The sequence below is a fragment of the Bradyrhizobium sp. WSM3983 genome (assembly GCF_000473045.1).
Taxonomy (GTDB): Bacteria; Pseudomonadota; Alphaproteobacteria; order Rhizobiales; family Xanthobacteraceae; genus Bradyrhizobium.
On the sequence record NZ_AXAY01000001.1, the window covers coordinates 454,728 to 510,810 of the forward strand.

The following is a 56,083-nucleotide window of genomic DNA, read 5'->3' on the forward strand; positions in this document are numbered from 1 at the left end:
CAGCGCCTTGACCTCGGAGGCGACCACCGCAAAGCCGCGGCCGGCTTCGCCCGCGCGCGCCGCCTCGATGGTGGCGTTCAGCGCCAGCAGATTGGTCTGGCCGGCGATGGTGCTGATCAGCTCGACCACGTCGCCGATGCGGGCAGCAGCCTTGGAGAGCTCGCTGACGCGGGCGTTGGTCTTCGTCGCCTGCCCCACGGCTTCGCTGGCAATACGCGCGGATTCCTGGACCTGGCGCGCGATCTCGCTCACCGAGGAAGAGAGCTCTTCGGTGGCGGACGCGACGGCCTGGACGTTGGCGGTCGCCTCCTGCGACGCAGAGGCGACCTCCGTCGACAGATCCTGGGCGCGCGTCGCGGTCGCCGTCAGCGTGCCCGCGGAAGCCTCGAGCTCGCTCGAGGCCGACGACACGGTGTCGACGATCTCGCCGACCGCCTGCTCGAACTGGTCGGCGAGCCGGACCATGTCCTTCTTGCGGTCCTCGGCCTGCCGCGCCTCGATCTCGGTCTGCTCGTGGCGCATGCGCTCGGTGTCGATCATGTTGGTCTTGAACACGTCGATCGCCTTGGCCATGTCGCCGATCTCGTCCGCCTTGCCGCGTCCGGGAATCTCGACCACGAGATCGCCACCGGCCAGCGCGGCCATCGCGCGCGTCATCGAGGTCAGCGGCCCGACGATGCTGCGGGCGATCAGGAAGGCCACGATCAATCCGAACAGGGTGGCCACCCCACCCACGATCTCCTGCATGGACGTCGTGCCGTCGATCGTGGCTTCGGCCTGGCTGCGCGAGTCCTTGTAGTCCTTCTTGAGGGCGGTCTCGGCGACCTTGAGCTTGGCGATGCTGTCGACGATGAGCGGCGCGAGGCTCTTGTGGTAGATCTCATCGGCCTGGAGCATCGCGGCCGACGTGGTCTCGAACGCTGATTTGTAGATTCCGAGCGAGGTCTTCACCGGCGCCAGCGTGGCGCGCAATTCCGTCGCCTGCGGGCTCTTTTCGAGCGCTGCGAGGCGCTGGGACGCCCTGTCCACATTGGTCCTGAAGTTGGCAGGACCCTTGGTATCGCGCAGGGCCAGGAAGCGCCAGTTTGCGATCTGAACGAGCAGCAGCCGGGATTCGAGGTCCGCGACGAGGGACGCGGTGTCTTCGTCGACGGCCGCACGCGCCACGTCGACCAGCTTGTTCATCTTGACGGTCAGCTCGTCGCCGCTCGGCAGCAGCGTCGCCTTGCCGGTCCGCGCCTCGTTGACGGCGTCGCCGAGATTGTCGCGCAGGACCCTCATTTTCGCGATGTCGGCGATCAGATCGTTGTAAAGCCTGCGCCGCTCCTCGGAGAGCGTGCCCTTGGCCCCGACCTGCAACAGCTCGGTCGCCGCTGTCTCCCGCTCCGAGGCCTCCCGCATCGCGGACTCATTGGCGTCGTAGATGTAGCGCAGATTGGCCCGCTGGATCGCCTGGAGATGGGTCGATATCTCCAGGACCCGCGCCGTGCTGTCCGAAAATGCCGAGGCTTTGGCGACCTGGTCCTGCACGGACCGCAAATTCCAGATGGCGACCACCGCCATCACGAGACCAACCACGACCAGCGCCATGAAGCCGGCATAGAGACGGCCCCTGATCCGCAAACGAAAACTCGGCATTCCCACTTCCACCCAGATGCATGTGAATTCGGGCGGACGCATAACTCCGGCGATCGTCACGGCCACCCCGGCAGCCGCGCATCACTCCTCGAGCGACTCACGCTGCACCGCGATACAATGCGGGACACTCGTTAATTGAACCTTCAAATTCTTCGCGCCTGCGCGCATCAGCGGGCACGAGGCCTGCTGATATAATCGGCAGTTGCGGTATTGTCGCACAGCCCGCAGCAATATGCAGATCGCTGCAAAGGGCGCGTGACGCCACTCAATCCGCTCAGCGCGCGGCCCTCACAGCCGGCTGCGGAAACGGCCCCAGCGCCTTCTCGGTCAGGACCGAGTCGCAATATTCCCGGATCTCCTTGATCTTGCCGTCCTCGATCCGAAACACCAGACAATAGTCGTTGTCGTAGCGCACGCCCTCGGGGGTGACGTTGTCGCCCTTGGCCTCCACCACGACGATGTCGCCATCGGCAATGAAGCGCTCGGCAACCGTGCGCGTCCGGTCGCGCAGGCGGATGCGCACATAGCCGTGCAGATCGTTGAGGATCGCGTCTTTCCCCGTGAAGGTGCGCGACCACGAATATTGCCCGGTGACGATCCATTTGGCGTCGTCGGCAAGGCTGGCGGTGAACAGCGAGCGGTCGCGCACAGCCGGGTCGGGGCTGGCGGCGGCGGCGAAAATATCCTGCATCAGTTTCTTGTTGGCGCTCGCGCTCACGGCGGCATCTCCGTTTGGTGGCAACACGGAAAGCATCGCTGCCTGACGAGAATTCTTCAAATCGATAGCGGATATGATATCTATTCACCTCATGAATTTGAATTCGCTCGACCTCAATCTATTGACCGCGCTCGACGCGCTGCTGCGCGAGGCCAATGTCAGCCGCGCCGCCATGCGCATCGGGCGGTCGCAGCCGGCCACGAGCCACGCGCTGCAACGCCTGCGCGACATCTTTGGCGACCCGCTGCTGGTACGCACCGGCGCACGGATGGAGCTGACGCCGCGCGCGCACGCGCTGCGCGCGCCGCTGGCGCAGGCGCTCGACCAGATTCGCGGGCTGTTCGTGCCCGACGAGTTCGACGCCGCGCGCAGCGAGCGGCCATTCCGCCTTATGATGCCGGATCTCGCGGTCGAGCTGTTGATGCCGCCCTTGATGGAGAAGGTGACGCACCTTGCGCCGAACGTCCGCATCGACGTTGTGCCGTGGCGGGGCTCGGCGATCTTCCACGCCGAGTTCGCCCGCACCATCGACCTCGTCATCTCGATCGGCAACGCCTTCAAGGGCTTTCACCGCCAATTGCTCTACACCGACAGCGACGCGCTGGCGGTGCGGCGCGGCCATCCCGTGGGCGCAAAGCTGAAGCGGCACGAGGCGTTCCTCGCCGCGCGCCATGTCGGCGTGATCATCCGCGGCAATAGCGAGGATCTGATCGACGCCTGGCTGCGCACCAAGGGCATCGAGCGGCACATCTCGCTGGTGGTGTCGGGCTATCTCGAAGCACTGCACGTCGCCGCCCGCACCGACCTCGTCGCCTTCGTGCCGCGCCGGTTGATCGCGGCGCTGTCAAAGCAGTTCGGGCTCGTCACGGTGACGCCGCCGCTCGATCCGGGGATAGACGAGCAGTTCCTATTCTACCCGACGCGGGCGCAGATGGACCCAGGGTCGATCTGGCTGCGGCGGCTGATGCTGGAGACGGGGCGGGAGTTGGAGCAAGCCAAGCGCAAACTCCCGTAGGGTGGGCAAAGCGGAGCGTGCCCACCATTCCCGATCGCATTCGTCGAAAGATGGTGGGCACGGCGCTTTGCGCCTTTGCCCACCCTACAAAAGCTTCGAGCGCCGCTACGCCTTCTGCGCGTCCATCACCTTGCGCACCGCCGGCCGATCCGACATCCGCTTGAAATGGTCCGCGATCTTCGGCGTCGCGTTGATGTCGACGCTGTCGCCTTCGAGCCAGTGCGAGAGCGTGTGGAGGTAGGGATCGCAGATCGTGAACTGGTCGCCCATCACCCAGGGGCCTTTGAACATTTTCTGTTCGATCAAGGCGAAGCAGGCACCCATGGTCTTCGGGACCATCGCCTTCATGTCGGCGAACGAGCTCTCCTGCGTCGCCCAGCGCGCGCCGCGCATCTTGTGGGCATGGTTGATGTGCACGGTCGAGCAGAGATAGGAATTGAACGACTGCACCTGGGCGAAGTCGAAGGGATCGTCGAGCGGCGCGAGCTTCGCCTTGGGGAAGGTTTGCGCGATGTAGGCCAGCATCGCAGGCGTCTCGGTGAGGACGCCACGATCGGTCACCAGCGCCGGCACGCGGCCCTTCGGATTGATCGCGAGATAATCCGGGCGGTTCTGCTGATTATCCTTGAAGCTGAGCCGTTCGGCCGTGTAGTCGGCGGCGGCCTCCTCCAGGGTCATGTAGGTGGCGAGCGCGCAGGTGCCGGTGGCGTAGTAGAGCTTGAGCATGTCGGACCTCATGGGAAAATTGGAAATTAACGGCTGCGGGCCGCCAGGTCCATAGCACGACGTTCTCAATGCCCTTGCTCTTCGCAGTTGCCCATCGCGGCTCGGTTGTGCCAAGACGCCAGCAATTGGAGGGGTTTGGTCATGACGGTACTCATCGCCGGCGGCGGCATCGGCGGGCTGGCGCTTGCGCTCAGCCTTCACGGAATCGGCATTCCCGTGAAGGTGTTCGAGAGCGTCTCGGACCTGAAGCCGCTCGGCGTCGGCATCAATGTGCTGCCGCATGCGGTGCGCGAGCTGATCGAGCTCGGGCTGATGGGCAAGCTGGATGCCAGCGGCGTGCGCACCCGCGAGCTCGCCCATTTCTCCAAGCATGGCAAGCCGATCTGGAGCGAGCCGCGCGGGCTGGAAGCCGGCTACAAATGGCCGCAATTCTCGATTCATCGCGGCACGCTGCAGCAGTTGCTGCTCGACACCGCGGTCGAGCGGCTCGGCCGCGACAACATCCTCACCAGCCATCATCTGACCGGCTGGACCGAAACGGCGAACGGCGTCCGCGCCGAGTTCATCGATCGGGCGACCGGCAAGGCTGCCGGGACTTACGAAGGCGTGATCATGATCGCCGCCGACGGCATTCATTCCGCCGCGCGAGAAAAGCTCTATCCCGACGAGGGCCCGCCGATCTGGAACGGCCGCATCCTCTGGCGCGGCGTGACGCCGTCAAAGGCCTTCCTGACCGGCCGCACCATGATCATGGCGGGCCACGAGATCCTGAAATTCGTCTGCTATCCGATCTCGAAAGAACCGGATGCCGCTGGCAACCATCTGATCAACTGGGTCGCCGAGCGCCACATGCCGCCGACCTATCAGTGGCGCCGCGAGGACTATAACCGCACCGCGCGGCTGGAAGAGTTCTTGCCCTGGTTCGAGAGCTGGCAGTTCGACTGGCTCGACGTGCCCGGCCTGATCAGGAACTGCCCGCACGCCTATGAATATCCGCTGGTCGACCGAGATCCGGTCTCGCAATGGACCTTTGGCAAGGTCACGCTGATGGGCGATGCCGCGCACCCGATGTACCCGATCGGCTCGAACGGAGCGTCGCAGGCGATCCTCGATGCCCGCACCATCACGCGCGAGATTTTGGCGCACGGGCCGACGCGGGCAGCGCTGCTGGCGTATGAAGCAGAGCGGCGGCCTGCGACCACCGACCTCGTGCTGCTCAACCGCAAGAACGGCCCCGAGCAGGTGATGCAAATCGTCGAAGAACGCGCGCCGGATGGCTACAAGATCGTCACTGACGTGCTGTCGCAGAAGGAGCTGGAAGACATCGCCGCGAACTACAAGCGCGTTGCGGGATTCCAGGTCGAGGCTCTGAACGCCAAGCCGCCGATCGTCAGTGGGGATGCGAAGCGCGCGAGCGCTTGATCGCGCCGCGTTGACGACGGACGTGCAACTCGTGACATTGGCTGACGAACTGGCCGATTGGTACAGGGCTAGGGCTTAAACAGACAAGCGGGGCGGTAAGAGTGGTCCAGCCGCCCCGCATGCGTCACGGCCCATCAATATCCATACTGTCCGGAACACACCCAATTGCCGTAGGCATCGTAGCAACGGTTGTTGTAGTAGCCGTATGCACCTGCCGCTGCCGCTCCGACTCCTACTGCTGCGGCTCCGTATGCCGCTCCCCGGTAGACGCCTCTACGCGCCGCTGTGCGCGCTACAGGGTGCCTTGCTATATCGGCCGGGAGACGTAAGCGCGGCCGCCGTAGCGACCAGCGTGAACGGCACCGCCCCTGTAGTGAGCGCCTCCTCCGTGAAATCCTCCTCCACCGCGATAGCCGCCACCTCCTCCACGGCCACCACGGGCGAGTGCGTCATCGGGAACAAGGCTTGCGCCGACAAGAGCGGCTGCGGCCAGGCCAACTAAAGCATATCGAAACATGGGCGTTCTCCCGTCGTTGGAGTGCCATTCTATCCGCAGGGTGATGCCGTCAACGGGACAGGCACTTACGCCATCATTTGGCACGCCCTGCATGTCCAATTGACCTAGATCAATGCCTGTCGGTTTCAACGCCCCCGGGATGGTCCTGCGCTTTCAGGCCGAGGTTGAAGACCATGAGCGGTCGCAACCGTTCGCTCGTGCGCTTTGATCTACGCCAGTCCTTGAATGCGAGAGAACTTGTCCATCCGATAGACGCCAATAACCGAGGCCGCGATCATGAAGTTCCGGGCAGAGTTGCTTGCGGCGGCTATCTTGCTGGCCGAAATGCACGCAAGTCATGCGGCGATACGGATCGCCGGCGATCGTGGCGGGCTAATCGACACCTACGTTGACAGATATCAGCGCCTGCGCACGTCCGGAGAGACCGTAATCATCGATGGACTTTGTGCCTCGTCGTGCACCATCGTTCTCGGTGCAGTTGCCGCTGACAAAATCTGCGTGACCTCGAAGGCCGCTCTCGGCTTCCACGCTGCTTGGGATTTCGGTCGGAAGGGAAGGACAATTACCAACCCTGACGCCACCAACTACCTGTACTCCATGTATCCCGGGCCGGTGCAGCGTTGGATCGCGGCGCGCGGCGGGTTGAGGCCGCAACTCATCTTGCTGCGCGGCAAGGCGCTACAAGCGCTGTATAAGCCCTGCGTGCAGGGACGCCGCGTGCGCGGCTAGACTACCGCACCACCCTTGCCGCCTCCAGCAGCCGCTCGGTCGCACTCGCCGTCGCGAGCACGGTGCCGTCCTCGGCCATCAGCTTCGCCTCGACGAACGCGATCGTCTTGCCGAGTTGCGTCACCGTCGCCTCGGCGATGATCGGGCCGGGCTTGGCGGGCGCCAGAAAATTCACGGTCATGCTGATTGTGGTGGTGTAGAGTCGGCCCTCGCTCATTACGAGCACAGCGGGGCCCATGGTGTCGTCGAGCATGGCCGAGAGCATGCCGCCCTGGATGAAGCCGGCCGGATTGCAGAATTCGGGCTTGCCCTCGAAGCCGAGCTTGATCCAGCCCTCCTCGGGACGGGCATCGAGCAGGCGCCACCCCAACAGTTCGGCGCAGGGCGGCCTTGGAAAGTTGTCAAGCGCGGTCTTGATCATGTGGAACCTCCGTTACCGCTCGTACATAACGCAAGGCTGCTGACAGGCTAGTGTCAGCAGGAGCGAGGGCTAGAGGCTCAATCCGTGCGCGATCACCTTGCGCATCACGCTGGGCAGCGCCTCGTCGGCGAGCGTCGCGATCGGCACCCAGCGCATGCCCTCGGGGGCGCGCGTGCGGGCTTCGGCCTTCGCGGTGTAGACCACAAGCTCCAGCGGGAAATGCGTGAAGACGTGGGTGACCACACCGAGCTTGCGCTGCCAGCGCGACAGCCCTTTTAGGTACGGCGCCTGCTGTTTTGCCGTCGTATCCTCTTGTCCGGCGAGCCAGTCGGAACCCGGCACCTCGGTCATACCGCCGAGTAATCCCTTTTCACGCCTTGAGCGGACAAGCAGCTCATCACCGCGCGTGACGACGAAGGCGGCGCCACGCCGCAATGTCCCGCTCTTCTTCGGCGCCTTGCGCGGAAATGTCTCCTGCGTACCCTGCGCGCGCGCCGTGCAATCCTCGTTCAGGGGGCATAGCGAGCAGGCCGGCTTCTTCGGCGTGCAGATCGAAGCGCCGAGATCCATCAGCGCCTGGGCACTGTCGCCGGCGCGGGAGTTGGCCAGCAGCGTCGCCGCCAGTTGCTGGATCAGCGGTTTTGCCTGCGGCAATTCCTCCTCGACCGCATACAGGCGCGACACCACGCGTTCGATATTCCCATCGACCGGCATGGTGTGGCGATCGAACGCGATGGCCGCAATCGCCGCTGCCGTGTAGGGCCCGATGCCCGGCAGCGCCCGCAAACTTTCCTCCGTATCGGGGAAGACACCGCCATGCTCGCGCGTCACGGCCACCGCACAGGCATAGAGGTTGCGTGCGCGCGAATAATAGCCGAGCCCGGCCCACATCCGCAGCACGTCATCCTGCGAGGCGCTTCCCAACGCCGTGACGTCCGGCCAGCGCGCGACGAATTTTCCGAAATAGGGCCCGACCGCCTTCACCGTGGTCTGCTGGAGCATGATCTCCGACAGCCAGACGCGATAGGGATCCGACGTCTCCCCGGGCGCCGCGCGCCACGGCAGCCTGCGGCGGTGCCGGTCGTACCAGGCAAGCAGCACGACTGGGCGCGACAAGGTCTCCGGCCGCCTGGGTTCCGATTTCGCCTTCAGGACTGATTTGGGGCTCATGCTCTTACTGTAACGACAACGAACCGACCTCTCCACGTCATGCCCGCGCTCGTCGCGGGCATCCACGTCTTTCTTCGCAGCGAGGAGCCTGTGGCTCACGCGCCGGAGTGCTATAAGGGCCCATGTCCAAATTCCCACCCAAACCCGGCCCCATCAGCGCAAAGCCGCTCGGGATCCTGCTCAACGACGTCTTTGCCGAGGCCTATGCCAAGCAGGGTTTTGCGGCGCGCGAGCTGGTGACGCGGTGGGCGCAGATTGCCGGGCCCGAGATCGCCGCCCATGCCGAGCCGCTGAAGATGCAATGGCCGCGGCCGGTCGAGGGCCAGCCGCAGGAACCGGCGACGCTGGTGCTGCGGGTCGAGGGCCCGATGGCGCTGGAGATCCAGCACTCGGCCGACGTGATCCTCGAGCGGGTCAACCGCTTCTTCGGCTGGAGCGCGGTCGGCAAGCTCGCCTTCCGCCAGGCGCCCTTGGCGCGCCCCCGGCGCCCGGTGCGGCCCGGCCCGCCGGACCCCAAGGCCGTCGCCAAGGTGGCGGAGAGCCTGGGGGATATCGAAGATGAAGAATTGAAGACGGCGCTGGCGCGGCTCGGGGCCGCCATCAAGCGAAATTGAGCCTCATTCCAGCGCTAATCTGGACCTGTCCTTGCCGCTCGCCATTGCCTCAAACCACGTTTCAAGCTAGCGACAGGCCGCCCGGGAACCTTCATATGAGCCTCAGGGCGCGAGACCACGCCAATTCGGGAGCCGACCTTGATCATCACCCGCCGCGCCTTCACCACGATGCTGTCGCTGACCGGTCTTGCCGCGCTCGCCGGGCTCTCGCCGCTGCGGTTCATCTCTGAAGCCATGATCCCTGAAGCCATGGCGCAGGGTGCCGGCGATGTCGCCAAGCCGGTGTCGCTGCCCGACATGGCGCTGGGCTCCAAGGACGCCGCCGTCACCATCACCGAATTCGCCTCGATGACCTGCCCGCATTGCGCGGCTTTCAACGAGCAGGTGTTCCCCAAGATCAAGTCGGAATACATCGACACCGGCAAGGTGCGTTACATCTTCCGCGAGTTCCCGCTCGACATCAAGGCCGCGGCCGGCTCGATGCTGTCGCGCTGCATCGCCAATGGCGACGCGCCGAAATACTTTGCGGTCACCGACATGCTGTTCCGCCAGCAGAACGACTGGGTGACGAAGAACACCACCGAAACGCTGACGCGGATCGGCAAGCAGGCCGGCCTCACCCAGCAGCAGGTGGAAGCCTGTCTGAAGGACCAGGCGCTGCTCGACAAGATCGCCGCCGACCAGAAATATGCCAGCGACGTGCTGAAAGTGGATTCGACGCCGACGTTCTTCATCAACGGCGAGAAGATCAAGGGCGAGACCTCGTTCGAGGAATTCGCGAAGAAGATCAATCCGCTGCTGAAGAGCTGATTCGCTCGTCAAGATCCTGATTCGCATCTCGAAAGCCGTAGCTTTCCCGGCATAAATCCCTTGGGAAAAGCGGCTTTCGCAGGTTGCCCTCGCGGCGCACCGCGGCCATTGTCCGCCGCATGAGGCGCCTCGCGCGACTCACCCAGAGAGTGACATTGCCTTCCATGGTATTGTCCCGGCAGGGGGATTCGCGCCTGCCAACAGAGATGCGTGTTTATGAAGATCACCCGCCTGCGCCTTCACGGCTTCAAGTCTTTCGTTGAGCCCACGGACTTCGTCATCGAGCCCGGCTTGACCGGCGTGGTCGGACCCAACGGTTGCGGCAAGTCGAATCTTGTCGAGGCGCTGCGCTGGGCGATGGGCGAAACCTCGTACAAGTCGCTGCGTGCCGCTGACATGGACGCGGTGATCTTCGCCGGCTCCGGCAACCGTCCCGCGCGCAACCACGCCGAAGTGACGATGACGATCGACAATGCCGATCGCACTGCGCCTGCGGCGATGAACGACAGCCAGCTGCTCGAAATCTCCCGCCGCATCGAGCGCGAAGCGGGCTCGGTCTATCGCATCAACGGCCGCGACGTCCGCGCCCGCGACGTGCAGATCCTGTTTGCGGATGCCGCCACCGGCGCGCGTTCGCCCGCCCTCGTCCACCAGGGCAAGATCGGCGAAATCATCCAGGCCAAGCCCGAGCAGCGCCGCCGCGTGCTGGAAGACGCCGCCGGTGTCGCCGGTCTGCACGCCCGCCGCCATGAAGCCGAGCTGCGGCTGAAGGCCGCCGAAACCAATCTCACCCGCGTCGAGGACGTGATCGGCCAGCTCGCAGGCCAGATGGAAGGCCTGAAGAAGCAGGCCCGTCAGGCCGTGCGCTATCGCGAAGTCGCAGCCAAGGTGCGCAAGGCCGAGGCCACACTGTTCCATCTGCGCTGGATCGGCGCCCACGCCGACGTCAACGAATCCGGCCAGACCCACGATCTCGCCGTGCGCGAGATGGCCGAGCGCACCCAGCACCAGGCCGAAGCCGCCCGTATCCAGGCGATCCGCGCCGCCGAAATGCCGGCGCTGCGCGATGCCGAAGCGCGCGCCGCAGCCGGGCTTCAGCGCCTGACCAATGCCCGCGAGCTGCTCGACCGCGAGGAAGAACGCGCCAAGGAGCGCGTCGCCGAGCTCGAACGCCGCCTCGCCCAATTCGAAGGCGACATCGCGCGCGCCCAGCAGCAGACCATGGACGCCGACGTCGCGCTGCAGCGGCTCGACAGCGAAGATGCCGAGCTGAAGGAAGAGATCAAGTCGCGCGTCGAGAAGCGCTCCGGCGTCGACGAGCGCGTCGGCGAGGCCGAGGCGGTGCTGACCGAAACCGAGCAGCAGTTCGCCGAGCTCACCACCGCGCTCGCCGACCTCACCGCCAAGCGCAATCAACTCGAAGCCAACGTCCGCACCCACCGCGACAAGCTTGCCCGGCTCGACCAGGAAATCACCAATGTCGCAGCGGAAGAGCAGAAGCTTGCCGACGAGACCGGCGGTTTCGGCGATCTCGACGAGCTGACCGCAACGGTCGAGACCGCCGAGCAGACGCTGGCAGCCTCCGAAGCTGCAGCGCAGGCGAGCGAAGCCGCGCACGTCGCCGCCCGCCAGACCCTGGAATCCTCACGCTCGCCGCTGGTCGAAGCCGACAAGCGCGTGCAGCGGCTCGATACCGAGGCGCGCACGATCTCAAAAATCGTCAACGGCGAGACCAAGAATCTGTGGCCGCCGATCATCGACGGCATCACAGTCGACAAGGGCTTTGAAAAGGCCATCGGCGCCGCGCTCGGCGACGATCTCGACGCGCCGGTCGATCCGTCCGCGCCGATGCGCTGGACCAATGCCGGCGTCACCGACGGCGATCCGGAATTGCCCGAAGGCGTCACCCCGCTCGCCAACCACGTTCAGGCCCCGGCCGAGCTGACGCGGCGCCTGGCGCAGATCGGCGTGGTGCCGCGCGAGCGTGGCGCCGAGCTGGTCTCGCAGCTCAAGACCGGCCAGCGGCTGGTTTCGCCCGAGGGCGACGTCTGGCGCTGGGACGGCTTCGTCGCCGCCGCTCACGCGCCCACCGGCGCCGCGCGGCGCCTGGCCGAGCGCGCCCGCCTCGTCGATATCGAGAACGAGCTGGAGCAGGCCCGCATCGACGCGCAGATCAAGCGTCAGGCGCTGGAGAATGCCGAGTCCGAACTGCAGATGGCGGCCAGCACCGAGGGTGCCAGCCGCGAAGCCTGGCGCGCCGCACAGCGCGAACTGAACGTCGCGCGTGAGCGCCATGCTGCCGCCGAGCGCGAGATCAGCCGCCACGCCGCGCGCAAGGCGACGCTGTCGGAAGCGCACAGCCGTCTCGCCGCAGACCGCGCCGAGGCCGAGGCCGCCTACGAATACGCCGAGGCCGGCATCAGCGAGCTGCCGTCGAGCGAGGACACCGAGACCCGCCTCGCCGCGGTCCGCAGCGACATCGAAGGCCATCGCCGCATGGCCGCCCAGGTTCGCGCCGAGGCGCAGGCGCTGGCGCGCGAGGCCGAGCTCGCCGACCGCCGCGTGCAGGCGATCCTCGCCGAGCGCACCGAGTGGCAGAACCGCAAGGAGAGCGCGGCCTCCCACATCGACACCATCCAGACCCGCATCACCGAGGTCTCGATCGAGCGCAGCGATCTCGAAAACGCGCCGGCCGTGTTCGCCGAGAAGCGCAGCGCGCTGATCACCGAGATCGAGTACGCCGAGAACGACCGCCGTATGGCTGCCGACGCGCTCGCCGCCGCGGAGACCGCGATGGCCGAGACCGATCGCGTCGCCAAGCTAACCCTCGAGGCGCTCTCCAGCTCGCGCGAGGCGACCGCCCGCGCCGAGGAGCGCATGGAAGGTTCGCGGCGCCGGCTCGAGGACATCGAGCGCGAAATCCGCGACATGCTCGAGGTCGAGCCGCAGGCCGTCGCCGGCCTCGCCGAGCTCGAGCCCGGCGCGGAGCTGCCGCCGCTGCATGACATCGAGGAAGACCTCGAAAAAATGCGCCGCGACCGTGAGCGCCTGGGCGCCGTGAACCTCCGCGCCGAGGAAGAGCTGCGCGAGGTCGAAACCCAGCACACCGGCCTGGTCACCGAACGCGACGACCTCGTCGAAGCCATCAAGCGGCTGCGCCAGGGCATCCAGAGCCTCAACAAGGAAGCGCGCGAGCGGCTCTTGACCTCGTTCGAGGTCGTCAACAACCACTTCAAGCGCCTGTTCGTCGAGCTGTTCGGCGGCGGCGAAGCCGCGCTGCACCTGATCGAGAGCGACGACCCGCTGGAAGCCGGTCTCGAAATCATCGCAAAACCGCCGGGCAAGAAGCCGCAGACGCTGTCGCTGCTCTCGGGCGGTGAGCAGGCACTGACCGCGATGGCGCTGATCTTCGCGGTGTTCTTGACGAACCCCTCGCCGATCTGCGTGCTGGACGAAGTCGACGCGCCGCTCGACGACCACAACGTCGAACGGTACTGCAACCTGCTGCACGAAATGACCGGCTCGACCGACACCCGCTTCGTCATCATCACGCACAACCCGATCACGATGGCGCGGATGAACCGGCTGTTCGGCGTCACCATGGCCGAGCGCGGCGTCTCCCAGCTCGTGTCGGTGAGCCTGTCAGAGGCGGTGGACATTCTCGACCAGAACGTGGCGTGATATCTCTGCCGTCATTCCGGGCTCGCAGAGCGAGAACCCGGAACGACGGTAGGCAACCATGATAGCCCCCACCCTCCCCGCCGAACTCAAAGCCGCACTCGACGCCAGGCTGCAGGGCTTCTCGCGCACCGACGCCGCACAGCGATCGCAGAAAATCTCGACCACCTATCGCGCCGGCGGCGGCTCCGGCACGATCAAGTCGGAAGCCGATGCGCTCGCCTATGCGCTGGCGCGCATGCCGGCCACCTACGCCGCCGTCGCCGCAAGCCTGAATGCACTCGTCGAGATCGCGCCAGATCTCGCCCCGGCAACGCTGCTCGACGTCGGCGCCGGCCCGGGCACCGCAAGCTGGGCCGCGGCGGAGGCGTTCTCCTCGCTGCAAGATTTTACGCTGCTCGATGCCAATGCCACGCTGAGCCGGCTCGCGCTCGAACTGGCGCGCGACAGCTCGCGCCTCTCTGATTGCCGCTATCTGCCGGGCGATGCCGCCAGCAGCCTCGCCGAGGTCTCGGAAGCCGATCTCGTCGTTGCGAGCTACATCATCGGCGAACTCGGTGAGGCCGACCAGCGCAAGCTCGCAGAGACGATGTGGACGAAGGCGCGCCACGCGCTGGTCGTGATCGAGCCCGGCACGCCGGCCGGCTATGCGCGCATCCTCGCGCTGCGCCAGCAACTGATTGCGACCGGCGCCTTCGTCGCTGCGCCTTGCCCGCACGAAAAGCCCTGCCCGCTCATCGCGCCCGACTGGTGCCATTTCAACCAGCGCCTGCCCCGCTCGCAAGCGCACCGCCAGATCAAGGGCGCCGAGGTGCCGTTCGAGGACGAACGCTACATTTACGTTGCCCTGACGCGCACGCCGCCCGCCACGCGCGCCGCCCGCGTGCTGGCGCCGCCGGATGTCGGCAAGGCCGAGATCGCGGCGAAGCTCTGCACCGAGCACAGCGTCGAGCTCGCGAAGGTCGCGCGCCGCGACAAGGCCGCCTATGCCGGCGCCCGTCGCTGGCGCTGGGGTGATGCCGTCCTGTCCGAAAGTTAACCTCGTTCCAGGCTTTTCGCTTGAACTCGGATGGCTCCCGATCCGACCAAGTCTTACCTTTGCTCCGCGCGGGGCTCTCGCCCGGGCCCCATTTTGGTTTACGCTGTCCGCCCCAATTCCCCTTCAGGAGTTCTCCATGTCGACCGGCTGGATCGTTCTCGGCGTCATCGTCGTCCTCGTGCTGTTCGCCTTCAGCGCCTACAACCGGCTGGTGGCGCTGGGCCAGCGCGTCAGCCAGGCCTTTGCCGATGTCGACGTGCAACTCAAGCAGCGTCATGACCTGATCCCGAACCTGGTCGAGACGGTGAAGGGCTATGCCTCGCACGAGCGCGGCACGCTCGACGACGTCATCAAGGCGCGCAACTCGGCGATGTCGGCGCAGGGGCCGGCGCAGGTGTCCGCCGCCGAGAACCAGCTCTCCGGCGCGCTCGGCCGGCTGATCGCGCTGTCGGAGGCCTATCCTGACCTCAAGGCCAACGCCAATTTCCAGCAGCTCGCCAGTGAGCTCTCCGACCTCGAGAACAAGATCGCGGCGAGCCGCCGCTTCTTCAACAATGCGGTCCAGGAATACAACACCGGCATCCAGCAGATGCCCGCCGCTCTGTTCGCCGGCATGTTCGGCTTCACCAGGAAGGACTTCTTCGATCTGGGCGCGAGCCGCGCCGAGGTCGAGGCCGCGCCCCAGGTGAAATTCTGATCTGAGCCGATAGACCGGCAGGGCAACGCGTCATGGCCGCGTATGGTCTCTACACGCACATCGCCTCGAACAAGTTTCGTTCGATGCTGCTGCTCGCCGGCCTGTTCGCACTGGTCTATGTGCTGGTCTATGCCGGCGCGCTGGTCGCCGAGGTCGTCATCAACGGCAACGAGACCGTCGCCTATTATCTGAACCGCGCCTTCCACGACCTCATCGTCGCCTTTCCCTTTGCGACGATCGCGTCGGTTGCCTGGATCATCATCGCCTATTTCTTCCACCAGTCGATGATCGACGCGGTGACCGGCGGCCATGACGTCACCCGGCAGGAGGAACCGCGGCTCTACAATTTGCTGGAAAATCTCTGCATCTCGCGCGGCATCACCATGCCGAAGCTGAAGATCATGGACAGTCCGGCGCTGAACGCGTTCGCGACCGGCCTCAATCCGCGGCAATATGCGGTTACCGTCACCACCGGTCTCCTGAAGGCGCTGAACGACCAGGAGATCGAGGCGGTCCTCGGCCACGAGCTCACCCACATCAAGAACGGCGACGTGCAGCTGATGGTGGTCGCCGTGATCATCGCCGGCGTGGTCGGCTTCTTCGGCGAATTGTTCTTCCGCCTGTTCACCAATTTGAGCTGGAGCTCCGGCGGTTCGTGGTCGTCGGGTTCCTCCTCGTCGTCGCGATCGTCCTCGTCGTCGAGCGACAGCAAGAGCTCCGGCGGCGGCGCCATCGTGGTCATCATTATTGCGGTCGTGCTGATCGTGGTGGCCTGGCTGGTCTCGCAGGTGGTCAAGCTGGCGCTGTCGCGCTCGCGCGAATATCTGGCCGATGCCGGCTCGGTCGAGTTGACCAAGAATCCCGATGCCATGATCTCGGCGCTGCGCAAGATCGAAGGCCGCGGTGAGTTGCCCGGCGCGACCTCCGCGGTGATGGAGCTTTGTCTCGACAATCCGCGCGAAGGCTTTTCCGATCTGTTCGCGACCCACCCCTCGGTGCAGTCCCGCGTCGACGCGCTGGTCAAATTCGCCGGCGGCCGCGATCCCGGTCCACTGCCGCCACCGGCCGACGAGACGGAACAGCCCGCCGCGGACGAGCCTGAGGCACAGGCCGATCAGCAGGAGGCCTCGCCGCCGCTGCCGCAGGGTCCCTGGAACGATGCAGGCGGCGGGGCCACGCCACCGCCCGTCCCCGCGCCGAGCCCCTCCGGAACCGCAGCCGGCAATCCTTTAGGCAACCCGATCGGCAATCCCATGGGTCCGTGGGGCCGCCACTAAGCGCGTGATTTGTCTGCCCTCGGCGGCCGATTTCACAGCGATCTGGAAAAACTTCGGGAATTGCCGCCACGGCATGCCGAGGAATTGAATTCTCCCTTGTTTCTGCCATGTTCGCGCCCAACAGCAGACTTGGGACATCCTTGGGACATCGATTTGGGGCCCGGCCGATTGCGACCTCGCGATCGGGGGCGCGTTAGGGGACAGCAATGGCAAAGCCGGCAGTGGTTGTGGTGGGCGCGGACAAGGGCGGGGTTGGCAAGACCACGGTCTCGCGCACTCTGCTCGATTATTTTTCCGCCAACAACGTGCCGACACGCGCCTTCGACACGGAGTCGCCGCGCGGAACGCTAAAGCGCTTCCACCCTGACATCACCGAGATCGTCGACATGACGACGACGGCCGACCAGATGAAGATCTTCGATACGCTCAACGCGACGAGCCCGTCGGTGACCGTGATCGACGTCCGCGCCGGCCTGCTCTCGCCGGCTCTCGCCTCTTTGCGGGACATTGGTTTTCTCGACGCTGCCAAGGCCGGCCAGATCACCTTCGCCGTGTTCCACATCCTCGGCCCGTCGATCGCTTCGCTCGACGAAATCGCCGAGACCGCCGGCTTCATGACCGGCGCGAAATATTTCCTGGTGAAGAACTTCATCAACGACACCCAGTTCTTCCAGTGGGACCAGTCGACCTACAATTCCTACTTCCACCGCATCAAGGATGCGACCGAGCTGACCATCCCCAAGCTCAACGAAATGGCCTATGAGCAAGTCGAGGTGTCCTCCGTTCCGTTCCTGAAATTCGTCGCCAACAAGGGCATCAACGACGATGCCGCCAACTACTCCTTCGTGCTGCGCGGCTATGTCCGGCATTGGTTGGCGAATGTCTGGAGCGAGTTCGACCGGATCCGGCTGACCGACATCGTCGGTTCGAAACCCGCGCCCCGCAACAGCGAAAAATAGTTGCGGTCGAGGTGCGGATACGGCTGGATTGGGCGGTGAGTTGGCCTGATATATCTGTCGATGTCCGCGACGCCCCTCTACATTATCTGCTCGCCCCGCCCGCAGGTCGGCAAGACCCTGCTGGCGCGGCTGTTGAGCGAATTTTTGCTGCTCAAGAACGGCAACGTCACGGCTTTCGACGTCAATCTGAAGGAGCCGTCGCTGCTCGACTATCTGCCGAAGGTCACCGAAACCGCTGATGTGATCGACACCTACGGCAAGATGCAGCTGATGGACCGCGTCATCGTCGATGACGGGCTCGCCAAGGTCATCGACCTCGGCTTCCACGCCTTCGACGAGTTTTTCAAGATGACCGACGAGATCGGCCTGCTCAAGGAAGCAGCACGCCGGCATGTCGCGCCGATGATCCTGTTCGTCGCCGACACCGACCGCGTCTCGGCCCGCGCCCATGAGATGCTGCGCCAGCAGATCCCGCGGATGAATCTGATCACCGTCGACAATGAGTTCATTATCCGCGGCGAGTTGCCGCCCGCGATGGCGGGCGGCCGGCTGTTCCGGCTTCCGGCGCTGCCAGGCTTCCTGAAGACCTATATCGACCGGCTGAACTTCTCCTTCACCGGCTATCTGCGCCAGGAAAAGGACTCCTCCACCGAACTGCACCAATGGGTACGGCGGAATTACCTCGCTTTCCGGGAGCTCGAGCTCAGCTTGATTCTGCAACGATCCTGAATATTTTATCCGGGTAATATTGACCCCGGGCGTCCTTGCCGTTACTGAGGCTGCGCAACAGCGTCCCTCAGCGAGGCCCTCCCGTGAGCACCGACCGGAAAGCAGCCATCGCCGCCTATAAGGAGCGGAAGACCATTGCGGGCATCTTTGTCATCCGCTGCGCGGCCTCGGGCGAGGCCTGGGTCGGCCAGGCCCCAAACCTCGAGACCATCCAGAACCGCATCTGGTTCACCTTGCGCCAGGGCAACCACCCCTGCCGTAGCCTCCAGGCCGCCTGGAACGCCCATGGCGGGGCCGGCCTGACGTTCGGCGAATGCGAGCGGCTGGAGGACGAGGAGAGCGCCTATGTCAGGAACGCGCTGCTGAACGAGTGCGTGCTGCATTGGCGGGCCGAGTTGAACGCCGAGGCGATCTGACGATCGCCGCGGCGGAGACTCAATGCCCCTCGAACGTCATCAGCGTGCGCACCGGCACGTCCATGGCGCGCAACTTCGCGGCGCCGCCGAGCTCGGGCAGGTCGATGATGAAGCAGGCGGCGACGACGTTGGCGCCGATCTGGCGCAACAGCTTTACTGCGCCTTCCGCGGTGCCGCCGGTGGCGATGAGATCGTCGACCAGGATGACGCGCTCGCCGGGCGAGATGGCGTCGACATGCATCTCCATCTCGTCGATCCCGTATTCGAGAGAATAAGCAATGCGGACTGTGGTGTGCGGCAGCTTGCCTTTCTTGCGGATCGGCACGAAGCCGGCCGAGAGCTGATGCGCCACCGCGCCGCCGATGATGAAGCCGCGCGCCTCCATGCCGGCGACCTTGTCGATCTTGTTGCCGGCCCAGGGATTGACGAGCTCGTCGACCGCGCGGCGGAAGGCGCGCGCGTCCGCGAGCAAGGTCGTGATGTCGCGGAACATGATCCCCGGCTTGGGATAGTCGGGAATGGTGCGGACGCTCGCCTTCAGATCGTGGTCAAAGGTCATCGGTGCCTCTCAATTGACCGGCGCATCCAGCCGGAACGCATTCTCGACAATACGTAGTCCCACCTCGTTGCCGAGCGACATCAGCGACTCCGGATGGAATTGCACGCCGCCGACCGGCAGGGTCTTGTGCTCCAGCGCCATGGCGACGCCGTCCTCGGTGCTGGCGGTGACATCAAGAACTTCGGGCATGCTGTCGCGCTCGACGAAGAGCGAATGATAGCGGCCGATCACGATCTCGTTCGGCAAATTGCGCATCAAGCGCCCGCCGCGCACCTGGACCCTCGAGGGCCGGCCGTGCGCGGGATGGGTGAGCTGACCGAGCTCGCCGCCGAAATATTCGCCGATTGCCTGCACGCCGAGGCACACGCCGAATACTGGCAGCTTGTTCTCCAGCGCCGCGTCGATGGTTGTCCTGATCCCGAAATCCTCGGGACGGCCCGGACCGGGCGACAGCACCAGCAAATCCCACCTCTTCTGCTTGAGCATGTCGAGCGCATGCACATAGCGGACCACGGTAACGCTGGCGCCGACCTGACGGAAATAGTCGGCGAGCATATGGACAAAACTGTCGTCGTGGTCGATCAGCAGCACGCGCTTGCCCGAACCGGTGGCATCCGGCGCGAAGCTCGACAGCGGCTTCGGCGGATCGCCGCGCAGCGCCTGGAACAGGGCTGCGGCTTTCACCTGGCATTCGCGATCTTCCGCGGCGGGATCGGAGTCGAACAAGCAGGTGGCGCCGACGCGGACCTCGGCGAGACCATCCTTCATGCGGATGGTGCGGATGGTGAGACCGGTGTTGATGCTGCCGTCAAAGTTCACCGCGCCAATCGCGCCGGCGTACCAGCGCCGCGGTGAGCGTTCGTGATCCTCGACAAACTGCATGGCCCAGAGCTTTGGCGCGCCAGTCACCGTCACCGCCCAGGCGTGGGTTAGGAAAGCGTCGAGCGCGTCGAAGCCGGGACGCAACATGCCTTCGACATGATCGACGGTGTGGAACAGCTTTGAATAGGTCTCGATCTGCCGCCGCGCCAGCACCTTGATCGTGCCGGGAACGCAGACGCGCGCCTTGTCGTTGCGATCGACGTCGGTGCACATGTTGAGCTCGAACTCGTCCTTCTCCGAGTTCAGGAGCTGGCGGATCTGCTCGGCATCGCCGATTGCATCGGTGCCGCGCGCGATCGTGCCGGAAATCGGACAGGTCTCGACGCGGCGCCCGTCCGAGCGCACGAACATTTCCGGCGAAGCGGAGACGAGAAATTCGCCGTCACCGAGATTCATCAGCGCGCCGTACGGCGACGGGTTGATGACGCAAAGGCGCTGGAACACTTCGGCCGGCGAGCGGTCACAGGGCTCGGCGAAAAGCTGGCCCGGCACGGCTTCGAAGAGATCACCGCGGGCAAAGGCTGCCCGCGCGGTCTCGACGGTGGCCTGATATTCACCGGGCGCGTGATCGGCAAAGCCCTGGCGCCCCGTCTTTACATACGGGCTCTCGGCCGTCTCGCGCGGCAAGCCTTCGGTCGACTTGCCCTTCCAGGCGAAATCATAGCTGAGCACGACGCCGCGCCCCGTGGCGCGGTCATAGGCGAGCAGGCGATCGGGGACGTAGAGCACGATGTCGCGCTGGTCATTCTCGCGCGGGCGCTTCTGCACGAGGTCCTCGATCTGGAACACGAGGTCGTAGGCGAAGGCGCCGAACAGGCCGAGCAGCCCGTCGTCATTGGCGGAGAAGGCCGCGACGAGGTCGCGGACCAGCGACATCACACTGGCGCGCCGGGTGCGCTGGTCTTCCTCGATCGGCGCATCGCCACGGATGATGTGGCCGGCAAGGCGCGTCGCGGACTTCTCGGAGATCACGGCGCAGGGCTCGCGCAGGACGTCAGCGAGGAAGGCGATCAGCACCTCGCCACGCGCGTTGAGCGCTTCGAGCTTGAAATTGACGCCAGTGGTCTCGAGCTTGAGCGGCGGATCGGAGAAGCCGAGGTCAAAGCTCTCGTAGCGGCCGGGCACAGTCGTGCCCGAGGACAGCACCACGCCGCGGCGGCGGTCGAGCAGGTTGACGAGATCGTCGAGCCTGCTGGCGCCGCCGGTGAATTGTTCGGCCATACGCGTGATCGCGAGACCACCGCGGGTGACGTAGTCGCTTCTGGCCGGGAGGGCAAAGACTGTCCTGTTCATGTGGTCCTCTTACGAAACTTGCCGAGGGAACGCCACACAGGACAAACGATCAGGCCGCCGCACTGTGCTGGCGACCTTCGACGATTCTGGGAAAATAAATCGCACCGGCCACCTCTTAGGAGGTGCGCCACCAAAGACGGACTGGGGGGGCTGCGGTGCGCATGGGCGGATACTCACCATGGCGCGGGGACGGCGTCAAGGTGCCGGCTCTCGGCTAACAACATCAATCTCCACGGTCGTCCCGGCGAAGGCCGGGACCCATAGCCACAGGAAGTGGTTTGACGAAGGCTGGCAACCACGATCTCGCGTCACATTCCTCCCTGTGGTTCTGGGTCCCGGCCTTCGCCGGGACGACACCGGGATTTGTGGCGCGAGTCGCGCGTCTCTTACCCCAGATGCTTCCTGAAAAACTCAGTCGCCCTGCCCCAGGCGAGCTCGGCGGCTTCGCGGTCGTGCACGGACTGGCGCTGCTCGTTTACGAAGGCGTGCTCGGCGTCATAGCGGAACAGCTCGAGCGACTTGCCGGCGGCCTTCATGGCCTGTTCGAAGCCGTTGACCAGCTCCGGCGTGCACCAATCGTCCTTGTTGGCGAAATGGGCCTGGAGCGGGATCTTGACGTCGGCGGGCTTGGCCGCCTGCTCCGGCGGAATGCCGTAGAACACGACGCCGGCGGCGAGCTCCGGCACATGCACCGAGCCGATGATGGTGACGGCGCCGCCAAGGCAGAAGCCTGTTAGCCCGACCTTGGCGCCGTTGCGCGACAGATATTGCGTGGCGCCGCGCACGGTCTGCGTGGTGGCGTCCATGAAATCGAGCGAGTTCATCTCTTTGCCGGCCGCGTCCGTGTCGTGATACGGCACCACCTTGCCCTTGTAGAGATCGGGCGCCAGCGCGTCGAAGCCGGCGAGCGCAAAGCGGTCGCACAGGCCCTTGATCTGGTCCGACAGGCCCCACCATTCCTGGATCACGACCACGCCCGGCGCGTTGCCGCGTGCGGCGTTCGCAAGATAGCCCGAGGCGTCCTTGCCGTCCGGACGCTTGAAAGTGATCGCGGTTCCCATGGTGTCCTCCGATGGGTTTCTGGGGAGAGGTTAGCGGTATTTTGGCGGCTGCGCGCTCGATAGGCAACCGCGCTAACAACACACGCGCGTGTGCAACAAAAAAGCCCCCTCGCGGGGGCTTCTTCATTCTCGTTTCGCGCCGGCCGCTTAGTGCGAGTCGGCCCAGACCTTCTTCTTGGTGAAGTACATCAGGAACGCGAAGATGATCAGGAACACGAACACCTGGAGGCCGAGGCGCTTGCGCGCTTCCATATGCGGCTCGGCGGTCCACATCAGGAACGTGGTGACATCCTTGGCGTATTGCGCAACGGTCGCCGGCGAGCCGTCGTCATAGGTCACCTGGCCGTCGCTGAGTGGCTTCGGCATCTTGATGGCGTGGCCCGGGAAGTACCTGTTGTAGTAGGAGCCTTCCGGGATGGTGACGCCCTCCGGCACCTTGTCCTCAAAGCCCTGCAGCACTGCCGCGACATAATCCGGGCCCTGCTCCTGGTACTGGCTGAAGAAGTCGACGAGGAACATCGGGAAACCGCGGCCATAGGAACGCGCCTTGGTGATCAGCGACAGGTCGGGCGGCGCCGCGCCGCCGTTCGCCGCACGAGCCGCCTGCTCGTTCGGGAATGGCGACGGGAAGTAGTCGGCCGGCCGGCCCGAGCGCTCGAACATATCACCCTGATCATTCGGGCCGTCCTTGATCTTGTAGTCGGAGGCAAAGGCGGCGGCCTGCGCCGGCGAATAGCCGGGCCCGCCAGCTTCCGCGAGGTTGCGGAAGGCGATGTAGGACAGGCCGTGGCAGTTCGAGCAGACCTCTTTGTAGACCTTCAGGCCGCGCTGAAGCGCACCGCGGTCATAGGTGCCGAAAGGGCCGGCGAACGACCATTTATTGCCTGGCGGCCTGGTGCCACCTTCCTCGGCGCGGGCATCCTGCAAGGTGCCGACGAACAGCGCACCCGCGGCGACGAGCGCGACCATGATGGAGGCCACCGCCTTACCGCTCTTGGCGAGGATCGCCTCCGAGATCGAGTTCGGCACCGGCCGCGGCGTCTCGATGCGCGAGAGCAGCGGCAGCACGATCAGGAAGTAGGCGAAGTAGCAGACCGTCAGGACGCGGCCGGCGATCACGTAGATGCCTTCCGGCGGCTGCGCGCCGAGATAGCCGAGCAGGATGCAGACCACGACGAAGATCCAGAAGAACTGCTTGGCCAGCGGACGATACTTCGACGACCTGGTCTTGGCGGCATCGAGCCAGGGCAGGAAGCACAGGATGATGATCGCCGAGAACATGGCGATCACGCCCGCGAGCTTGTTCGGGATCGAGCGCAGGATCGCGTAGAACGGCAGGTAATACCATTCCGGCACGATGTGCGGCGGCGTCACGCCCGGATTCGCCGGAATGTAGTTGTCGGCGTCGCCGAGATAGTTCGGCATGTAGAAGATGAACCAGGCGTAGAGCAGCAGGAAGCAGGCGACGCCGAAGCCGTCCTTGATGGTCGCATGCGGCGTGAACGGAACCGTGTCCTTTTCCGTCTTCGGCTCGACGCCATCCGGATTGTTCTGGCCAGCGACGTGCAGCGCCCAGACGTGGAGCACGACGACGCCCGCGATCAGGAACGGCAGCAGGTAGTGCAGCGAGAAGAAGCGGTTCAAGGTCGGGTTGCCGACCGAATAGCCGCCCCACAACAGCGTCACGATGCTCTCGCCGACATAGGGAATGGCCGAGAACAGATTGGTGATGACTGTGGCACCCCAGAAGCTCATCTGGCCCCACGGCAGCACGTAGCCCATGAAGCCGGTCGCCATCATCAGGAGGTAGATGATGACGCCGAGGATCCAGAGCACCTCGCGCGGCTCCTTGTAGGACCCGTAGTAAAGGCCGCGGAACATATGGACGTAGACGGCGACAAAGAACATCGACGCGCCGACCGCGTGCATGTTGCGGAGCAGCCAGCCATAGTTCACGTCACGAACGATCAGCTCGACCGACTTGAAAGCGAGATCGGCCTGCGGCGTGTAGTGCATCGCCAGGATCACGCCGGTCAGGATCTGCATCCCCAGCATGAAGGAGAGGATGGCGCCGAACGTCCACCAGTAGTTCAGGTTGCGCGGGGTGGGATAGACGACGAAGGAGGAATGGACGAGACCCAGGATCGGCAGACGCCGCTCGATCCATTGCAGGGCCGGATTGCTCGGCTGGTAGTCGGATGGTCCGCTCATGATGCGATCCTGAGGAAATAATACGACGAGACGGTACGAGGCTTCGGACGCAGGTCCGAAGCTCAGCCGATCTGGATTTTGGTGTCGGAAACGAACTGGTACGGCGGCACCGGCAAGTTCGCGGGCGCGGGCCCCTGGCGGATGCGGCCGGACGAATCGTACTGCGAACCATGGCAGGGGCAGAAGAACCCGTCGTAATTGCCTTCATGAGCGATCGGGATGCAGCCAAGATGGGTGCAGATGCCGATCACGACCAGCCACTGGTCGTGGCCCGCTTTGACTCGGGCTTCATCGGACTGCGGATCGGGCAGGCTCGCCACCGGAACGGCGCGCGCCTCGTCGATCTGCTTCTTGGTGCGGTGGCTGATGTAGATCGGCTTGCCGCGCCAGAACACCTTGATGTCCTGCCCTTCGGCAACTGGGCTCAGATCGACCTCGATCGGCGCACCGGCGGCGATGGTCGAGGCGTCCGGATTCATTTGCGAGATAAAGGGCCAGAGCGCAGCTGCGCCCCCTACTGCTGCAGCTGCCCCCGTTGCAACGAATAAGAAATCACGGCGTGTCGGATGGTCCGCCGAAGACGCTGTCGTCACGATTCCAACCCTTTCTTCTTATGCTGCCGACGGAACCGCTCCAGGAGCCCCCAAGGTCCCCGGAACAGGCTGCCGGCGCCCGCGGCCCCCCGCGGCGGCAGAACTTGGCTTGTCCCCACCAAAACAAGGCGAAAAACAGCAGTCCAGAATCGTTCTATTGGCACCCTTGCAGGACGAGCGCAAGCCCGCTAACGGCGCGGGAGCGTGCAATGCACGAATTCCGCGGCTGGCGATGTTTTATTGAGACATTTCCGGCCCACAACCGACCGACCACCGCTCATGCAGATCGCACTTTTCCAACCCGACATCCCCCAGAACACCGGCACGATTCTTCGCCTGTGCGCCTGTCTGGGCATCGCCGCCCACATCATCGAACCGGCCGGCTTTCCGGTCTCCGACCGGCATTTCCGCCGGGCGGGAATGGATTATCTCGACCATGTCAGGATCGTCAGCCACGATTCCTGGTCGAAATTCGAGGAGTGGCGGGCGGCACAAGGTGACCGCCTGCTGCTGTTCACCACCAAAGGTGCTACCGACTACCGCGATTTCCGTTACCAGACGTCGGACATCCTGCTATTCGGGCGCGAGAGCGCCGGCGTCACCGACGCGGTGGTCGAGGCCGCAGACGCGCGGCTGGTGATCCCGATCAGCCCGGGGCTGCGGTCGCTCAATGTCGCCATGACCGCGGCGATGGCCGCAGGCGAAGCGCTCCGGCAGGTCAGGAACCCGCAAGTTTGAATATGACGAGGAGAGACCAGTGAGTTACGCGGTCAAGGAAATCTTCCTGACCCTGCAAGGCGAAGGCGCCCATGCCGGACGCGCATCCGTGTTCTGCCGTTTTGCCGGCTGCAACCTCTGGAGTGGCCGCGAGGCCGACCGCAGCGAGGCGACATGTCAGTTCTGCGACACCGATTTCGTCGGCACCGACGGCACGCTGGGCGGCCGTTATGCCTCGGCGGTGGAACTCGCCGACACCATCGCCGCGCAATGGACGGCCTCCGCCGACAATCGCTATGTGGTGCTCACCGGCGGCGAGCCGCTGCTCCAGGTCGACGACGCCCTGGTCGAGGCGCTCCATTTCCGCGGCTTCGAGATCGGCGTCGAGACCAATGGAACGGTCGCTCCGCCGGAGGGGCTCGACTGGATCTGCGTCAGCCCCAAGGGCGGCAGCGAGCTGGTGCTGCGCCGTGGCCATGAGCTGAAGCTGGTCTATCCGCAGGCGCTTGCCGCCCCCGAGACTTTCGAAGGCCTCGCCTTTGAGCGCTTCTCGCTGCAACCGATGGACGGGCCCGAGGTCGCAGAGAACACCGCGCGCGCGATCGACTATTGCCTGCGCCATCCGCAGTGGCGGCTGAGCGTGCAGACGCATAAATCGCTTGGCATCAGATAGGATGGGTTGACGGACAGATGTGGGAATTGACGAAATCGTTCCGCTTCGAGGCGGCGCATTCGCTGTCGGGAACGACCTTCGGTGCGGCGAGCGAAGAGATTCACGGCCACTCCTTCCGCGCCGAGGTGACGGTGCGCGGCACGCCGGACCCCACGACCGGCATGGTGGTCGATCTCGGCCTGCTTCAGCGCGCCATCGAGGACGTCCGGCTGACGCTGGACCACAAGTTCCTCAACAAGATCGAGGCGCTGGGCACACCGACGCTGGAGAACCTCTCGCGCTTCGTCTGGGAGCGGCTCGCGCCTGTCGGCAAGCTCACCCGCGTCAGCATCCACCGCGACAGTTGCAACGAGAGCTGCACCTATTACGGTCCGCAGGGGTAGTCTTCGTAGGGTGGGCAAAGCGAAAGCGTGCCCACCAATCAGGACGACGGTGAAAAATGGTGGGCACGGCGCAAGGGCGCCTTTGCCCACCCTACGGCCGTCCGCTTTGGGATTGAGATATGGACGCATCGACAATCGAAGACCGCAAGGCGCGTGCCCGCAGCTGGTTCGAGCATCTGCGCGACGATATCTGCGAAAACTTCGAGCGGCTCGAGGACGACGCGCCGCAAAGCCTCTATCCCGGCGAGGCCGGCCGCTTTGCGCGCACGCCCTGGCAGCGCACCGATCATAGTGGGGCTGCCGGCGGTGGCGGCGTGATGTCGATGATGTCGGGCCGGCTGTTCGAGAAGGTCGGCGTGCATTGCTCGACCGTGCACGGCGAGTTCGCGCCCGAGTTTCGCGCGCAGATTCCGGGCGCGGCCGAAGACCCGCGGTTCTGGGCCTCCGGCATCTCGCTGATCGCGCACCTGCGCAATCCGCACGTGCCGGCGGTGCACATGAACACGCGCTTCGTCGTCACCACCAAGGCGTGGTTCGGCGGCGGCGCCGATCTCACGCCGGTGCTTGACCGCCGCCGCTCGCAGGAGGACGCGGATACCCTCGCCTTCCACGCCGCGATGAAGGAGGCCTGCGCCGGACCGAACGGCGTTGCCGATTACGACAAGTACAAGAATTGGTGCGACGAGTATTTCTATCTGCCGCACCGGAAAGAGGCGCGCGGCGTCGGCGGCATCTTCTACGACTGGCATGACAGCGGCGACTGGGACGCCGACCTCGCCTTCACCCAGGACGTCGGCCGCGCGTTCCTGAAGATCTATCCCGAACTTGTCAGGCGCAATTTCGCGAGCGCCTGGACCGCAGACGATCGCGAGGAGCAGTTGATCCGCCGCGGACGCTATGTCGAGTTCAACCTGCTCTACGACCGTGGCACCATCTTCGGGCTCAAGACCGGCGGCAACGTGGATTCGATCCTGTCGTCGCTGCCGCCGGAGGTGAAATGGCCATGATGACGATCAAGCAAGCAATGAGACCTCTCCCCCGCGCCATGCTGATCGACATGGACGATACCATCCTGTCAGCCTATGGCCGGCCCGAGATCGCCTGGAACACGATCGCCGAAGAATTTGCCGAGGAGCTCGCGCCGCTGCCGCCGGCGCAAGTCGCCACGGCGGTGCTGGCTTATGCGCGGCAGTTCTGGTCGAACGCGGAAGCCGCATGGCGGATGAAGCTCGGCGAGGCGCGACGGCTCACGGTGCGCGGCGGCTTCGCGGCGCTCGCCGCCAACGGCCATCGTGCCCTCTCCGACGATCTCGCCGCTCGCCTTGCCGACCGCTTCACCACCTATCGCGAGGAAGCGATCTTCGTCTTTCCGGGCGCGCATGACGCGATCGACGCATTCAAGGCGCACGGCGTCAAGCTCGCGCTGGTCACCAACGGCGCCGCCGACATGCAGCGCGCCAAGGTCGAGCGCTTCGAGCTGACCCATCGCTTCGATCACATCCAGATCGAGGGCGAGCACGGTTTCGGCAAGCCCGAGCAGCGCGCCTATCTGCACGCGATGGAGGCGCTCGGCGTCACCGCCGAGGATACCTGGATGATCGGCGACAATCTGGAATGGGAAGTCGTGACGCCACAGCGCCTCGGCATCTATGCGATCTGGATCGACGTGCATGGCGACGGCCTGCCCGAGGGCTCGACCGTCAAGCCCGACCGCATCATCCGCTCGCTGACCGAGCTGGTGCCGGGCTAAATCTCGAAAACAACCCCATGCACAGTAGGCGCCGCTGCAAATTCAAGGTCTTACGGATTTTGCGAAATCATTTGACCCGTCGGGCAAAACAGGCGCATGATGCCATCGTCGGGATGCGTGCGATGGAAACGCTCCCGCGTGAGCCGCGTGGCGGCCTCGAGCGTTCTGCGCATCGACCGCACAGCCCATCTCCCCACTAGCCCGTGTTCGGCGTGTCACGACAAATTGCTAGCCTCGCATCCGGGTCGATCAACTCGAAGGACAAATCCATGGAATTGAAAGCCGGCGATATCGTTATGCTGAAATCGGGCGGCCAGCCGCTGACCGTCGCGGAGGTCAAGGGCGACGACGTGCTCTGCCTCTGGATGGGGATGGAAGGCGATCTCTTCCGCGAGACGCTGCCGCTCGCCACGCTCATCCAGGTGGAAGAAGAAGACCTCGAAGATGAGGACGACGAAGACGAGGAAGACGACGAGGACGACGAGTAGCCGCGTCTGAGATCGCATCCGACTTCACCAGATCGGAGCGTCCGGCGCCGTGCGAGAGATGTCCGCTTCTCCGCCAATAACGGGCGCAATAGCGGGCATCGCTGGATATCGCAGAAGAGCCAAAGGACTGGGGGCATTGAGCACGTCGTCAGGCGGGCGCGAACATGCTCTGATTTGCCTGTGAGCGATAATCTTCCTGATGATCCCGAGACGCTGAAGACGATGCTGCTTGCGGAGCGGCACGAGAGCGAGCGGCTGCGCCAGATCATCAAAGAGCTGCAATGCGCCTCATCCGGAAGGAACGTTGGATGTCGCGTCCGCATTGAGAGGCGTCGGCACTCGAGCCGGCACAGAATGAGGAGTCCCTTTCATGAGGAAGATTTATCTAGGAGTGGCGATCAGCGGCGCATTGCTGGCGGTCGGTGCATTCGCGAACGCACAAGGAACTTCGACGGGTGGGTCGAGTGGTCACGATCTCAAGCAATGCTGGGACGTGGCCAACAAGGTAGTTCGCGACGTAAGTGGCGCCACTGCAACTGGACCGTCTGGAAATACGACTGTCGGCTCAACAACGCCGCCCGGGTCAAGCTCTAGTACTTCCCCCGCTGCTTCTTCCGGTACGAGTGCTAACGCCAATGCCTCCTCGCGCCCACCAGGAATGCCGGACTGCTAGCAAGCCGATCACAGGCCCGTTTTCAGTTGTAACTGTGGTACTCCCCCCGCTTCTCGGGGGCTTTTTTTGGCCGCGCCTCCGTGGCCGCCCAGCATGTCGATTTCAGTAAGTGCCGCTGACGTTCACTAGCTGCGCCGCGTTGCGCATTCCGTTTGAAAAAGATGTGATCCCGCGTACTCTAGGATACTGGCGGTGCAACAGCAGCCAGTCCGGTAAGCGTAGCTCCTTGTGACAACCGAGCGCGGGCAATTTGCTGGCAGTCCTTGTGGTGACGAAGAGCGCCGCATATTGAACGGCGAAAGTCGTCGGAGGTGGCCAACTCAGTCGATTATAAAAAGGCGGGAGGAACTCTACATGAAGAAGCAATGGCGCTATTCTTGTTTACCTGTTCTTGTTATCGGTGCGGCGCTCACAGCGTCGTCGGCGTTTGCGCAATCCGTGGACACGGCGCGGATCGAAGCCGGCGGTCAGAACGATTGGCTGACCTATCATGGCTCATACAAGTCGTATCACTACAGCCCGCTAGCACAGATCAATCCCAGTAATGTAAGCAACCTGGGTGTTGCCTGGATCCATATTCCCGGACGTTCGACGCGAGGGTTGCAATCGATGCCACTCGCGGCCGACGGCGTGCTCTACTACACCGGCTCCTATAGCCGCACCTTTGCGCTGAACGGCGCTACCGGGGAGGTGATCTGGTCCTACTTCCCTGAGCTCGACGAAGCCTTAATCGCGCGGCAGACGCATTCCCCCTACAATCGCGGCGCCGCCATCGGGGAGGGAAAGGTCTACGTGGGAACGATGGATGGCCGTCTCATCGCGCTCGACATGAAGACCGGAAAGGTGATGTGGGACACCAAGCTGATCGATTCCCAGAAGCTGACCGTTGGGTTCACCGGCGCGCCGCTTTACGCCAAGGGCACAGTGGTAATCGGCGCGCAGGGCGGCGAATGGCCTGGGCGCGGGCCGATCTTCGGTGTTGATGCCGCGACCGGCAAGAAGAAATGGGAATTCCTGACAGTTGCCGGCACCGACGACGCCATGAAGACCTGGGGCAATGACTCGTGGCGCACCGGCGGCGGCGGCGGCTGGATGCCGGGCACTTACGACTCCGAGACCAATACAGTCCTGTGGGGCACTGCCAACCCAGCGCCGCTCTACGACTGGTCGGGAGCCGATTACAAGACGCAGGGGGCACGTCCGGGAGACAATCTCTACACCACCTCGGTGATTGCGCTCGATATGGATACCGGCAAGCTGAAGTCCTTTCACCAGGAGCTGCCTCACGACGCCTGGGACTTCGATAGCGCAGTCGGCGAATTCGTGATGCTCGATCGGGATGGCCAGAAGTACATCGTCCATCCGAACAAGAGCGGATATATCTTCGTTTATGACCGCAGCCTTGGCGTCAAGAACGTCTGGCGGATCACGCAGAACAGCAATTTTGTCAAGGACATCGATCCCAAGACGGGCGAGCTAATCGGCCGTCGCGACTTCTCCGCCGGGAAGGTTTCCGAGCCGTTGTGCCCTCACATATCTGGCGGGGTGAGCTGGAACTCCGGATCGTACAACCCGAAGACGGGCCTCTATTACAAGCTCGGCCAAGAATGGTGCATGACGCTCGAAGTTCAGAAGACGACTCCGATCGTTGCTCCTCAGGCCCAGCTCAACATCGGCGCCGACTTCAAGATCGCGCCGCCGCCCGGCGGTGAGATCTATGGCCATCTCGATGCGCGCGATCCCATTACCGGCGCGAAAAAGTGGGAAGTCCGCTTCCCCGAGCCGCCGCTCGGGAGCGTGTTGTCGACCGGAGGCAATCTGGTGTTCGTGCCGGACTCGCGCGGCACGGTTCATGCCTACGATGCCGATTCCGGTGCCGAATTGTGGAGCCACGGCGACGGCACCGGCCACCAAGGCGGCATCATCAGCTATGCCGTCAACGGCAAGCAGTACATCGCGGTCGTCGCCGGCTTCGGCGGCATGGCTTCGGATGACTACGCGCCGACCTTCGGTGGCGTCTACAAGAGCATGCCTCGCGACGACGGCGCCCTTGTCGTCTACAGTCTGAGATAGAACCTCGTGACGTTGGGAGGGAGCGGCGTTAGGCCGCTCCCTCCACCAGGAGCAGCTAATGAAACTCGGCGCGTAGGTAGGTTTAGCCGTATGCGATTGGCTTGGAAGATCACGACGCTGTCGATGCCGGCACTTGCTGCGCTCCTTACGATTTCCACCTTGCCATCTCGCGGACAGCAATCGACTCCGCCCGCGCCGGAAAACGAACAAATCGATGTCGGGCAGTTGTTCGCGACGACTTGTGGCTGGTGTCACTCCGACGGTGGTCGCGCCGCCGGCAAGGGGCCGCAGCTCATGGACACCAAACGAGATGACGACTTCATCCGCAACCGCATCAAGCACGGCAAGGAAGGTGCGATGCCTGCCTTCGGAGCGACCTTCAGCGATGCGCAGATCGAGGAGATCATTAGATACATCCGCGCTCTGAAGCCACATGAAGGCTAGGCCACATTGATCTACACCCGAAATTCCATGAAGACATATCTCCCCCTCGTGGTCAGCGCCCTGCTGGGACTGACCGATGTGGCGCAGCCCCGTTCTCTCGATGCGATCCGCGGCTCCGGCGTGCTCGGACTATGCGCCCACCCCAACTCACTGCCTTTCGCCAACAAAGCGGGTGACCCTCCGGGGTTTCAGATCGAGTTGGGCAACGCGTTCGCACGCGAGCTTGGTGTCTCGCTCCGGCTTGACTGGATCATCACTCAATATCAGATGCGCAGCGCGGGCTGTGACATCGTGCTCGACATCATCGCCGATCGAGAGGCGCAGGCCGAGACCAACCTCAGGATATCGAAGCCGTATTACCGCACGGGCGTTGCGCTGGCGGTTCCCCAGGGAAGCCGACTGACCTCATTTAAAAGCCTCGACGAACACTCGAAAGTTGGCGTCTTGGTCGGATCAATGGCCGCCATGACCCTTGGTCAGCGCCACGTGCCGACGTCGACCTTCGGTTTTGAGATCGACAGCCTAGAGGCTCTCGCCAATCATGAGATCGACGCGGCAGCGGTCACCCCGACCGCCGCCAGCTATTTCAATTTGACGCATCCAGACAAGGCGGTTCGCATCCTCGAACTCGACGAGACCGAGGCGGACCTCAACTGGAATGTTGCTGTTGGCATGGTGCGCCCGGATGACCTGTTGCGCGAAGCCATCAACGGAGCTCTGGACAGGTTGCGAACCGACGGTACGATTAATCGGATATATGAGCGCTACGGTGTCGCCTTACAGGCGCCAAGGTAGGTCAGTGTGCCGGTGCAACCCAGCAGGCGCCATGTTTTAGGACGCATCGCGGCTGGGGCGATGATGAGAATCGATCCGGCCCGATCGAGGGCAGCGGAAGATCGGTCTGCAGCTCTGTACGGCCCGTGACCTGCTGAAGTCCGATTTTGAGGGCACCCTGAGGAGAGTTGCCGTTCTCGGCTACCGCGAGGTGGAGTTTGCCGGCATTCTCGGCAATGACGTCAGTGTATTGGAGGATGGTCGACGCATCAAGTCATGCTGCCCGGGATGAAACAGCGGACACGAGGATGGCCATCGATGTAGTGCTTCCAGACCATCGTCCGTCCGGCGAGATTGGGTTGCTTGATGAGAGCGCCGTCTGGCACGAGCACCCATTCGTCGTCGATGCGAACGCGATATTGCCCGTGATCGGACTTCCAATTCGGTTCGGAGACCACGTAGGCGTCAGAATCCTCACAGCACTTCCCGAATTCGCTCTGCAGACTCTCGAACCAGGGCTTCAGCGGGGAATTCGCATAGCGCCCGTCGTCTCGCGCAAGCGTCGCGGTCGTGAACAGCTGCAGTAGACAGATCGGAATCGCCATCTGATTCATCGTTCTCATAGCCAGCATTTCTTCGCCTCGGTCATCTTGGAAAGTCAGTTTCGATCAGCGCCGCTGGCGTCATGGGCAAGGAGCGCACAAAGACGAAGCGGGAGGCCACCGGTATTTCCGCATCGGCGCGACCATCCTGGCCGATGAGAATGAGACCCGCTCCCCCATTTGCCACGGTCAGGATGACTTCTTCATCTGTCCATGTCCGGATCGGCTTCATGCCGATGATGAGAAACTCACCGACGGGCTGGTCCAGATATTGAAGTCTAAGCTGCGGAGCGATTTCGGGCGGTGCAAGCCCAAAGCCCAGTTGCTGCGCGAGTTCGTAGATTTGCCGCAACGACACGGTCTCACCTTTGAAGCCCAGGTCGGCCGCCGACACTGTCAGAAGTTCCACCGCCGTCCTCGTGCCGCCGACGGTAAAGGCCGGTCGAGCAAGAGCCGCCGCAGCCGAGTCGCCGACGCCGCAACCGATCGCACTTAGCGCGGTGAGAAGAGCAAACGAATCTGGGAACGTGCCGATGGTGATCGTTTTCCATCTGGCAACGTCCGAAACAGACGTTACTGGACCCATGCGTCCTGGGACAACGGGCGTCGCCTTGAGCATCAACTGCCTCTGCAACACATCACGCGCTGAACATTGAGCGTGAGCGGGGTTCGCAGATGCGAGAACGCATACGACACAGAGCAAGAGCGACGCGGCCGCGGCCTCCAAACCTATCGACCGATGTGAATTCGCGGCGATCCCCTGCCCGGCGAGGTCATCGGTCTCGCAGCACGTAGCGCTCGTCAGCTCAACAATCCGTCTCATGATGACCTCCCTCGTGACCCGAGATCGGCAAGCAGTGCATACCGTTCAGCCGCGCACGAGGATGCCCTGAGGTCATGGGAAGCGCTTTACAAGCCGCTTCCATTCTTCTTACAGTTTGCTTACATCGCAGCTGATAGGGGCTAAAAGCCGCTTAAACCCGTCCACTTTTTCGAGGGAAGACACTCTGAAGTGATACCTAACGGGCAAGAGAGGAAACGACGTTCACAGACTTGGAAACACCTGGGGACATCTATTTTATTGTGACGGTAATTTTTTCCGAAACGACCGGCGGGTCGAACGGATAGTGACGTGCGTCCCCCAGGACGAGTTGCAACGTGTGCTTTCCCGGCTGCAGTTCGATACGTGCCTCAGTCTGCCCCGCTCCAAAATGAAGGTGAGACTTGTCCGATGCAATCGGCTCATTGGGATTGAGCGGCTCCGTCACGTCGATGAGAAGATGATGGTGCCCACTGTTCTTGAAGTCGTCCCCGGCATGGGTCACGCCCATACCGCGCAAGCCGAAACGGCACCAGAACCCACCTTTGATGACGGCACCGTTCTGGGGCCAAACGAAATAGAGTACCGTGTCCTTGCCAGCAGGCTTTCCTTGGGCGCGTGCGGCGCCGAAGCACACCAGAGTCAGGACGACGGAAAGCATCACAAATCGAATGATCTTCATGGGAGTATTCCCTCCGCCGCGTCACGGAGACAAAGCAACACGGAATCCATGGGTCGGATAGCGAACGTTGGTGTCATAACTGTCGCGACTCGCTGGGCGAACATAGGTCGCGTCGTTCTTCCAAGAGCCAGACCGGATGACGTGCGACGAACATTCACCTCCGAGCCATGGTGACCCGTCCGAAGGCGCTCCCTGATAGTTTTTGTGCCAGCAATCCTCGACCCACTGATCGACACTGCCGCCCATGTCGAACAGGTCAAACGGATTTGGCTTGAAACTTCCGACCCTGCCCGGCTGCTCGGCGCTGGCGACATCAGCGCAATTCTTGCAATTGGCCATGCCCGGCTTGAACTGATCGCCCCACCAATATTTGCTTTGTGTGCCGCCCCGCGCCGCGTACTCCCATTCAGCTTCGCTTGGAAGCCGATAGGGCTTGCCGGTCGCAGTTGCCAACCAGGTGACAAACGTCTTTGCGTCACTCCAGCTCACATTCGTAACCGGCGCATCATCCGCTCCCGCCGCCACGAAAGCGCACACCTTTGCCGCGGCGCATTCGTTCCATTCGCGAACAGTGATCGGATATTTGCCGATATCAAAAGATTTAACCGTGACCCGGCGAACAGGCTTTTCCGAGATGTCGTCGTTGCTGCCCATCGTGAAGATGCCGCCACGGACCGGAACCATTTCAGGTTCGCGGACCGCCGCCGGGACCGGTGGCGGGGTCGAAGGAGCCGGCTGAGATTGGGGAGCGGCAGGCTGCGGGATCGGCGCCGGCACGGTGGACGGTACGGGCGACGAAGTTAACGGCACGTCCTGTTTGGCAGCGTATGACGCCGATGGAGAGGGCACGGGCGACTCTGCTGGAGGCGAGGCTGGTGCCAGCACCTGACGCGCCGCTTGATCGTGCGGCTGCAGCAAATACCACAGCACGCCGCCCGCGATGACCAACACGGTAAAACTCAACAAGATCATCAGAACGCTCTCGCGTCGCTTGCGGATTCTGCTGAAGGCCATAGCGTCGGGAAGAACGCGATAGACTCTCACCGGATCGGTGATGTTCTTCACCTTGCGATCGCCCAGTGATTCATATCCGCAGACCAGTTTATGCTTGATCTGCTCGTAGATGCCTCCCGAAATGTACACCTGGCCGGGATCGGCAATTCCTTCGAGGCGCGTCGCGATGTTGACACCATCACCGTAGATGTCGTCCGCCTCGATGATGACGTCGCCGAGGTTCACTCCTATTCGATATTCGATCCAATGGTGCTTCGGCAGAGACGCGTTGCGTCCGATCATGTTCTGCTGAATGACGATACCGCATCGAACGGCCTCAACTGGACTGTCGAAAATTGCGAGAAAGCCGTCACCGGTGGTTTTGACGAGCTTGCCGTGGTGCTCGACGATACTGGGCTCGATAAGCTCGCGCTCGAGCCGCTTGACGCGAACGTGCGTTCCCTCTTCATCGATTTGCATGAGGCGGCTGTAGCCGGCAATATCGCCAGCGACAATTGCAGCAAGGCGGCGCGGCATCGCCTCGCGCGGAGGCTCGCCACCACTCTTGCCAGACTTGATGTTGCGAATTTCGGCCATTTCAATTTGGCTTAGCTAACGATTATCGTCGATGAAAAAATGAGCCTGACGTTCGAAAACCTATCATACTGCCGGACACCAGCAAAGCAGTCGGGGCGCGAAAAGACCTGAGCTGCGGGAACGGGGTAGGTTTACCGAAACCCAGTTCCGTTTGGCGTCCGACCATCACTCTCGTACGGCAATATCCCAATTGCGAGTGTGATCTCCTTCACGTTTAAGCATCAAGATGCCCATTCGCAGTGTCAGCTAACCTGTCAATACTCCGGCCCGGGACCTATAGCGGTCCGAACTTCGCTTTGGCTGAAATTCCGGTCCCAGAGCTCAGTCATCAAGTTGTTGATGATACCATTTAGCGGCGCGGCCAAGTTGTGGGGATTTCGCGTTACCAAGTCTGCGCAGCGAAATGCGAACTGGTAGGCGGCGTCGGCACATTGCCCTTCCCAAGGGACTTCCTTCCGCTCAGTCATCGGGTTCAATCCTCCGAACGTGTGACCGATACTTCCATGACCCCTCTCATCGGCAGCGGCAAGGTCTGCAATGGGTCGATCTTGTTGTAAACGTCGGCAGTCAGAAGAATCTGACGACGCCATCATAGGAAAGAAGCTGCCGAGCGCGGCTCAGCAGCCTCCCTTTCCTTGTCAGGTCACGAGGCGAGAATGTCAGCGACCGGTGGGATCGTTGCTCCGGCCGGGACGAATATTCTGGGGGCCACCCTGGCCGCTGCTGGTCCCGCCATTGCCGGTGGCGCCTGCGTTGGATCCGGCACCCGCATTGCTGCCGCTGCCCATGCCGCTTGTGCCGCCGCTCGATCCATTACCGGCCGCGGAGCCGGCTCCTCCAGTGCCCGCACCGGCGCCGGCACCCCCGCCGGCTCCAGCACCCGCCCCGCCCGCCTGCGCGTGGGCGAAACCGATCGACGCACCCGCAAGCAACGCACACAGGGCCACCGAGAAAATTGTCTTTCGCATGCTTCAACTCCGTTTGACGTTGTGCTCGTCAAGCGAGGCTGCTTGCGGATGTTCCTAAGAGCTGATGACAAGCTTTCGCAATTCGTCAGGAACGATGTCGTGCAACGCCGGATCGGTGCTTGCCGATGCGGCGACAATTCGTTAGGCCCTATTCAGCGACCGGCTACCCTTTCCAGGCTCCAGTTTTTTCCGGCGCCGTTCGGCCGGCATGATGGAGGATCTCATGCGCATCGCCGTGCTGGTTGTCTTCATGGTGGCGGGACTTGCTCCCGCCGCGCACGCTGAGCGTGACTATCCCTGGTGCGTCTTTGGCGGAGAGCTCGGCGCTTCCGGCGAGTGCATGTACTCGACGCGAGAGCAGTGCCTGGCCTCGTCATCCGGGCGGTGGAACACCTATTGCGATGTAAACCCGCGCGTGAGGTTCAGACAGCTGCAGCCTCCGCCCCGGACGCGCTGATCACGGCAATGCTGGCACGCGCTCAGCGCAGACTGCGCTCCCAGTGCCACTTGATCGCAGGGCCGGAAGGCTCATCAACTTCTCGCGTCCTGCGATGTCGCCAGGCGACATTTGTCAAATCGCACGATCGCTCGCCCCATACGGGTCCGTAATGTCGGGGATGTGACCAGCCGTGAAGTCCGGATCGGTTGGGACTCCGCGGCCGAGCCTTACCTGAGGAGCCAAGGGGCAGCCGGAGAAAAACGATGCGTTCCATTTTGGCCTTGGGCCTTTTGATTTCCCTGTGCGGCGCTGCGAACGCGGCGACGGTGCGTCACGCGCACCGGCACGCGGTTGTTCACGCCCATCGGGGCTGGTCACCAAGTTCCGCTTCGAGCTTTGCCTACGCGCCGGACCGGCCGCCGACCCAATTCGGTGCGGCGCCCTCCGGTGGCAACACTGAAGCGTATTACGGCGCTTCTCAGGGTTATGCGCCCGGCGAAAAGGAGCGGTTTCTGAACAGCTTGCACGGCCCGTAGACGCTTGAGCCCGTAAGTGCTTGGGCCCGTAAGTGCTTGGGCCAGCACCTCACGTCCATCTCGCCGGCGATGCCGTCGGGGCGGACGCTACCGAGCGGCGTAGTCTGACCTCGACCATCAATCCAGCGGCACGTTCAGACTGGTGCCTTTGGTGATGATGCCGCCACGGTTGCCGATCTCGATCGAGCCATAGCGCTGCTTGAAGCAGTCGGGCAGCGGCCGGTCACCTTCCATGCTGAGCCAAAGGCGCAGCAAATGACGTTTTTGGCTTGCATTGGGCCAATCGCGGAAGCCGGTCCGGTCATGCAACAGGGCATGATTGTAGACAACAGGGCATGATTGTAGACGAACTGCATATCACCCGGCTGAAGCCGCATACCAAAATGCAAGCCGGGGTCGTTTGCGAGCGCGTCGAACAGATCGAGCGCCTCGACGTGAGCCGGCGTCAGTCTTGGCGCATCGGGAAAGCGCTGCGCACTGTCGATATACTGACGCTGATAGAACCCGGTCAGGAATCCCGCATGCCAATTCAGCACCGGGATTTCAAGATATGGTTTTTCGTTCTCCGGGACCTCGCCGCGCCGGTCCGTCGCGATGGGATCGAACAGGAGAGCGGCAAGGTCGGGACGCCTGTCAAACATCGCGTTGTAGATGGTCGTCGTACTGACGAGGAGAGAGTCGCCTCCCTCCATGGCTTCGCGAATGCATAACAGTCCCACCACGTCGGACGAATCCGTGTGGAATGTTTGCCGTTCCGACGTCTGATAAATCCGGGTGTTCGGATCCCTCGCATCGGCGCCGATGTCACGGACGTGACCGAGAATGTGACCCGCTGCATTTTGCGACCGCGCCGATCCCAGATGCGCGCCCACCCCGCAAAAGATCGTGGCCGCAAACTCCTGGCTGTAATTCGCCACCGGGAGACCGCGTATGACCTCGAAACCCAAGCCAGTCAGCAACCTTGTCTTGAGCCCTGCCAGATGCGCGCCGAAGCGGGGAAGCGGAAAGCTTTCCCTGGTGATGTCGGCGATCTTCTTGCTTCGGCCAAGATAGGATTTTGCCGCGTTCTCAAGCTCCGCGATCTCGCTGGCCGCAAGCGATATCAGCCATCGCTCAGGATTGGCCTTCATCTCAGCGCCCTGCCAGGCCGATGGGATGTCGACCCTCCCTGAAGGGCGATCGATCCCGCGGGTCGCCGAGACCACATTCATGGTGTTTATTCCTGAGAAGATTGATCGCCAGAAAGAGCGTCGGACCATCGACGATATTGTGCCGACCGCTTGTTTGCAACTTGACCAGGCACAATGCATGGGCCGGGCAATCGTCGCACATAACGTTGAGATCAGATCTGCGACGGAACGCAAACGAATGACTCGTGCCCCTCGCTGAAGCGCAGCCGCGATCCGAGTGCACGGTCACGGCAATACACTCGACGCCCGCTTCTCTGCGAGCAACCGCGCACCAGCGGACATCACTGGAGGTCACAGAAGAGCCAGAAGCGACATTGCAACGGCGCGAGCTGGCGGCGTTCTGTCGGCCACCATGTCGATGGCACGGATGCTCCTACGTCCTCCGAATTGCCGGCATCAGAATGTTGTGATACAATCTCTAGCTGTCGGGACGGCTGTTCTGTCCCGGTTTGGGGAGGTACCTTATGCGATCGTCATTGGGCTTCGTCGTGCCGTCAGTCGTCGCTACCTTGTCATCCGTCTTGCTGTGTAGCACCACGGCAATGTCGCAACCCACGCCAAACTCCACGCTTCCCGCCGTCTCGGTCGAAGCGCCGAAGGCAAGACCGACAGCTGTGCCGAGGCAGGGGCCAACGACCGTGACATCTCATCACCGGGCAACCGGCACATCATCAGCTCAAAATCCGCAGTTCGCCCCGGGTTCAGCATTGTGGAGGCTTGCCAAGCTGGAGAGAGAAGCCCGCAGCTGCAACGGTGGTTGCGAAACAAGTTTCAGGGTCGGCAACGCTCCCTGGGTTGGATGTAGCCTTGCCGGCCAGGGAGGGGTTGATGGTAGCATGTTCTCGCCAACATGCACAGACACGCTCAGCTACAACACTTACGCGCAGTGCGTAGAGACCAAGGCCTTCCTTGGCGCGCAACCTAGAGAATCTCGGTGGATTTGCACCAGCCTGCTGGCCGGGGGCAAGCTGCCCGGCGAAAAGCGAGTAGCCGAGCAATTGGGCCGCCGCTAGTTCACTTCGCCCGGCGGCTGCATCAGAACATAGGTTAGCATGGCTCGAACGTTTCGAGCCATGCGGAATGCTCGCTTCGGATCAGGAGCGCAGGTCGGACAAAGCGCCGACAGCGTGCGCGTCGGCCAACCCCAGCCATCAAGCCGTCAGCGCCGCCGCGTCATCGCGCTCAACTCCGTCTTGACGCGCGCCATGGACTACGGGCCATCCGGGTCGGACGGAACGAGCTGCGCGTACGCTGCGAAGTCGGACAATGCTTCTTGCAGACTGCGCTTCTTCTCACGTGCCACGCCGCGGTTGTAATAGGATTTGGCAAATTTCGGATTGAGCCGGATCGCTTCGTTGTAGTCCGCGATGGCACTGTCGAGATCGCCTTTGGCCAGAAAAGCGTCGCCGCTGTTGTCATAGGCCTCGACATATTTCGGATCGAGGCGGAGTGCAGAATCGTATTCGCCGATGGCGCGATCGCGGTCGCCCTTGGCCATTCAGGCGTTGCCACGGTTGATGTAGACCGCGACGCGCTTCGGATCGACCCGGATTGCCTCGCTGTAGTCGGCGATGGCGCGGTCGAGGTCGCCCTTGTTCTTATATTCGGCACCGCGGTTTAAGTAGATTTTCGCGAGCTCCTCGCCCGTGAACTCTCCCGACGCAATGGCGCGGGAGCACGCCGCGATGGCGGCGTCGCCTGATTGCCTTGCGCAGGTGTCCGCGTCGTCTGCGACAGCCACAATGGGCATCCCTGCGAGAGCCGCCACGGTCAACCATGGGAACAACCGGTATACTGTGGAGCGCATCTGCATCACATGTGGGTTCCGCAATCGACGGGAGGAGCCGGGATAGCGAATTTCGCCATTCTCCCTCGGCGCTGATCCCGTCCCCTTAGTCGGCGGCGCAGCGCGAATGGTTCGTCAACGAGACGGGTTGGCCGAGTGGAACTTCAATTTCGCAGCTCAATCCATCCGTATTTCACAGGGTGTTGCCTGAAGTGCACAGGTATCGTCGCGTGCTTGTGGTTAGATCAGCCTGCGGGCTAACGGGAGATGGTCTGTGCGGACGTGGATTCCTGCTGCTATCGCCACGATTGTGATCACTGGTTCGGTCAACGCGGCCGATCTCGCGCCCGTGTACAAGGCGGCGCCTGCGGGCAGCGGCACCGGTCGCCTACAGTTGGTCCGGATTCTACCTGGGCGGCAGCGTGGGCGTCACGTGGAGCGACACACGGGCGGACCCCGTGTCATTTACGACCACCGGCGTTGACTTTTCCGGGCGCCAGGCCGTTGGCCAATTTCCGAGGTTCGACGTCGGCGATACCGCTTTCACCGGCGGGGTTGAGGTTGGATACAATTTCCAATTCGGGTCGAATTGGGTCGCAGGTATTGAAGCCGATATCAACTCCAGCGGTCTGAAGAAGACCGACACGCGCGTGTTCCCGGCGACCCCTTTCATCGGCGGCGGCGTCATCGACGCCAATACCGAATCCGCTACACAAAAGCTGGGCTGGCTTGGGACCGTACGCGGTCGCCTCGGGTTTACCACCCTGAACAACAGGTTGCTTGCGTTTGCAACCGCTGGCCTGGCCTATGGAAAGGTCGATGACAGCATCTATACCATTGGCGTCCCAAACGGCGCGGGCCCATTTCTGATCAGCGCCGGCTCGGCGGCGGTTCGCATCGGGTGGACGGCGGGCGGCGGCCTGGAATACGCATTTTCCAGCAACTGGAGGGCCAAGTTCGAATACCTCTACTACGATCTTGGCGCGCAAAACCTCACCCTGGATTACGCCCCGGTTCCGGGCGACGCGAACAATACGATCACGTACAGATTTCACAACAACGGCAATCTGGTGCGCGTCGGCCTGAACTACAACTTCTAGAGATGAACGGGACGTCCGCCGCCGCTGTCGCCGAAGGCCAATGGCCAGCAAAAATCGGCCTCAACTCGGGGCTGGCTGAGCTGAGGCCAATTTGCTGGACTGACGGGCTTTCACCAGACCAGGCATGTCAGAATGCGCTACAGGCGGCACTCCATACCATTGGCCATCCGGTCTACCTCGGAATTTTCCGAAAGTTCCGAATCGCGCACTAGCTTTTGCTTGCGCTGTGTTGCTGACCATCGGTGCCTCAACCCCCGCCTGACGCCAGGGCCATCTACCCGATCAGCTGCCTCGCCGCCGCCGAGATCATCACCAGCCCGCCGGTGATCACCGCAACATCGAGGATCGCGGTGTGGATGTGCACCGGCATCCGCTCGACGAAGGCTTTGGCCAGGAACGCGCCGGGGATGGCGATGCCGCCGATCAGAAGCGCGAAGGCGAGCACCTGCGCAGTCACCGCGCCAGCGAGGCCGAACACCGAGATCCTGATGAGACCGGTGCCGAGCGAGATCATCGCGTCGGTTGCGATCACGGCAGCGCCTTCGAGGCCCGCGGCCATCATTAGCGAGAGCAGGATCACGCCCGAGCCTGACGTGCCGCCGACGAGAACGCCGTAGCCGACGGATCCTGCCGCAAGGCCAGTGTCGCCGAGCGCGGAGATCGCGATGATCGGCACCACCGGCTCGGCGCCGACCAGCGGCAGATGTCTGCGAAGCCTGAAACGATGGTCACGTTCTCTCGTCGCGGCTGATGCGTGCCGCAGCTTGATCGGCAATGACGGCGAGTGCGGCTTCGTCTAGTGGAAAATCCGCCGCAAGCCAAGCGTCCTCGGCGAGTGTCAACACATGTCCGAGCGCAGGCCCTTCGGCCATGCCGCGCGCGATGAAGTCGGCGGCGCGCAGCGGAAATTTCGGCGCGGTCCAGCGCTGCGGCAATTCGGCGAGTTCGCGCCAGCGCGACGAGGTCACGTCGCCGCCGCTGCGCGCCCAGGCCAGCAACACACGATCATGATAGCGCTCGGCACCAAGACGGTAGACCAGCCGCCGCGCATTGGCCTCGTCCCTGGTGGGAAGACGCCACCAGCGATGGCCCATCGAATCCAGCGCCTTGGTTTCCGCATTGGATAGCCTCAATCGCGTGGCGACACGCTTGGCGTCTTCGGTGACGGCCACGGTGAGCGCAGCCAGCCGGCGCGTGCTGCTTGCCGGCAGACCGAGCGCGTGCTCGATTGCGATCATCGCCGTCAGCGGCCCGGTATAGGCGACACCACCGATCATCGCTTGCAGCAATCCGCTGTCGGCCATCGACAGCACTGCTGCGCATGCGCCGCCCGCGACCAGCAATTTCAGCATCTCCATGCGCACCCGCTCGGCCGAGAGCGTCGCAAGGCCTGCGCGCCCGCGGATGCAGGCGAGATAGCCGTTGCGATCGGGCTCGCCGACGCCGAACGCGGCATGGATGCGGAAGAAACGCAGGATGCGCAGGTAATCCTCGGCGATGCGCTGGTCGGGGTCGCCGATGAAGCGCACGCGCTGCGCCTTGGCATCCGCGATGCCGCCGACATAGTCGTAGACGACTCCGTTGGCGTCGACCGACAGGCCGTTCATGGTGAAGTCGCGACGCTCGGCGTCCTTCACCCAGTCGCGACCGAACACGACCCTGGCCTTGCGGCCGAAGGTTTCGGTGTCCTCGCGCAGCGTCGTGACTTCGTAAGGCACGCCATCGATGACGAGCGTGACGGTGCCGTGGTCGATGCCAGTCGGCACGCTCTTGATGCCGGCGCTTTTCGCGCGACGCACGACCTCCTCCGGCAGCGCCGTGGTCGCGATATCCGTATCGCCCGGCGGCAGGCCGAGCAGAGCGTTGCGGACGGTGCCGCCGACCACACGCCCTTCCTCGCCATCCGCGTTGAGCAGTTGCAGGACGCGCGCCGTCCCGCCTGCGGTCAGCCAGGGCGCACCGGCGAGTATCGGCTCTGCGCTCATCATGCAGCCCTTATTTTTCAGTGCCCGGCACGAGCTTGCCGTTCACGACATGGGCGGGAACGTAAGTGGAGTTCGGCGCGGCGCCGGAGAAATGCGCGAGCCCGATCAGCCCGGCGATGACGAGCACGAGCGCCACCAGGATAAGGCGCGCGACGACGGTGATCGGCCAGGACGATTGCACGAACAGGCCGGACCGCGTGGCGGCCAGGAACAGCGCATAGACGGCAAAGGGGATGAGGAAGATTCCGATCTCGGTCAGAACCGGCCGGATCATGACGAGTAGATCCGCTCATACAGCACACGCAACATTCCGGCCGTCGCACCCCAGATGTAGCGCTCTGCAAACGGCATCGCGTAGTAAAACCGCTCCATGCCGCGGAATTCCTTGCTGTGCACCTGGTGGTTCGCCGGATTCATCAGGAAGGATAGCGGCACTTCGAATGCGTCATCAACCTCGGAATGGTTGATGGTGAGATGAAAGCCCGGCCGCACCCGGGCGACCGTCGGCAGGATGCGGAAGCCGAACGCAGTGCCATAGAGATCGAGATAGCCGATCGGCTCGACGAAATCTCTGGACAACCCGACCTCTTCCTCGGCCTCGCGCAGCGCGGCGTCGAGCGGCGAGGAATCGGTGACGTCGATCTTGCCGCCGGGAAAGGCGATCTGGCCCGCATGATCGTTGAGATGCGCCGAGCGCTGCGTCAGCAGGATCGTCGGCTCGGGATGGTCGACCACCGCGATCAGCACAGCTGCGGGGCGCACAGGCTGCTCGCGCGCGACGATCTCGAGCATCTTGTCGGTGCCGGGATCGCCGGAGGCGGGAACGATATTCGGATCAAACAGGCCGGGCGGCACGTCGAAGCCGAGCTTCGCCCTGGAGCGGGCAAAGAAATCCGCCGCGCGGAAAGCGACGGGCTCGTGCTCGCTCTTGGAAATAGGCTTGTTCAAAGCGCGGCCCTCACCTGCTCCGCGTCGGCCATGGCGAAGAATTCGCCGGCCGACTCGACGCCGAACATCGGCTGGCCATCGACCATCCGCTCCTCCCCCATGTCAACCAGATCGTAATAGAGCGCACGGGTGACCTTGGCCCAGAGGTCGGCGCGGACGTGCAGATATGGCGTCAACCCGCCGTCCCTGGCCTGCTCGAAGCGCAGCCGGTGCGCGGCGTCGCAGGTGACCCAGTCGTCGACATTGGTGCGGAAGCTCAGCACGCGATGGTTGTCCTCGCCCTGCTTCAGCATCTCGACCGCCATGAACGGTGCGTCGTCGACACGGATGCCGACCTTCTCCACAGGCGTGACGAGGAAATGCTTGTCGCCCTCGCGCTTGAGGATGGTCGAGAACAGGCGGACCAGCGCGTGCCGCCCGATTGGCGTGCCCATGTAGAACCAAGTACCATCGGTGGCGATTCGGATATCGAGATCGCCGCAAAACGGCGGATTCCACAGATGCACCGGAGGCAGGCCCTTTTTGGCGCCTTCGGCAGTGGCAGCACTTTTGGCGGCGGCAGTCAGCCCCTCAAGACCGCGATCGGCGCTCTGCCCTTGGTTCGCCATGGTTTGCCCTGACTTTGTCCGTTGGCACGATTGGTGCAAGTCTGATCAGTACGTCTACGTTGTACGTAACTGTACGGTTCCACCCGGTAAAGTCCGGTGTGGAGGTCGCCACTTCGTGATGCCGTACATAACCCGAAGCCGATAAGGTGGGGATAGGTTAATTCAACGAATACATGGCCTTCCTGCAAGTCTAGCATAGGGCCCATGTTGCAAGTTGATGCGATCATTTGACGACGCAAGATAGCCGCGTGGCAGGCTTAAGGAGCTAACGGATGGCGGAAAGTGTCGAGAAGCTCGAAGACGGTGTCGTCCGTTCGGCCGAGCAGGTGTCGAGCCAGGTGCGCGCCGCGAAGGACGCGATCGCATCGGTGATCTTCGGCCAGGATCGCGTGATCGAGAACACGCTGGTCACGATCCTCTCCGGCGGCCACGCGCTCCTGATCGGCGTGCCCGGGCTTGCCAAGACCAAGCTGGTCGAGACGCTCGGCGTCACGCTCAGTCTCGATGCCAAGCGCATCCAGTTCACGCCTGACCTGATGCCGTCGGACATTCTCGGCGCCGAAGTGCTCGACGAGAGCGTCGCGGGAAAACGCTCGTTCCGATTCATCTCCGGCCCCGTGTTCGCGCAATTGCTGATGGCCGACGAGATCAACCGCGCCAGCCCGCGCACGCAATCGGCGCTGCTGCAGGCGATGCAGGAGCAGCACATCACCGTCGCCGGCGCGCGCCACGATCTGCCAAAGCCGTTCCACGTGCTCGCGACGCAGAACCCGCTGGAGCAGGAAGGCACCTATCCGCTGCCTGAAGCGCAGCTCGACCGTTTCCTGATGGAGATCGACGTCGATTATCCCGATCGCGATGCCGAACGGCGCATCCTGTTCGAGACCACCGGCGCCGAAGAGACGCTGGCGAAGGGCTCGATGAGCGCGGACGCGCTGATCACCGCGCAGCGGCTGGTGCGCCGCCTGCCCGTCGGCGACTCCGTGGTCGAAGCCATCCTGTCGCTGGTGCGCTCGGCTCGTCCGGGCGAGGAGAGCGGCGAGGCCGGCAAGTTCATCGCCTGGGGCCCCGGTCCGCGCGCCAGCCAATCCCTCATGCTGGCCGTGCGCGCCCGCGCGCTGATCGACGGACGTCTCGCGCCCTCGATCGACGACGTGCTCGACCTCGCCGAGCCGATATTGAAGCACCGCATGGCATTGACCTTCCAGGCACGTGCCGAAGGCCGGACGATTCCGGACGTGATCAAACAATTGAAGACGCGGATCGGTTGATGGCTGCAGAGACCGGGCACACAGCGAGGGAGATAGCAGCGATCCGACGTGCCGATGGCGAAAGCCGTACGCTCGCCGCTTCGCTGCCGCGCCTGGTGCTCGAGGCCCGCCGCATCGCCGCCAACGTCATTCACGGTCTGCATGGCCGCCGACGCGCCGGCCCTGGCGAGAATTTCTGGCAGTACCGTCGCTTCGTCTCCGGCGAGCCGTCGCAGAACGTCGACTGGCGCCGCTCGGCGCGTGACGACCATCTTTATGTCCGCGAGCTCGAATGGGAAGCTTCGCACACGGTCTGGATCTGGCCGGACCGCTCGCCGTCGATGGCATTCGCCTCCAAGACCGCGCGTGAATCCAAGCTCGAACGCACCTTGATCGTCGCGTTTGCACTGGCAGAATTGCTGGTCGCGGGCGGCGAGCGCGTCGGTATTCCCGGGCTGATGTCGCCGACTGCAAGCCGCAGCGTCATCGACAAAATGGCGCAGGCGATGCTGCATGACGATGCCGACCGGCTGAGCCTGCCGCCGTCCTTCGTGCCTGCGGCGCTCGCCGAGACCATCGTGCTGTCGGATTTCTGGTCGCCGATCACGGAGATCAGGACCACGCTCGCAGGGCTCTCCGGCTCCGGCGCGCATGGCATGCTGGTGCAGATCGTCGATCCCGCCGAAGAGAGCTTCCCCTATTCCGGCCGCGTCGAGTTCGTCGAGCCCGAGGGCTTTGGCGTGATCACCGCCGGCCGCGCCGAAAGCTGGGCGGAGGATTATACCGCGCGGCTGGCGCTGCACCGCGACCAGATCCGCGCCGAGACCAACAAGCTCGACTGGCTGTTCACGACGCATGCGACCGACCGCTCGGCCGCCGAATTGCTGCTGTTCCTCCACGCCGGCATGCAGGTGAGCAAGTCGGGCGCTCGCACCACCTCGATCAAGGCGGGGCCGGCCGCATGATGGGATTGCCGCTCGCCTTCACCGAACCGCTGCTCTTGATCGGCCTCGTCAGCCTGCCGGTGCTGTGGTGGCTCTTGCGCGTGATGCCGCCGCGGCCGCGCCGCATCGAGTTTCCGCCGACACGCCTGCTGTTCGACATCGCGCCACGGGAAGAGACGCCGGCGCGGACGCCATGGTGGCTGACCGCACTGCGGCTGCTCGCCGCAGCCCTGGTGATCTTCGCGGCCGCCGGCCCGATCTGGAATCCGCAGACCGGCCTTGCGGCCAGCAAGGCGCCGCTGATGATCATGTTCGACGACGGCTGGAGCGCCGCATCGAACTGGGACGTCAGGATCCGGGCCGCCGACGAGCTGATCGCCAACGCCGACAACGACCGCCGCGCGATTGCGCTGGTGCCGCTGTCCGAGTCGAACCGCGACATCACGCTGATGCCGGCGGGCGCGGCGCGCGTTGCGCTGCGGCAGATCGTGCCGAAACCCTATTCGATCGAGCGCGTTGAAACCCTTACCGCGATCGATCGTTTCCTGAAAGCGACTGGCGACTGCGAGATCGCCTGGCTGTCTGACGGCGTCGACACCGGCCGTGGCGAAGAGTTCGTGCAAGGGCTCGGCAAGACCATCGGAGATCGCAGCTTGACGGTGTTCGAAGGCGGCACCTCCTCCTCGCTGGCGCTGGTCGCGGCGGAGAACGCGGCTGCGAGGATGACGGTGAAGGTGCTGCGCACCGACAGCGGCATTGCCGCCGGCACCGTGCGGGCGCTGGACCAGAAGGCCTCGCCAATCGGCGAGGCGCGCTTCACCTTCGGACTGCAGGACAAGGAGACCGAGGCGGCGTTCGACCTGCCGGTCGAGCTGCGCAACGACATCTCGCGGCTCGAGATCTCCGGCGAGCGTTCGGCCGGCGCGGTGCAGCTGCTCGACAAGCGCTGGCGGCGGCGCGCCATCGGCATCGTCTCGGGCGCAAGCAGTGAGACCGCGCAGCCGCTGCTGGCGCCGACCTTCTATCTCACGCGCGCGCTGGCGCCGTTCGCCGACGTGCGGCTCGCCGACAAGGGCTCGCCGCAGCAGGGCATCACCCAATTCCTCGACCAGAAGCTGCCGATGATCATCCTGGCCGATGTCGGCACCGTCGCGCCCGAACTGCGCGAGCGCCTCAACGCCTGGATCGACCAGGGCGGCGTGCTGGTGCGGTTCGCAGGTCCAAGGCTCGCGCAGGCCGAAGACGATCTCGTTCCGGTCAAGCTGCGCAAGGGCGGCCGCACGCTCGGCGGCAGCCTGACCTGGGAGAAGCCGCAGCATCTGGCCAGCTTCGCGGCCGATGGTCCGTTTGCCGGCGTCGTCGTCCCCAAGGACGTCACCGTGAGCCGGCAGGTGTTGGCCGAGCCCGATGCGGTGCTCGCCACCAAGAGCTGGGCCTCGCTCGAAGACGGCACGCCGCTCGTGACCGGCGAGCATCGCGGCAAGGGGCTGGTCAGCCTGTTCCACGTCAGCGCCGACATGCGCTGGTCGGATTTGCCGATGTCCGGCACCTTCGTCGAGATGCTGCGGCGGGTCGTCGACATGTCCGGCTACACGTCCAAGCCCGGCCCCGGCGTTGCCGCCGAAGCGACCGCCGAGACGCTCTCGCCGCTGCGCATGCTCGACGGCTTCGGCGCCTTCGGGCCGCCGCCCGCCACCGCAAAGCCGCTGACGGCTGATTATCGCGACCGCGCCACGCCGGACCATCCGCCCGGCTTCTACGGGCCGGCAGAAGGACCGCTCGCCGTGAACACGCTCGCCGCCGCCGACCGCATCGCAGCCCTCAACACCGCAGGCCTGCGCGCCCGGCACGCCACCTACACGAACGCCGAGCCGCGCGATCTGCGTGGCTGGCTGCTGTCGACCTCGCTGGCGCTGTTCCTGGTGGACGCGATCATCGTGGCGCTGCTCGGCGGCGGCCTCGCCGCGCTGCTGCGCCGCCGCGCCGCGCCCGCCATGATCCTGCTTGGGCTCATGCTCGCAGGCATCGCGGTGCTTTCGCCGACGCCGTCGCACGCCGACAGCATGTCGGACGAATTCGCGATGAAGTCGACCTCGCAGACCCGCCTCGCCTATGTCGTCACCGGCAATGCCGACGTCGATTCCATCGTCAAGGCCGGCCTGTCCGGCCTGACGCTGTTCCTGGCGCAGCGCACCGCGCTCGAGGCCGGCGATCCCGTCGGCGTCGATCCCGTGCGTGACGAGCTCGCCTTCTTCCCACTGATCTACTGGCCGATCGTGCCTGGCGCGCCAAAACCGCCGCAGGACGCCATCAACAAGATCGACGCCTATATGAAGCAGGGCGGCACCGTGATCTTCGACACCCGCGACGCGGTCGAGGCGCCGCCTGGCGAGAACGGCGCGTCGCAGACGCCGGGCATGCAGGCCCTGCGCGAGATCCTGTCCTCACTCGACGTGCCCGAACTCGAGCCGGTGCCGCGCGAGCACGTGCTGACCAAGACCTTCTATCTGCTGCGCGACTTCCCCGGCCGCTTCAACTCGGGCCAGACCTGGGTGGAAGCGCTGCCGCGCGAGGACGACGACGAGAGCGCACAGCGCCCCGCCCGCGGCGGCGATGGCGTCTCGCCGATCATCATCACCTCCAATGACCTCGCCGGCGCCTGGGCACTCCGTCCCGACGGCCAGCCGATGCTGCCGCTCACGCCGGGCGAGCCGCGCCAGCGCGAATTCGCCTACCGCGCCGGCGTCAACATCGTGATGTACACGCTGACCGGCAACTACAAGGCCGACCAGGTGCACGCACCGGCCCTGATCGAACGGCTGGGGCAATGAGCACCGCCGTCATCCTGAGGTGCGAGACCGGCGGTGCGCCCGCACCGCTGGCCGAGCCTCGAAGGATGCGCCACGCCCACCGACCAAGCATCCTTCGAGGCGCGTCGCAAGTGCGACGCGCTCCTCAGGATGACGCAAACGTGCTGGATCTAACATGAATTACGGCATCGCCTTTACGCCGCTTGTCCCCGCGATCGTCCTGTGGATCGCGCTTGCTGCGACCGTGGTCATCGCAATCGTGCTGCTGCTTGCGCGGGCGCGCGGCGCAGCAGTGCGCGTGGCTGCACTGGCGCTGTTTTTGCTGGCGCTCGCCAATCCCTCCTTCACGCGCGAGGACCGCGATCCGCTCACCTCGGTCGCCGCCGTCGTGGTCGACAAGAGCCCGAGCCAAAATTTCGGCAAGCGCAACCAGGAAGCCGCGAAGGCGCAGGAGGCGCTGGTCGACAGCCTGAAGAAGATCAAGGGGCTTGAGGTACGCGTCGTTGATGCCGGACAGGCCGACGGCGAAACCGACGGCACAAAGCTGTTCGGCGCAGTGGCCTCCGCATTGTCGGACGTTCCGGTCGACCGCGTCGCCGGCGCGTTCCTGATCACCGACGGCCGCGTCCACGACATTCCGGCCAACGCCGCCGCGCTCGGCTTCCAGGCACCGGTGCAGGCCCTGATCACCGGACAGAAGGACGAGCGCGATCGCCGCATCGCGATCACGGCGGCGCCGCGCTTCGGCATCGTCGGCCAGAACCAGACCATCACCTACAAGCTCGACGACCAGGGTGTCACCGGCGAGCGCGCCAAGGTCACGGTTCGCCGCGACGGTGAGGTCATCAACGAGCGCACGCTCTCGAGTGGCCAGAGCGCAAGCGTCGACGTCGAGATCAAGCATGCCGGCCCGAACATCGTCGAGATCGAGGCCTCGCCGCTCGAGCGCGAGCTGACACCGGTGAACAATCGCGCGGTCGTCGCCATCGACGGCGTGCGCGACAAGCTGCGCGTGCTCCTGGTGTCGGGTGAGCCGCATTCCGGCGAACGCACCTGGCGCAACCTCTTGAAGTCCGACGCCAGCGTCGACCTCGTGCATTTCACAATTCTGCGTCCGCCGGAGAAGCAGGACGGCACGCCGATCAACGAACTGTCGCTGATCGCGTTTCCGACGCGTGAGCTGTTCCAGCAGCACATCAACGAATTCCAGCTGATCATCTTCGATCGCTACGCCCGCCAGGGCGTGCTACCGATCGCCTATTTCGACAACATCGCGCGCTATGTGCGCGCGGGCGGCGCCGTGCTGGTGTCGGCTGGTCCCGACTACGCCTCGACCACCAGCATCTGGCGCACGCCGCTCGACACGGTGCTGCCGGCCGAGCCGGTCGGCGTCACCGAGAAGCCGTTCTATGCGCATCTCTCCGACATCGGCAAACGCCATCCCGTCACGCGCGGGCTGGAGGGCTCGGCGTTCGAGCCGCCGCACTGGAGCCGCTTCTTCCGCACCGTCGAGACCCGCAATTCGGTCAACCCGCCGGTGATGACGGGTGCGGACGGCAAGCCGCTGCTGTTTCTGTCGCGCTTCGGCGAGGGCCGTGTCGCGCTCTTGCTGTCCGACCACATCTGGCTATGGGCGCGCGGCTATGAGGGCGGCGGTCCGCATCTCGATCTGCTCAGGCGGATGTCGCACTGGCTGATGAAGCAGCCGGACCTCGACGAAGAGGCACTGCGCCTCCAGGTGCAGGGCAAGGATCTCGTGGTGGTGCGCCAGACCATGGCGGATAGTGTCCAGCCGGTGAGCGTGACCTCGCCCTCCGGCGTCTCGCATGATCTGACGCTCAGCCCCGGCGACCCCGGCGAGTGGCGCGCCAGCCTGCCGGCCAGCGAGCTCGGCCTCTGGCAGGCGACCGACGGCACGCTGAAGGCGCTGATCAATGTCGGCCCGACCAATCCGAAGGAGTTTTCGGAAGTCACCTCCACCACCGAGGCATTGAAGCCGCTGACGCAGGCGACCGGCGGCAGCGCCGTGCGGATCGCGGATGGCGGGAGCGTCGAGCTGCCCCGCATCGTCCCGGTGCGCTCAGCGAGCGTCTTCTCAGGTGACGGCTGGATGGGCGTTCGGATGCGCGACGCCAGCGTCGTGAAGGGCGTCGGCGTACTGCCGATCTTCGCCGGCCTGATCGGCCTGTTGCTGCTGCTCGGCGCCTTCGCCGCGACATGGCTGCGTGAAGGGCGCTGATCTCGCTCCTTGTTATGGCCGCAGGATGTGGCGCACCGAACGGTGCGGCTCATGCCGACGCCACACCGGTCGCTCAGGACATGAGAATCACGGTCCAGGCAGCCCAGGAAAATTTGCGGGATCTGGTCACGGGCACTTCACCTGAATTTTGTTGGCGAAGATTTCTCCATAGGTGCTGGAGGAATCGAGCGGCACGGCATCGAGTTGGCTGAGCCGAGCCTGCTCGGCCGGCGTCGGCTGGTGCGGAAGATCGTAGGTCACGGCGCATTGCGGCGCGCCGTTCAGAGAAACCGGCTTGTCCTTGGCGAATTCGAAATCGACGAAGATCGTGGGGTCGTAGACCTCGATCTGCATGGCGTTGGCAGAGGCGGCCGCTTTCAGGGGCAAGGTGAAGTGCAGGGTAAGGGCTGCGCTCTTGTATTCGAGCCAATAATCGACCGGGTCGCCGAACTTCAGCTTCTTGCCGTCGGCGCGCGCGTAGGTGAAATAAGCGTACTCCTTGAGGGAATCCATGTTGGTCTGGGCCAGCGAGGTCAGCTCCTCGCGCGTGTACTGTCCCTTTTTGGCGTGGGAGATGCCCTGAAGCGCATAGGCCGAAAACATGTCGTCGAAGGTCCATTCATGACGGATGCCCGTCATCCGGCCGTCGGCGGCGTAGAGAACTTCGCTATGGAACGTCACCCAGACGTGGGGATGCGCCTCCGCACGGTGCACAAGCGACCAAAGCAGAATGACTGCGCAGCAGTAAGACATCAGTTTCATGATGATGTGTTCGCCGAATCGAGAGATTGAGAATCCGTAGCAGCGGGGCCGGGCGAAGAGCCTTGCCGTCCCGATGTTCGCTCCTGCCAAGAGAGCTGTTCCCTTCTGGTGGTTCCGCAGCTTAAGAACCACCGGCGCCATACTTGGCCGCTTGCCGGCGATCGGGGCGCAATGGACGCGTCGAATGTGGCGACCGAGGGGCCCTCGACGAACCTGCAATCGTCCGCGCAGTTGCCCACATTCGACGAGTGGACGCAGATGCCCGAAGCGATGCATTGCAGCTTGACGACCTCGGCCAAGGCGGTGTAGCTGAATGTAATGTTATAACATTACATATCCGGAGCGGCCATGTCCGAGCCTCTGATCGCGGAAATCCTCAGCCTGCCCGTCAACCGCAAGACGACAGTTAAGGCTCTGACCACGGACGCCGTCATTCGCGGAGTTGACTTCAGGTCCAGGCGTCGGGAGCGAGTTTACGACGCGGACAAGATCTGGTCCGGGGAGCACACGGTGCTGGACTACACCGAGATCTAAGCCCGTTGCGCCGCGGAGCTCGATGCGGAAGCGCCCGCAAGCCTGTCCTCGACTGTCCACGTTTGATCCGGAGTGTTCATGAGCAAGCCTCAAATCGCGGGAGACCATCGTCTCCCCGTCACCGTCCTGTCCGGATTCCTTGGCGCGGGCAAGACCACGCTGCTCAACCACATCCTCAACAACCGGGACGGGATGAAGGTCGCAGTCATCGTCAACGATATGAGCGAGGTGAATATCGACGCCGCGCTGGTGAAGCATGACGGCGGACTCTCACGGACCGACGAGAAGCTGGTCGAGATGTCAAACGGCTGCATCTGCTGCACGCTTCGGGATGATCTTCTGAAGGAAGTGCGTCGCCTCGCCGACGATGGACGCTTCGATTACCTCGTCATCGAATCGACAGGGATTGGCGAACCGCTGCCCGTTGCGACCACCTTCGACTTCCGGGACGAGGATGGGCGCTCGCTTGCGGATGTCGCGCGGCTCGACACCATGGTCACGGTCGTCGACGCTGTGAATCTGCTGAAAGACTATTCCAGCCAGGACTTCCTGCGTGATCGCGGCGAGATTGCCGGCGAGGAGGACGAACGCGCCCTCGTCGACCTACTCGTCGAGCAGATCGAATTCGCCGACGTCGTCGTGCTGAACAAGTCCGGGTCCGCCTCGCTTGAACAACGTGAGTTGGCGCGCAAGATCATTGTCTCGCTCAACGCGGAAGCTCGGATCATCGACGCCGATTATGGGCGCATCCCGCTCGACGCCATCCTCAACACGGGCCGGTTCGATTTCGAGCGTGCCCAAACCCATCCGCTCTGGTTCAAGGAACTGAACGGTTTCAAGGACCATGTGCCGGAGACCGAGGAATACGGCATCCGTTCTTTTGTCTATCGCGCCCGTCGTCCGTTCGCGCCAATGGCCTTCAACGCTTTCGTCAGCAAGTCGTGGCCGGGCGTCGTTCGCGCCAAGGGATTCTTCTGGCTGGCGACCCGCCCCAACTTTGTCGGCGAACTCGCCCAGGCCGGCGCGATGGTCCGGACCTCCAAGCGCGGCCTGTGGTGGGCCGCTGTGCCGCGCGAGCGCTGGCCGGATAGCCCTGAATGGCACGACAGCATGAAACCCTATCTCGATCGCTTGTGGGGCG

General features: G+C 63.9%; 54 protein-coding genes and 1 pseudogene (2 of these 55 only partly in view). 31 read left to right on the plus strand and 24 right to left on the minus strand.

The genetic code is table 11. From position 1 onward, the window contains the following. Positions 1 to 1,638 carry the 5' portion of a methyl-accepting chemotaxis protein gene (locus tag YUA_RS0102200; RefSeq protein ID WP_027529172.1) on the minus strand. The gene continues 372 nt to the left of window position 1, outside the view, so 1,638 of the gene's 2,010 nt are visible here — the first part of the coding sequence; its start codon is at positions 1,636 to 1,638; its stop codon lies off the left edge, out of view. A 274-nt stretch (positions 1,639 to 1,912) separates the two neighbouring features. Continuing rightward, positions 1,913 to 2,356 (minus strand): nuclear transport factor 2 family protein, encoded by a 444-nt coding sequence (locus YUA_RS0102205; RefSeq protein WP_027529173.1) that lies wholly within the window; start codon positions 2,354 to 2,356, stop codon positions 1,913 to 1,915. Positions 2,357 to 2,447: 91 nt separating this feature from the next. Between YUA_RS0102205 and YUA_RS0102210 the strand changes: the two genes are divergently transcribed. Then, positions 2,448 to 3,371: a LysR family transcriptional regulator gene (locus YUA_RS0102210; protein WP_027529174.1), complete on the plus strand. Its 924-nt coding sequence runs from the start codon at positions 2,448 to 2,450 to the stop codon at positions 3,369 to 3,371. 105 nt (positions 3,372 to 3,476) lie between these two features. On the opposite strand, the gene YUA_RS0102215 is transcribed toward YUA_RS0102210, so the two are convergent. Beyond that, positions 3,477 to 4,097 (minus strand): glutathione S-transferase family protein, encoded by a 621-nt coding sequence (locus YUA_RS0102215; protein ID WP_027529175.1) that lies wholly within the window; start codon positions 4,095 to 4,097, stop codon positions 3,477 to 3,479. 141 nt (positions 4,098 to 4,238) lie between these two features. Here YUA_RS0102215 and YUA_RS0102220 point away from each other — a divergent pair, with 141 nt between their 5' ends. Then, positions 4,239 to 5,519 (plus strand): flavin-dependent oxidoreductase, encoded by a 1,281-nt coding sequence (locus YUA_RS0102220; protein WP_027529176.1) that lies wholly within the window; start codon positions 4,239 to 4,241, stop codon positions 5,517 to 5,519. A 793-nt stretch (positions 5,520 to 6,312) separates the two neighbouring features. Beyond that, positions 6,313 to 6,765: a hypothetical protein gene (locus YUA_RS0102230; protein ID WP_027529178.1), complete on the plus strand. Its 453-nt coding sequence runs from the start codon at positions 6,313 to 6,315 to the stop codon at positions 6,763 to 6,765. 1 nt (position 6,766) lies between these two features. On the opposite strand, the gene YUA_RS0102235 is transcribed toward YUA_RS0102230, so the two are convergent. Both YUA_RS0102235 and mutY read right to left on the minus strand, forming a co-directional pair. Beyond that, on the minus strand, positions 6,767 to 7,186 hold the full coding sequence (locus tag YUA_RS0102235; RefSeq protein ID WP_027529179.1) for a PaaI family thioesterase: 420 nt from the start codon (positions 7,184 to 7,186) through the stop codon (positions 6,767 to 6,769). Positions 7,187 to 7,255: 69 nt separating this feature from the next. Then, positions 7,256 to 8,356 carry an A/G-specific adenine glycosylase gene (gene mutY, locus YUA_RS0102240; RefSeq protein ID WP_027529180.1) on the minus strand — a complete coding sequence of 367 codons (1,101 nt, stop codon included), beginning with the start codon at positions 8,354 to 8,356 and terminating at the stop codon, positions 7,256 to 7,258. 122 nt (positions 8,357 to 8,478) lie between these two features. Here mutY and YUA_RS0102245 point away from each other — a divergent pair, with 122 nt between their 5' ends. The 9 genes from YUA_RS0102245 (at position 8,479) to YUA_RS0102285 (ending at position 18,575) form a co-directional block, all read left to right on the plus strand. Then, entirely contained in the window at positions 8,479 to 8,970 is a 492-nt protein-coding gene (locus YUA_RS0102245; RefSeq protein ID WP_027529181.1) for a DUF721 domain-containing protein, read from the plus strand. Between the two features lie 138 nt (positions 8,971 to 9,108). Continuing rightward, positions 9,109 to 9,780, plus strand: a complete 672-nt coding sequence (locus YUA_RS0102250; RefSeq protein WP_027529182.1) for a DsbA family protein — start codon at positions 9,109 to 9,111, stop codon at positions 9,778 to 9,780. Positions 9,781 to 9,996: 216 nt separating this feature from the next. Continuing rightward, positions 9,997 to 13,461, plus strand: coding sequence for a chromosome segregation protein SMC (gene smc, locus YUA_RS0102255; protein ID WP_027529183.1), 3,465 nt, complete (start codon positions 9,997 to 9,999; stop codon positions 13,459 to 13,461). 58 nt (positions 13,462 to 13,519) lie between these two features. Next, positions 13,520 to 14,497: a small ribosomal subunit Rsm22 family protein gene (locus YUA_RS0102260; protein WP_027529184.1), complete on the plus strand. Its 978-nt coding sequence runs from the start codon at positions 13,520 to 13,522 to the stop codon at positions 14,495 to 14,497. A gap of 136 nt (positions 14,498 to 14,633) precedes the next feature. Continuing rightward, the gene (locus tag YUA_RS0102265) at positions 14,634 to 15,194 is read left to right on the plus strand and encodes a LemA family protein (RefSeq protein WP_027529185.1); all 561 of its coding nucleotides are present in this window, start codon (positions 14,634 to 14,636) and stop codon (positions 15,192 to 15,194) included. Between the two features lie 32 nt (positions 15,195 to 15,226). Then, positions 15,227 to 16,471, plus strand: coding sequence for a M48 family metallopeptidase (locus YUA_RS0102270; protein WP_027529186.1), 1,245 nt, complete (start codon positions 15,227 to 15,229; stop codon positions 16,469 to 16,471). 206 nt (positions 16,472 to 16,677) lie between these two features. Then, on the plus strand, positions 16,678 to 17,430 hold the full coding sequence (locus YUA_RS0102275; protein ID WP_027529187.1) for a hypothetical protein: 753 nt from the start codon (positions 16,678 to 16,680) through the stop codon (positions 17,428 to 17,430). Positions 17,431 to 17,490: 60 nt separating this feature from the next. Further along, on the plus strand, positions 17,491 to 18,159 hold the full coding sequence (locus tag YUA_RS0102280) for a hypothetical protein (RefSeq protein WP_027529188.1): 669 nt from the start codon (positions 17,491 to 17,493) through the stop codon (positions 18,157 to 18,159). Positions 18,160 to 18,242: 83 nt separating this feature from the next. Beyond that, positions 18,243 to 18,575 carry a GIY-YIG nuclease family protein gene (locus YUA_RS0102285; protein ID WP_027529189.1) on the plus strand — a complete coding sequence of 111 codons (333 nt, stop codon included), beginning with the start codon at positions 18,243 to 18,245 and terminating at the stop codon, positions 18,573 to 18,575. A 19-nt stretch (positions 18,576 to 18,594) separates the two neighbouring features. Here the strand turns inward: YUA_RS0102285 and YUA_RS0102290 are convergent, their stop codons facing one another. The 5 genes from YUA_RS0102290 to petA all read right to left on the minus strand — a co-directional run bounded on the left by YUA_RS0102290 (position 18,595) and on the right by petA (position 25,174). Next, entirely contained in the window at positions 18,595 to 19,134 is a 540-nt protein-coding gene (locus YUA_RS0102290; protein ID WP_027529190.1) for an adenine phosphoribosyltransferase, read from the minus strand. 9 nt (positions 19,135 to 19,143) lie between these two features. Then, positions 19,144 to 21,309, minus strand: a complete 2,166-nt coding sequence (locus YUA_RS0102295) for an anthranilate synthase component I (protein ID WP_027529191.1) — start codon at positions 21,307 to 21,309, stop codon at positions 19,144 to 19,146. A 386-nt stretch (positions 21,310 to 21,695) separates the two neighbouring features. Next, complete coding sequence (locus tag YUA_RS0102300; RefSeq protein ID WP_027529192.1) at positions 21,696 to 22,370, minus strand: dienelactone hydrolase family protein; 675 nt, start codon at positions 22,368 to 22,370, stop codon at positions 21,696 to 21,698. Positions 22,371 to 22,517: 147 nt separating this feature from the next. After that, a complete protein-coding gene (gene fbcH, locus YUA_RS0102305; RefSeq protein WP_027529193.1) occupies positions 22,518 to 24,581 on the minus strand; it encodes a cytochrome b/c1 in 2,064 nt (687 codons plus the stop codon). 62 nt (positions 24,582 to 24,643) lie between these two features. After that, a complete protein-coding gene (petA, locus tag YUA_RS0102310; RefSeq protein WP_027529194.1) occupies positions 24,644 to 25,174 on the minus strand; it encodes a ubiquinol-cytochrome c reductase iron-sulfur subunit in 531 nt (176 codons plus the stop codon). A gap of 279 nt (positions 25,175 to 25,453) precedes the next feature. Here petA and YUA_RS0102315 point away from each other — a divergent pair, with 279 nt between their 5' ends. The 9 genes from YUA_RS0102315 to YUA_RS0102360 all read left to right on the plus strand — a co-directional run bounded on the left by YUA_RS0102315 (position 25,454) and on the right by YUA_RS0102360 (position 33,170). After that, complete coding sequence (locus YUA_RS0102315; RefSeq protein ID WP_027529195.1) at positions 25,454 to 25,912, plus strand: tRNA (cytidine(34)-2'-O)-methyltransferase; 459 nt, start codon at positions 25,454 to 25,456, stop codon at positions 25,910 to 25,912. A 19-nt stretch (positions 25,913 to 25,931) separates the two neighbouring features. Beyond that, on the plus strand, positions 25,932 to 26,564 hold the full coding sequence (gene queE / locus YUA_RS0102320; protein ID WP_027529196.1) for a 7-carboxy-7-deazaguanine synthase: 633 nt from the start codon (positions 25,932 to 25,934) through the stop codon (positions 26,562 to 26,564). 17 nt (positions 26,565 to 26,581) lie between these two features. Beyond that, positions 26,582 to 26,947: a 6-carboxytetrahydropterin synthase gene (locus tag YUA_RS0102325; protein ID WP_027529197.1), complete on the plus strand. Its 366-nt coding sequence runs from the start codon at positions 26,582 to 26,584 to the stop codon at positions 26,945 to 26,947. 119 nt (positions 26,948 to 27,066) lie between these two features. Continuing rightward, positions 27,067 to 27,954 carry an oxygen-dependent coproporphyrinogen oxidase gene (hemF, locus tag YUA_RS0102330; RefSeq protein ID WP_027529198.1) on the plus strand — a complete coding sequence of 296 codons (888 nt, stop codon included), beginning with the start codon at positions 27,067 to 27,069 and terminating at the stop codon, positions 27,952 to 27,954. Then, positions 27,945 to 28,697, plus strand: a complete 753-nt coding sequence (locus tag YUA_RS0102335) for an HAD family hydrolase (RefSeq protein WP_027529199.1) — start codon at positions 27,945 to 27,947, stop codon at positions 28,695 to 28,697. The genes hemF and YUA_RS0102335 overlap by 10 nt, the downstream gene beginning before the upstream one ends. 269 nt (positions 28,698 to 28,966) lie before the next feature. Then, entirely contained in the window at positions 28,967 to 29,185 is a 219-nt protein-coding gene (locus tag YUA_RS0102345; protein WP_027529200.1) for a YodC family protein, read from the plus strand. Between the two features lie 1,027 nt (positions 29,186 to 30,212). After that, positions 30,213 to 31,931, plus strand: a complete 1,719-nt coding sequence (locus YUA_RS0102350; RefSeq protein WP_027529201.1) for a PQQ-binding-like beta-propeller repeat protein — start codon at positions 30,213 to 30,215, stop codon at positions 31,929 to 31,931. A 90-nt stretch (positions 31,932 to 32,021) separates the two neighbouring features. Beyond that, the gene (locus YUA_RS47685) at positions 32,022 to 32,375 is read left to right on the plus strand and encodes a cytochrome c (RefSeq protein ID WP_371259862.1); all 354 of its coding nucleotides are present in this window, start codon (positions 32,022 to 32,024) and stop codon (positions 32,373 to 32,375) included. A 27-nt stretch (positions 32,376 to 32,402) separates the two neighbouring features. Continuing rightward, positions 32,403 to 33,170, plus strand: a complete 768-nt coding sequence (locus YUA_RS0102360; RefSeq protein ID WP_027529203.1) for a transporter substrate-binding domain-containing protein — start codon at positions 32,403 to 32,405, stop codon at positions 33,168 to 33,170. A 248-nt stretch (positions 33,171 to 33,418) separates the two neighbouring features. Here the strand turns inward: YUA_RS0102360 and YUA_RS0102365 are convergent, their stop codons facing one another. The 5 genes from YUA_RS0102365 to YUA_RS49740 form a co-directional block, all read right to left on the minus strand. Then, the gene (locus tag YUA_RS0102365; RefSeq protein WP_027529204.1) at positions 33,419 to 33,781 is read right to left on the minus strand and encodes a hypothetical protein; all 363 of its coding nucleotides are present in this window, start codon (positions 33,779 to 33,781) and stop codon (positions 33,419 to 33,421) included. 13 nt (positions 33,782 to 33,794) lie between these two features. Then, on the minus strand, positions 33,795 to 34,370 hold the full coding sequence (locus YUA_RS0102370; protein WP_371259863.1) for a hypothetical protein: 576 nt from the start codon (positions 34,368 to 34,370) through the stop codon (positions 33,795 to 33,797). Positions 34,371 to 34,824: 454 nt separating this feature from the next. Beyond that, positions 34,825 to 35,253, minus strand: coding sequence for a DUF4399 domain-containing protein (locus YUA_RS0102375; RefSeq protein WP_027529206.1), 429 nt, complete (start codon positions 35,251 to 35,253; stop codon positions 34,825 to 34,827). 21 nt (positions 35,254 to 35,274) lie between these two features. Beyond that, entirely contained in the window at positions 35,275 to 36,843 is a 1,569-nt protein-coding gene (locus YUA_RS0102380) for an SUMF1/EgtB/PvdO family nonheme iron enzyme (RefSeq protein ID WP_027529207.1), read from the minus strand. Positions 36,844 to 37,502: 659 nt separating this feature from the next. Continuing rightward, positions 37,503 to 37,811: a hypothetical protein gene (locus tag YUA_RS49740; protein WP_156947035.1), complete on the minus strand. Its 309-nt coding sequence runs from the start codon at positions 37,809 to 37,811 to the stop codon at positions 37,503 to 37,505. A 223-nt stretch (positions 37,812 to 38,034) separates the two neighbouring features. On the opposite strand from YUA_RS49740, the gene YUA_RS0102395 reads away from it, so the two are divergent. Together YUA_RS0102395 and YUA_RS49745 are read left to right on the plus strand one after the other, a co-directional pair. Next, positions 38,035 to 38,268 (plus strand): DUF3551 domain-containing protein, encoded by a 234-nt coding sequence (locus YUA_RS0102395; protein WP_027529210.1) that lies wholly within the window; start codon positions 38,035 to 38,037, stop codon positions 38,266 to 38,268. 245 nt (positions 38,269 to 38,513) lie between these two features. Further along, on the plus strand, positions 38,514 to 38,786 hold the full coding sequence (locus YUA_RS49745; RefSeq protein ID WP_156947036.1) for a hypothetical protein: 273 nt from the start codon (positions 38,514 to 38,516) through the stop codon (positions 38,784 to 38,786). 134 nt (positions 38,787 to 38,920) lie between these two features. Here YUA_RS49745 and YUA_RS43345 read toward each other — a convergent pair whose 3' ends face one another. The 3 genes from YUA_RS43345 to YUA_RS46790 form a co-directional block, all read right to left on the minus strand. Next, positions 38,921 to 39,997 (minus strand): TauD/TfdA family dioxygenase, encoded by a 1,077-nt coding sequence (locus YUA_RS43345; protein ID WP_245285089.1) that lies wholly within the window; start codon positions 39,995 to 39,997, stop codon positions 38,921 to 38,923. Positions 39,998 to 41,186: 1,189 nt separating this feature from the next. Then, the gene (locus YUA_RS46785; RefSeq protein ID WP_027529211.1) at positions 41,187 to 41,474 is read right to left on the minus strand and encodes a tetratricopeptide repeat protein; all 288 of its coding nucleotides are present in this window, start codon (positions 41,472 to 41,474) and stop codon (positions 41,187 to 41,189) included. After that, positions 41,475 to 41,789 carry a tetratricopeptide repeat protein gene (locus tag YUA_RS46790; RefSeq protein WP_027529212.1) on the minus strand — a complete coding sequence of 105 codons (315 nt, stop codon included), beginning with the start codon at positions 41,787 to 41,789 and terminating at the stop codon, positions 41,475 to 41,477. A gap of 338 nt (positions 41,790 to 42,127) precedes the next feature. On the opposite strand from YUA_RS46790, the gene YUA_RS43355 reads away from it, so the two are divergent. Continuing rightward, positions 42,128 to 42,862, plus strand: coding sequence for an outer membrane protein (locus YUA_RS43355; RefSeq protein WP_256375355.1), 735 nt, complete (start codon positions 42,128 to 42,130; stop codon positions 42,860 to 42,862). A gap of 274 nt (positions 42,863 to 43,136) precedes the next feature. Here YUA_RS43355 and YUA_RS43360 read toward each other — a convergent pair. From YUA_RS43360 to YUA_RS0102440, 5 genes and pseudogenes are all read right to left on the minus strand, one after another. Further along, a pseudogene (locus YUA_RS43360) lies at positions 43,137 to 43,514 on the minus strand (sulfite exporter TauE/SafE family protein); the annotation flags it as partial. A 76-nt stretch (positions 43,515 to 43,590) separates the two neighbouring features. Beyond that, the gene (locus YUA_RS0102425) at positions 43,591 to 44,847 is read right to left on the minus strand and encodes a CCA tRNA nucleotidyltransferase (protein WP_027529214.1); all 1,257 of its coding nucleotides are present in this window, start codon (positions 44,845 to 44,847) and stop codon (positions 43,591 to 43,593) included. 10 nt (positions 44,848 to 44,857) lie between these two features. Beyond that, entirely contained in the window at positions 44,858 to 45,121 is a 264-nt protein-coding gene (locus YUA_RS0102430) for a DUF6111 family protein (RefSeq protein WP_027529215.1), read from the minus strand. Further along, the gene (locus YUA_RS0102435) at positions 45,118 to 45,795 is read right to left on the minus strand and encodes a CoA pyrophosphatase (protein ID WP_027529216.1); all 678 of its coding nucleotides are present in this window, start codon (positions 45,793 to 45,795) and stop codon (positions 45,118 to 45,120) included. Before YUA_RS0102435 ends, YUA_RS0102430 begins: the two co-directional genes overlap by 4 nt. After that, on the minus strand, positions 45,792 to 46,403 hold the full coding sequence (locus tag YUA_RS0102440) for a DUF1285 domain-containing protein (protein ID WP_027529217.1): 612 nt from the start codon (positions 46,401 to 46,403) through the stop codon (positions 45,792 to 45,794). The genes YUA_RS0102435 and YUA_RS0102440 overlap by 4 nt, the downstream gene beginning before the upstream one ends. A 272-nt stretch (positions 46,404 to 46,675) precedes the next feature. Here YUA_RS0102440 and YUA_RS0102445 point away from each other — a divergent pair, with 272 nt between their 5' ends. The 4 genes from YUA_RS0102445 to YUA_RS0102460 all read left to right on the plus strand — a co-directional run bounded on the left by YUA_RS0102445 (position 46,676) and on the right by YUA_RS0102460 (position 53,646). Then, entirely contained in the window at positions 46,676 to 47,674 is a 999-nt protein-coding gene (locus YUA_RS0102445; protein WP_027529218.1) for a MoxR family ATPase, read from the plus strand. Beyond that, positions 47,674 to 48,618: a DUF58 domain-containing protein gene (locus YUA_RS0102450; protein ID WP_027529219.1), complete on the plus strand. Its 945-nt coding sequence runs from the start codon at positions 47,674 to 47,676 to the stop codon at positions 48,616 to 48,618. The genes YUA_RS0102445 and YUA_RS0102450 overlap by 1 nt, the downstream gene beginning before the upstream one ends. Next, positions 48,615 to 51,428, plus strand: coding sequence for a DUF4159 domain-containing protein (locus YUA_RS0102455; protein ID WP_027529220.1), 2,814 nt, complete (start codon positions 48,615 to 48,617; stop codon positions 51,426 to 51,428). The genes YUA_RS0102450 and YUA_RS0102455 overlap by 4 nt, the downstream gene beginning before the upstream one ends. 154 nt (positions 51,429 to 51,582) lie before the next feature. Further along, complete coding sequence (locus YUA_RS0102460; protein ID WP_027529221.1) at positions 51,583 to 53,646, plus strand: membrane protein; 2,064 nt, start codon at positions 51,583 to 51,585, stop codon at positions 53,644 to 53,646. A gap of 126 nt (positions 53,647 to 53,772) precedes the next feature. On the opposite strand, the gene YUA_RS0102465 is transcribed toward YUA_RS0102460, so the two are convergent. After that, a complete protein-coding gene (locus YUA_RS0102465; RefSeq protein WP_035970321.1) occupies positions 53,773 to 54,408 on the minus strand; it encodes a DUF1007 family protein in 636 nt (211 codons plus the stop codon). Positions 54,409 to 54,579: 171 nt separating this feature from the next. On the opposite strand from YUA_RS0102465, the gene YUA_RS49750 reads away from it, so the two are divergent. The 3 genes from YUA_RS49750 to YUA_RS0102480 all read left to right on the plus strand — a co-directional run. Further along, positions 54,580 to 54,717 carry a hypothetical protein gene (locus YUA_RS49750; RefSeq protein WP_156947037.1) on the plus strand — a complete coding sequence of 46 codons (138 nt, stop codon included), beginning with the start codon at positions 54,580 to 54,582 and terminating at the stop codon, positions 54,715 to 54,717. 39 nt (positions 54,718 to 54,756) lie between these two features. Then, positions 54,757 to 54,942: a hypothetical protein gene (locus YUA_RS0102475; protein WP_027529223.1), complete on the plus strand. Its 186-nt coding sequence runs from the start codon at positions 54,757 to 54,759 to the stop codon at positions 54,940 to 54,942. Between the two features lie 78 nt (positions 54,943 to 55,020). Further along, positions 55,021 to 56,083 carry the 5' portion of a GTP-binding protein gene (locus tag YUA_RS0102480; RefSeq protein ID WP_027529224.1) on the plus strand. Its footprint extends 167 nt past the window's final position, so only the first 1,063 of its 1,230 coding nucleotides appear in the window; the start codon lies at positions 55,021 to 55,023; its stop codon lies off the right edge, out of view.

What these genes read in the sequence shown, in the direction of transcription:
- YUA_RS0102265 (WP_027529185.1), top strand. Translation starts at nt 14,634, where the DNA reads ATGTCGACCGGCTGGATCGTTCTCGGCGTCATCGTCGTCCTCGTGCTG.
- YUA_RS0102315 (WP_027529195.1), top strand. Translation starts at nt 25,454, where the DNA reads ATGCAGATCGCACTTTTCCAACCCGACATCCCCCAGAACACCGGCACG.
- YUA_RS0102230 (WP_027529178.1), top strand. Translation starts at nt 6,313, where the DNA reads ATGAAGTTCCGGGCAGAGTTGCTTGCGGCGGCTATCTTGCTGGCCGAA.
- YUA_RS0102295 (WP_027529191.1), bottom strand. Translation starts at nt 21,309, where the DNA reads ATGAACAGGACAGTCTTTGCCCTCCCGGCCAGAAGCGACTACGTCACC.
- smc (WP_027529183.1), top strand. Translation starts at nt 9,997, where the DNA reads ATGAAGATCACCCGCCTGCGCCTTCACGGCTTCAAGTCTTTCGTTGAG.
- fbcH (WP_027529193.1), bottom strand. Translation starts at nt 24,581, where the DNA reads ATGAGCGGACCATCCGACTACCAGCCGAGCAATCCGGCCCTGCAATGG.
- mutY (WP_027529180.1), bottom strand. Translation starts at nt 8,356, where the DNA reads ATGAGCCCCAAATCAGTCCTGAAGGCGAAATCGGAACCCAGGCGGCCG.
- YUA_RS0102345 (WP_027529200.1), top strand. Translation starts at nt 28,967, where the DNA reads ATGGAATTGAAAGCCGGCGATATCGTTATGCTGAAATCGGGCGGCCAG.
- YUA_RS0102220 (WP_027529176.1), top strand. Translation starts at nt 4,239, where the DNA reads ATGACGGTACTCATCGCCGGCGGCGGCATCGGCGGGCTGGCGCTTGCG.
- YUA_RS0102280 (WP_027529188.1), top strand. Translation starts at nt 17,491, where the DNA reads ATGTCCGCGACGCCCCTCTACATTATCTGCTCGCCCCGCCCGCAGGTC.
- YUA_RS0102215 (WP_027529175.1), bottom strand. Translation starts at nt 4,097, where the DNA reads ATGCTCAAGCTCTACTACGCCACCGGCACCTGCGCGCTCGCCACCTAC.
- YUA_RS0102445 (WP_027529218.1), top strand. Translation starts at nt 46,676, where the DNA reads ATGGCGGAAAGTGTCGAGAAGCTCGAAGACGGTGTCGTCCGTTCGGCC.
- YUA_RS0102335 (WP_027529199.1), top strand. Translation starts at nt 27,945, where the DNA reads ATGGCCATGATGACGATCAAGCAAGCAATGAGACCTCTCCCCCGCGCC.
- YUA_RS0102380 (WP_027529207.1), bottom strand. Translation starts at nt 36,843, where the DNA reads ATGGCCGAAATTCGCAACATCAAGTCTGGCAAGAGTGGTGGCGAGCCT.
- YUA_RS0102235 (WP_027529179.1), bottom strand. Translation starts at nt 7,186, where the DNA reads ATGATCAAGACCGCGCTTGACAACTTTCCAAGGCCGCCCTGCGCCGAA.
- YUA_RS0102395 (WP_027529210.1), top strand. Translation starts at nt 38,035, where the DNA reads ATGCGCATCGCCGTGCTGGTTGTCTTCATGGTGGCGGGACTTGCTCCC.
- hemF (WP_027529198.1), top strand. Translation starts at nt 27,067, where the DNA reads ATGGACGCATCGACAATCGAAGACCGCAAGGCGCGTGCCCGCAGCTGG.
- YUA_RS0102210 (WP_027529174.1), top strand. Translation starts at nt 2,448, where the DNA reads ATGAATTTGAATTCGCTCGACCTCAATCTATTGACCGCGCTCGACGCG.
- YUA_RS0102275 (WP_027529187.1), top strand. Translation starts at nt 16,678, where the DNA reads ATGGCAAAGCCGGCAGTGGTTGTGGTGGGCGCGGACAAGGGCGGGGTT.
- YUA_RS0102245 (WP_027529181.1), top strand. Translation starts at nt 8,479, where the DNA reads ATGTCCAAATTCCCACCCAAACCCGGCCCCATCAGCGCAAAGCCGCTC.
- YUA_RS0102260 (WP_027529184.1), top strand. Translation starts at nt 13,520, where the DNA reads ATGATAGCCCCCACCCTCCCCGCCGAACTCAAAGCCGCACTCGACGCC.
- YUA_RS49750 (WP_156947037.1), top strand. Translation starts at nt 54,580, where the DNA reads ATGGACGCGTCGAATGTGGCGACCGAGGGGCCCTCGACGAACCTGCAA.
- YUA_RS43345 (WP_245285089.1), bottom strand. Translation starts at nt 39,997, where the DNA reads ATGAATGTGGTCTCGGCGACCCGCGGGATCGATCGCCCTTCAGGGAGG.
- YUA_RS0102350 (WP_027529201.1), top strand. Translation starts at nt 30,213, where the DNA reads ATGAAGAAGCAATGGCGCTATTCTTGTTTACCTGTTCTTGTTATCGGT.
- YUA_RS47685 (WP_371259862.1), top strand. Translation starts at nt 32,022, where the DNA reads ATGCGATTGGCTTGGAAGATCACGACGCTGTCGATGCCGGCACTTGCT.
- YUA_RS0102425 (WP_027529214.1), bottom strand. Translation starts at nt 44,847, where the DNA reads ATGAGCGCAGAGCCGATACTCGCCGGTGCGCCCTGGCTGACCGCAGGC.
- YUA_RS0102440 (WP_027529217.1), bottom strand. Translation starts at nt 46,403, where the DNA reads ATGGCGAACCAAGGGCAGAGCGCCGATCGCGGTCTTGAGGGGCTGACT.
- YUA_RS0102460 (WP_027529221.1), top strand. Translation starts at nt 51,583, where the DNA reads ATGAATTACGGCATCGCCTTTACGCCGCTTGTCCCCGCGATCGTCCTG.
- YUA_RS46785 (WP_027529211.1), bottom strand. Translation starts at nt 41,474, where the DNA reads ATGGCCAAGGGCGACCGCGATCGCGCCATCGGCGAATACGATTCTGCA.
- YUA_RS49745 (WP_156947036.1), top strand. Translation starts at nt 38,514, where the DNA reads ATGCGTTCCATTTTGGCCTTGGGCCTTTTGATTTCCCTGTGCGGCGCT.
- YUA_RS0102270 (WP_027529186.1), top strand. Translation starts at nt 15,227, where the DNA reads ATGGCCGCGTATGGTCTCTACACGCACATCGCCTCGAACAAGTTTCGT.
- YUA_RS0102430 (WP_027529215.1), bottom strand. Translation starts at nt 45,121, where the DNA reads ATGATCCGGCCGGTTCTGACCGAGATCGGAATCTTCCTCATCCCCTTT.
- YUA_RS0102325 (WP_027529197.1), top strand. Translation starts at nt 26,582, where the DNA reads ATGTGGGAATTGACGAAATCGTTCCGCTTCGAGGCGGCGCATTCGCTG.
- YUA_RS0102465 (WP_035970321.1), bottom strand. Translation starts at nt 54,408, where the DNA reads ATGAAACTGATGTCTTACTGCTGCGCAGTCATTCTGCTTTGGTCGCTT.
- YUA_RS0102455 (WP_027529220.1), top strand. Translation starts at nt 48,615, where the DNA reads ATGATGGGATTGCCGCTCGCCTTCACCGAACCGCTGCTCTTGATCGGC.
- YUA_RS0102450 (WP_027529219.1), top strand. Translation starts at nt 47,674, where the DNA reads ATGGCTGCAGAGACCGGGCACACAGCGAGGGAGATAGCAGCGATCCGA.
- YUA_RS0102365 (WP_027529204.1), bottom strand. Translation starts at nt 33,781, where the DNA reads ATGCTGGCTATGAGAACGATGAATCAGATGGCGATTCCGATCTGTCTA.
- YUA_RS0102375 (WP_027529206.1), bottom strand. Translation starts at nt 35,253, where the DNA reads ATGAAGATCATTCGATTTGTGATGCTTTCCGTCGTCCTGACTCTGGTG.
- YUA_RS49740 (WP_156947035.1), bottom strand. Translation starts at nt 37,811, where the DNA reads ATGCGAAAGACAATTTTCTCGGTGGCCCTGTGTGCGTTGCTTGCGGGT.
- YUA_RS0102370 (WP_371259863.1), bottom strand. Translation starts at nt 34,370, where the DNA reads ATGCTCAAGGCGACGCCCGTTGTCCCAGGACGCATGGGTCCAGTAACG.
- YUA_RS0102475 (WP_027529223.1), top strand. Translation starts at nt 54,757, where the DNA reads ATGTCCGAGCCTCTGATCGCGGAAATCCTCAGCCTGCCCGTCAACCGC.
- YUA_RS0102360 (WP_027529203.1), top strand. Translation starts at nt 32,403, where the DNA reads ATGAAGACATATCTCCCCCTCGTGGTCAGCGCCCTGCTGGGACTGACC.
- YUA_RS0102300 (WP_027529192.1), bottom strand. Translation starts at nt 22,370, where the DNA reads ATGGGAACCGCGATCACTTTCAAGCGTCCGGACGGCAAGGACGCCTCG.
- YUA_RS46790 (WP_027529212.1), bottom strand. Translation starts at nt 41,789, where the DNA reads ATGCAGATGCGCTCCACAGTATACCGGTTGTTCCCATGGTTGACCGTG.
- YUA_RS0102290 (WP_027529190.1), bottom strand. Translation starts at nt 19,134, where the DNA reads ATGACCTTTGACCACGATCTGAAGGCGAGCGTCCGCACCATTCCCGAC.